49 protein-coding genes and 1 pseudogene (2 of these 50 only partly in view) are annotated in these 57,671 nt (G+C 63.1%); 17 read left to right on the top strand and 33 right to left on the bottom strand.

Going from position 1 to position 57,671, the window contains the following annotated elements:
• The 18 genes from tilS to rpsB form a co-directional block, all read right to left on the bottom strand.
• Positions 1-716 carry the 5' portion of a tRNA lysidine(34) synthetase TilS gene (gene tilS / locus SB765_RS12890; protein WP_410931435.1) on the bottom strand. 568 nt of this gene lie to the left of the window's left edge, so 716 of the gene's 1,284 nt are visible here — the first part of the coding sequence; it begins with the start codon at positions 714-716; the stop codon falls past the left edge of the window.
• A 132-nt stretch (positions 717-848) separates the two neighbouring features.
• On the bottom strand, positions 849-1,796 hold the full coding sequence (accA, locus tag SB765_RS12895; RefSeq protein ID WP_016501155.1) for an acetyl-CoA carboxylase carboxyl transferase subunit alpha: 948 nt from the start codon (positions 1,794-1,796) through the stop codon (positions 849-851).
• A gap of 107 nt (positions 1,797-1,903) precedes the next feature.
• Complete coding sequence (gene dnaE, locus SB765_RS12900) at positions 1,904-5,428, bottom strand: DNA polymerase III subunit alpha (protein WP_410931436.1); 3,525 nt, start codon at positions 5,426-5,428, stop codon at positions 1,904-1,906.
• A gap of 210 nt (positions 5,429-5,638) precedes the next feature.
• Positions 5,639-6,262 (bottom strand): ribonuclease HII, encoded by a 624-nt coding sequence (gene rnhB / locus SB765_RS12905; protein WP_341797768.1) that lies wholly within the window; start codon positions 6,260-6,262, stop codon positions 5,639-5,641.
• Position 6,263: 1 nt separating this feature from the next.
• Positions 6,264-7,391 carry a lipid-A-disaccharide synthase gene (gene lpxB, locus SB765_RS12910; RefSeq protein WP_410931437.1) on the bottom strand — a complete coding sequence of 376 codons (1,128 nt, stop codon included), beginning with the start codon at positions 7,389-7,391 and terminating at the stop codon, positions 6,264-6,266.
• A gap of 1 nt (position 7,392) precedes the next feature.
• Positions 7,393-8,169, bottom strand: a complete 777-nt coding sequence (gene lpxA / locus SB765_RS12915) for an acyl-ACP--UDP-N-acetylglucosamine O-acyltransferase (protein WP_019473001.1) — start codon at positions 8,167-8,169, stop codon at positions 7,393-7,395.
• Positions 8,166-8,606: a 3-hydroxyacyl-ACP dehydratase FabZ gene (gene fabZ, locus SB765_RS12920; RefSeq protein WP_008094893.1), complete on the bottom strand. Its 441-nt coding sequence runs from the start codon at positions 8,604-8,606 to the stop codon at positions 8,166-8,168. Before fabZ ends, lpxA begins: the two co-directional genes overlap by 4 nt.
• A 114-nt stretch (positions 8,607-8,720) precedes the next feature.
• Positions 8,721-9,776, bottom strand: coding sequence for a UDP-3-O-(3-hydroxymyristoyl)glucosamine N-acyltransferase (gene lpxD / locus SB765_RS12925; protein WP_341797766.1), 1,056 nt, complete (start codon positions 9,774-9,776; stop codon positions 8,721-8,723).
• Position 9,777: 1 nt separating this feature from the next.
• Positions 9,778-10,281: an OmpH family outer membrane protein gene (locus tag SB765_RS12930; protein WP_012270843.1), complete on the bottom strand. Its 504-nt coding sequence runs from the start codon at positions 10,279-10,281 to the stop codon at positions 9,778-9,780.
• 44 nt (positions 10,282-10,325) lie between these two features.
• Positions 10,326-12,674, bottom strand: coding sequence for an outer membrane protein assembly factor BamA (gene bamA / locus SB765_RS12935; protein WP_341797765.1), 2,349 nt, complete (start codon positions 12,672-12,674; stop codon positions 10,326-10,328).
• A gap of 73 nt (positions 12,675-12,747) precedes the next feature.
• The gene (gene rseP / locus SB765_RS12940) at positions 12,748-14,100 is read right to left on the bottom strand and encodes an RIP metalloprotease RseP (RefSeq protein WP_341797764.1); all 1,353 of its coding nucleotides are present in this window, start codon (positions 14,098-14,100) and stop codon (positions 12,748-12,750) included.
• A 70-nt stretch (positions 14,101-14,170) separates the two neighbouring features.
• A complete protein-coding gene (ispC, locus tag SB765_RS12945) occupies positions 14,171-15,361 on the bottom strand; it encodes a 1-deoxy-D-xylulose-5-phosphate reductoisomerase (RefSeq protein ID WP_410931438.1) in 1,191 nt (396 codons plus the stop codon).
• Positions 15,358-16,173: a phosphatidate cytidylyltransferase gene (locus tag SB765_RS12950; protein ID WP_341797763.1), complete on the bottom strand. Its 816-nt coding sequence runs from the start codon at positions 16,171-16,173 to the stop codon at positions 15,358-15,360. Before SB765_RS12950 ends, ispC begins: the two co-directional genes overlap by 4 nt.
• The gene (gene uppS / locus SB765_RS12955; protein WP_016485210.1) at positions 16,173-16,928 is read right to left on the bottom strand and encodes a polyprenyl diphosphate synthase; all 756 of its coding nucleotides are present in this window, start codon (positions 16,926-16,928) and stop codon (positions 16,173-16,175) included. The genes SB765_RS12950 and uppS overlap by 1 nt, the downstream gene beginning before the upstream one ends.
• Positions 16,929-16,943: 15 nt before the next feature.
• A complete protein-coding gene (gene frr, locus SB765_RS12960) occupies positions 16,944-17,501 on the bottom strand; it encodes a ribosome recycling factor (RefSeq protein WP_043202602.1) in 558 nt (185 codons plus the stop codon).
• Positions 17,498-18,241, bottom strand: coding sequence for a UMP kinase (gene pyrH / locus SB765_RS12965; RefSeq protein WP_009686950.1), 744 nt, complete (start codon positions 18,239-18,241; stop codon positions 17,498-17,500). The genes frr and pyrH overlap by 4 nt, the downstream gene beginning before the upstream one ends.
• Before the next feature lie 179 nt (positions 18,242-18,420).
• Positions 18,421-19,284 (bottom strand): translation elongation factor Ts, encoded by an 864-nt coding sequence (gene tsf / locus SB765_RS12970; protein WP_016485208.1) that lies wholly within the window; start codon positions 19,282-19,284, stop codon positions 18,421-18,423.
• A gap of 185 nt (positions 19,285-19,469) precedes the next feature.
• Positions 19,470-20,207: a 30S ribosomal protein S2 gene (gene rpsB / locus SB765_RS12975; RefSeq protein WP_016501167.1), complete on the bottom strand. Its 738-nt coding sequence runs from the start codon at positions 20,205-20,207 to the stop codon at positions 19,470-19,472.
• 345 nt (positions 20,208-20,552) lie between these two features.
• On the opposite strand from rpsB, the gene map reads away from it, so the two are divergent.
• The 3 genes from map to dapC are packed head-to-tail and all read left to right on the top strand — an operon-like array spanning position 20,553 to position 25,306.
• Positions 20,553-21,335, top strand: a complete 783-nt coding sequence (gene map, locus SB765_RS12980; RefSeq protein WP_086978690.1) for a type I methionyl aminopeptidase — start codon at positions 20,553-20,555, stop codon at positions 21,333-21,335.
• A 41-nt stretch (positions 21,336-21,376) separates the two neighbouring features.
• A complete protein-coding gene (locus SB765_RS12985) occupies positions 21,377-24,079 on the top strand; it encodes a [protein-PII] uridylyltransferase (protein ID WP_341797760.1) in 2,703 nt (900 codons plus the stop codon).
• Positions 24,080-24,109: 30 nt separating this feature from the next.
• A complete protein-coding gene (dapC, locus tag SB765_RS12990) occupies positions 24,110-25,306 on the top strand; it encodes a succinyldiaminopimelate transaminase (RefSeq protein WP_341797759.1) in 1,197 nt (398 codons plus the stop codon).
• Between the two features lie 93 nt (positions 25,307-25,399).
• Here the strand turns inward: dapC and SB765_RS12995 are convergent, their stop codons facing one another.
• Complete coding sequence (locus SB765_RS12995; protein ID WP_341797758.1) at positions 25,400-27,046, bottom strand: Na+/H+ antiporter; 1,647 nt, start codon at positions 27,044-27,046, stop codon at positions 25,400-25,402.
• 553 nt (positions 27,047-27,599) lie between these two features.
• On the opposite strand from SB765_RS12995, the gene SB765_RS13000 reads away from it, so the two are divergent.
• From SB765_RS13000 to SB765_RS13015, 4 genes are all read left to right on the top strand, one after another.
• On the top strand, positions 27,600-27,947 hold the full coding sequence (locus SB765_RS13000) for an ArsC family reductase (protein ID WP_003252272.1): 348 nt from the start codon (positions 27,600-27,602) through the stop codon (positions 27,945-27,947).
• A 31-nt stretch (positions 27,948-27,978) separates the two neighbouring features.
• Complete coding sequence (dapD, locus tag SB765_RS13005; RefSeq protein ID WP_016485200.1) at positions 27,979-29,013, top strand: 2,3,4,5-tetrahydropyridine-2,6-dicarboxylate N-succinyltransferase; 1,035 nt, start codon at positions 27,979-27,981, stop codon at positions 29,011-29,013.
• 77 nt (positions 29,014-29,090) lie between these two features.
• Entirely contained in the window at positions 29,091-30,296 is a 1,206-nt protein-coding gene (locus tag SB765_RS13010; RefSeq protein WP_410931439.1) for a cysteine desulfurase, read from the top strand.
• On the top strand, positions 30,293-30,703 hold the full coding sequence (locus SB765_RS13015) for a SufE family protein (RefSeq protein WP_410931440.1): 411 nt from the start codon (positions 30,293-30,295) through the stop codon (positions 30,701-30,703). Before SB765_RS13010 ends, SB765_RS13015 begins: the two co-directional genes overlap by 4 nt.
• Before the next feature lie 159 nt (positions 30,704-30,862).
• Here SB765_RS13015 and tcdA read toward each other — a convergent pair whose 3' ends face one another.
• Positions 30,863-31,672, bottom strand: coding sequence for a tRNA cyclic N6-threonylcarbamoyladenosine(37) synthase TcdA (gene tcdA / locus SB765_RS13020; RefSeq protein WP_162465285.1), 810 nt, complete (start codon positions 31,670-31,672; stop codon positions 30,863-30,865).
• Between the two features lie 119 nt (positions 31,673-31,791).
• Here tcdA and SB765_RS13025 point away from each other — a divergent pair, with 119 nt between their 5' ends.
• The 4 genes from SB765_RS13025 to SB765_RS13040 all read left to right on the top strand — a co-directional run bounded on the left by SB765_RS13025 (position 31,792) and on the right by SB765_RS13040 (position 36,942).
• Entirely contained in the window at positions 31,792-34,383 is a 2,592-nt protein-coding gene (locus SB765_RS13025) for a glycosyltransferase (protein ID WP_258655516.1), read from the top strand.
• A 200-nt stretch (positions 34,384-34,583) separates the two neighbouring features.
• The gene (dapE, locus tag SB765_RS13030) at positions 34,584-35,735 is read left to right on the top strand and encodes a succinyl-diaminopimelate desuccinylase (protein WP_043202627.1); all 1,152 of its coding nucleotides are present in this window, start codon (positions 34,584-34,586) and stop codon (positions 35,733-35,735) included.
• Positions 35,735-36,547, top strand: a complete 813-nt coding sequence (locus SB765_RS13035) for a putative RNA methyltransferase (protein ID WP_410931441.1) — start codon at positions 35,735-35,737, stop codon at positions 36,545-36,547. The genes dapE and SB765_RS13035 overlap by 1 nt, the downstream gene beginning before the upstream one ends.
• Positions 36,548-36,564: 17 nt before the next feature.
• Complete coding sequence (locus tag SB765_RS13040; RefSeq protein ID WP_016501178.1) at positions 36,565-36,942, top strand: hypothetical protein; 378 nt, start codon at positions 36,565-36,567, stop codon at positions 36,940-36,942.
• A 90-nt stretch (positions 36,943-37,032) separates the two neighbouring features.
• On the opposite strand, the gene SB765_RS13045 is transcribed toward SB765_RS13040, so the two are convergent.
• A complete protein-coding gene (locus SB765_RS13045; RefSeq protein WP_016501179.1) occupies positions 37,033-37,242 on the bottom strand; it encodes a cold-shock protein in 210 nt (69 codons plus the stop codon).
• 232 nt (positions 37,243-37,474) lie between these two features.
• Between SB765_RS13045 and plsB the strand changes: the two genes are divergently transcribed.
• From plsB to SB765_RS13060, 3 genes are all read left to right on the top strand, one after another.
• Positions 37,475-39,961 (top strand): glycerol-3-phosphate 1-O-acyltransferase PlsB, encoded by a 2,487-nt coding sequence (gene plsB / locus SB765_RS13050; protein WP_410931442.1) that lies wholly within the window; start codon positions 37,475-37,477, stop codon positions 39,959-39,961.
• Positions 39,962-40,038: 77 nt separating this feature from the next.
• Complete coding sequence (locus SB765_RS13055) at positions 40,039-40,437, top strand: YbaY family lipoprotein (protein WP_016501181.1); 399 nt, start codon at positions 40,039-40,041, stop codon at positions 40,435-40,437.
• A 33-nt stretch (positions 40,438-40,470) separates the two neighbouring features.
• Positions 40,471-41,160, top strand: coding sequence for a DUF4197 domain-containing protein (locus SB765_RS13060; RefSeq protein ID WP_016501182.1), 690 nt, complete (start codon positions 40,471-40,473; stop codon positions 41,158-41,160).
• A 134-nt stretch (positions 41,161-41,294) separates the two neighbouring features.
• On the opposite strand, the gene SB765_RS13065 is transcribed toward SB765_RS13060, so the two are convergent.
• Positions 41,295-44,360, bottom strand: coding sequence for an efflux RND transporter permease subunit (locus SB765_RS13065; protein ID WP_410931443.1), 3,066 nt, complete (start codon positions 44,358-44,360; stop codon positions 41,295-41,297).
• 6 nt (positions 44,361-44,366) lie between these two features.
• Positions 44,367-45,467, bottom strand: coding sequence for an efflux RND transporter periplasmic adaptor subunit (locus tag SB765_RS13070; protein WP_341797749.1), 1,101 nt, complete (start codon positions 45,465-45,467; stop codon positions 44,367-44,369).
• A gap of 280 nt (positions 45,468-45,747) precedes the next feature.
• Between SB765_RS13070 and SB765_RS13075 the strand changes: the two genes are divergently transcribed.
• Positions 45,748-46,989 (top strand): acyl-CoA dehydrogenase family protein, encoded by a 1,242-nt coding sequence (locus SB765_RS13075; protein ID WP_341797748.1) that lies wholly within the window; start codon positions 45,748-45,750, stop codon positions 46,987-46,989.
• Between the two features lie 30 nt (positions 46,990-47,019).
• On the opposite strand, the pseudogene SB765_RS13080 reads toward SB765_RS13075, so the two are convergent.
• Positions 47,020-47,340 (bottom strand): annotated as a pseudogene (locus SB765_RS13080) (5,10-methylene tetrahydromethanopterin reductase); the annotation flags it as partial.
• Between the two features lie 183 nt (positions 47,341-47,523).
• On the opposite strand from SB765_RS13080, the gene SB765_RS13085 reads away from it, so the two are divergent.
• Complete coding sequence (locus SB765_RS13085; RefSeq protein ID WP_410931444.1) at positions 47,524-48,165, top strand: TetR/AcrR family transcriptional regulator; 642 nt, start codon at positions 47,524-47,526, stop codon at positions 48,163-48,165.
• 108 nt (positions 48,166-48,273) lie between these two features.
• Here SB765_RS13085 and SB765_RS13090 read toward each other — a convergent pair whose 3' ends face one another.
• Positions 48,274-49,215, bottom strand: coding sequence for an RHS repeat-associated core domain-containing protein (locus tag SB765_RS13090; RefSeq protein ID WP_410931445.1), 942 nt, complete (start codon positions 49,213-49,215; stop codon positions 48,274-48,276).
• A 244-nt stretch (positions 49,216-49,459) separates the two neighbouring features.
• Positions 49,460-50,236 (bottom strand): class I SAM-dependent methyltransferase, encoded by a 777-nt coding sequence (locus tag SB765_RS13095; RefSeq protein ID WP_049275042.1) that lies wholly within the window; start codon positions 50,234-50,236, stop codon positions 49,460-49,462.
• A 103-nt stretch (positions 50,237-50,339) separates the two neighbouring features.
• Between SB765_RS13095 and SB765_RS13100 the strand changes: the two genes are divergently transcribed.
• Entirely contained in the window at positions 50,340-50,960 is a 621-nt protein-coding gene (locus tag SB765_RS13100) for an energy transducer TonB (protein ID WP_341797745.1), read from the top strand.
• Positions 50,961-50,962: 2 nt separating this feature from the next.
• Here SB765_RS13100 and SB765_RS13105 read toward each other — a convergent pair whose 3' ends face one another.
• The 7 genes from SB765_RS13105 to ppc all read right to left on the bottom strand — a co-directional run.
• Complete coding sequence (locus SB765_RS13105) at positions 50,963-51,652, bottom strand: extensin family protein (protein WP_341797744.1); 690 nt, start codon at positions 51,650-51,652, stop codon at positions 50,963-50,965.
• Complete coding sequence (locus SB765_RS13110) at positions 51,652-52,482, bottom strand: oxaloacetate decarboxylase (RefSeq protein WP_410931446.1); 831 nt, start codon at positions 52,480-52,482, stop codon at positions 51,652-51,654. The genes SB765_RS13105 and SB765_RS13110 overlap by 1 nt, the downstream gene beginning before the upstream one ends.
• Positions 52,483-52,510: 28 nt before the next feature.
• Positions 52,511-53,380, bottom strand: coding sequence for a DUF72 domain-containing protein (locus SB765_RS13115; RefSeq protein ID WP_410931447.1), 870 nt, complete (start codon positions 53,378-53,380; stop codon positions 52,511-52,513).
• Between the two features lie 3 nt (positions 53,381-53,383).
• Positions 53,384-53,674 (bottom strand): hypothetical protein, encoded by a 291-nt coding sequence (locus SB765_RS13120; RefSeq protein ID WP_016501190.1) that lies wholly within the window; start codon positions 53,672-53,674, stop codon positions 53,384-53,386.
• A 131-nt stretch (positions 53,675-53,805) separates the two neighbouring features.
• On the bottom strand, positions 53,806-54,480 hold the full coding sequence (gene tsaB, locus SB765_RS13125) for a tRNA (adenosine(37)-N6)-threonylcarbamoyltransferase complex dimerization subunit type 1 TsaB (RefSeq protein WP_016501191.1): 675 nt from the start codon (positions 54,478-54,480) through the stop codon (positions 53,806-53,808).
• A 192-nt stretch (positions 54,481-54,672) separates the two neighbouring features.
• Positions 54,673-55,323 carry an adenylate kinase gene (adk, locus tag SB765_RS13130; protein ID WP_016501192.1) on the bottom strand — a complete coding sequence of 217 codons (651 nt, stop codon included), beginning with the start codon at positions 55,321-55,323 and terminating at the stop codon, positions 54,673-54,675.
• 257 nt (positions 55,324-55,580) lie between these two features.
• Positions 55,581-57,671, bottom strand: partial view of a phosphoenolpyruvate carboxylase gene (ppc, locus tag SB765_RS13135; protein ID WP_410931448.1) — the 3' portion only. Its footprint extends 537 nt past the window's final position; 2,091 of the gene's 2,628 nt are visible here — the last part of the coding sequence; the start codon falls outside the window, past its right edge; the stop codon is at positions 55,581-55,583.

The following is a 57,671-nucleotide window of genomic DNA, read 5'->3' on the forward strand; positions in this document are numbered from 1 at the left end:
CAGGCGACGGACGACCCCTCCTGCGCAGGCGCCAGGTCGCCCTGGGCCAGTTCATCCAGCAGGCCCAGGGCTTCACCCAGGTGCTCTGCGGCGCGTGCGAGATTCTGGCTGGCCTGTGGCCAACGTTGTTGCAACTGCGGGAACACTTCGCCGCGCAGGTAGTTGCGGGCAAATTGTGTGTCGGTGTTTGACGGGTCTTCGATCCATGCAAGCCCATTCACCTTGGCATAGTCATGCAGTTGCTGGCGTGAACAACCCAGCAACGGCCTGACCAGGGTGCCCTGCCCTAGCGCCCGCTGCCCGGGCATCGCCGCCAGGCCACGCAACCCGGCGCCGCGCAACAGGCGGAACAACAGGGTTTCGGCCTGGTCGTCGCGGTGCTGCCCGGTGAACAGAATGTCGCCAGGGCCGAGGGACTGCTTGAAAGCGGCATAGCGAGCGTCGCGGGCAGCCTGTTCCAGGCTCGCGCCGGGGCTGACCTGGACGTGGATGACCTGGAGTTCGATGCCGAGATTGTCACAGACGGCTTTGCAATGGGCGGGCCAGGCGTCGGCAGCGGCTTGCAGGCCGTGGTGGATATGGAGGGCGCGCAGTGGGGGGGATGCGTGGTTGCGGACGTGGTCGGCCAGCAGGTGCAGGAGGACGGTGGAGTCGAGGCCGCCGGAGAAGGCTATGCACCAGGTGGGGGCTTGCAGCCAGGGGGTGAGGTTGATCATGAGGGCCTCACATGGCTTGAGATTGCCGGGGGTGCTTTGCACCTCTTTCGCCGGCAAGCCAGGCTCCCACAGTGAGCCTTGTGGGAGCCTGGCTTGCCGGCGAATGGGCCGCAGAGCGGCCCCGGTGATATGTCAGAGGCCGTAGCTCATCAGGCGCTCGTAGCGGCGAGCCAGCAGCGCGTCGTTATCGAACTTGCCGAGCATGTCCAGCTGTTCGATCAGGTCAGCACGGATGCTTTCCGACACTTTCACCGGATCACGATGGGCGCCGCCCAACGGCTCCTGGATGACCTTGTCGACGATGTTCAGGCTCTTCAGGCGTTCGGCAGTGATGCCCATGGCCTCAGCGGCGTCGGCCGCCTTGTCGGCAGTCTTCCACAGGATCGACGCGCAGCCTTCCGGCGAGATCACCGAGTAGGTGGAGTATTGCAGCATGTTCAGCTGGTCGCACACGCCGATGGCCAGTGCACCGCCAGAACCACCCTCACCGATCACGGTAGCAATGATCGGGGTTTTCAGGCGCGCCATCACGCGCAGGTTCCAGGCGATTGCCTCGCTCTGGTTGCGCTCTTCGGCATCGATACCCGGATAGGCACCCGGGGTGTCGATGAAGGTCAGGATCGGCATCTTGAAGCGCTCGGCCATTTCCATCAGGCGGCAAGCCTTGCGGTAGCCTTCAGGGCGCGGCATACCGAAGTTGCGGCGTACCTTCTCGCGCACTTCACGGCCCTTCTGGTGGCCGATCACCATGACCGGCTTGCCATCCAGGCGCGCGGTACCACCGACGATGGCGGCGTCGTCGGAGAAGTGGCGGTCACCGTGCAGCTCTTCGAACTCGGTGAAGATGTGCTCCAGGTAGTCCAGTGTGTAAGGACGACGCGGGTGACGTGCCAGGCGGGCGATCTGCCAGCTGGTCAGGTTGCCGAAGATGCTTTCGGTCAGTGTGTTGCTCTTGTCTTGCAGACGGGCAATTTCATCGCTGATGTTCAGCGAGTTGTCGTTACCTACCAGGCGCAGGCCTTCGATCTTGGCTTGCAGGTCGGCAATCGGCTGTTCGAAATCGAGAAAATTCGGGTTCATAGTCATCCGTCTTGGGTCTACGGCCAGGCGGCCGGCCGGTTGATCCGTTTGGCGCCCTACCTTAAGGGATCAGGCGCATTCAGGTCGAGATTAAATTTTTTGTCGATTCAACGATATTGCAGGAAGACGTTCTCACGCCCGAACTGGTCACGCAGCGCCTGAATCAGCCCATCGGCCGGGTCGATAGACCACTGCTCACCGAACTGCAGCATGGCCTTGGCGTCGCTGCCGGTGTACTCCAGGGTGATCGGGCAAGCACCGCGATGGCGGGTGATCAGTTCACCCAGCCACTTCAGCCGGTCGCCCTTGAGCGCCTCGTGTGCCACCTTCAGGCGCAGGCTCTCGGCCAGCTTGGTGCGCGCGTCTTCCATTGTCATCACCTGCTTTACCCGCAGGCGCAGGCCGCCGGAGAAGTCGTCGTTGCTGACCTCGCCTTCGACGACCACCATCGCATCGGCCTGCAGCAAGGACTGTGCCGCCATGAAGGAATCGGCGAACAGCGAAGCCTCGATGCGCCCGGAGCGGTCATCCAGGGTGACGAAGCCCATCTTGTCGCCCTTCTTGTTCTTCATTACGCGCAGGGCAATGATCATGCCGGCGACAGTCTGGGTTTCGCGCGACGGCTTGAGGTCGATGATGCGCTGGCGGGCGAAGCGGCGGATCTCGGCCTCGTACTCATCGATCGGGTGGCCGGTGAGGTACAGGCCAAGGGTGTCCTTCTCGCCCTTCAGGCGCTCTTTGAGGGTCAGCTCGCGCACCTTGCGGTGGTTGGCATAGACGTCGACTTCCACCTCGTCGAACATGCTGCCGAACAGGTCGACATGGCCGCTGTCAGCGGTGTGAGCCGCCTGCTCTGCAGCCTTGATGGCCTCACCCAGGGCCGAGAGCAAGGTTGCACGGTTGATGTCGATGTTGGCCTGGTAGGCCTTGATCTCATCATGGAAGTGCGGGCCAAGACGGTCCAGTGCGCCACTGCGCACCAGCGCATCCAGGGTGCGCTTGTTGACCCGCTTGAGGTCGATGCGCTCACAGAAGTCGAACAGGTCATTGAACGGCCCGCCTTGGGCACGCGCCTCGACGATCGCTTCCACCGGGCCTTCGCCGACACCCTTGATAGCGCCCAGGCCATAGACGATACGGCCATCGTTGTTGACGGTGAACTTGAAGTCGGAAAAGTTCACATCCGGCGCGTCGAGGCGCAGCTTCATGCTGCGCACCTCCTCGACCAGCACCACCACCTTGTCGGTGTTGTGCATGTCCGCGGACAGCACGGCAGCCATGAACGGCGCCGGGAAGTGGGTTTTCAGCCAGGCGGTCTGGTAGGACACCAGGCCATAGGCGGCGGAGTGGGATTTGTTGAAGCCATAACCCGCAAACTTTTCCACCAGGTCAAAGATGTTACCGGCCAGGTCGGCATCGATGCCGTTGTTGGCGCAACCTTCGATGAAGCCACCACGCTGCTTGGCCATTTCCTCGGGTTTTTTCTTACCCATAGCCCGACGCAGCATATCTGCACCACCGAGGGTGTAGCCTGCCATCACCTGGGCGATCTGCATCACCTGTTCCTGGTACAGGATGATGCCGTAGGTAGGCGCCAGCACCGGTTGCAGGCCTTCATACTGGTAATCGGGGTGCGGGTAGGCCAGCTCGGCGCGGCCGTGTTTGCGGTTGATGAAGTCGTCCACCATGCCCGACTGCAGCGGGCCCGGGCGGAACAGCGCCACCAGTGCGATAAGGTCTTCGAGGCAGTCGGGCTTGAGTTTCTTGATCAGCTCCTTCATGCCACGGGATTCAAGCTGGAACACCGCAGTGGTTTCGGCTTTTTGCAGCAGCTCGTAAGTCTTGCGGTCATCCAGCGGGATGAAGTCGATGTTGAGATCTGGCAGGTTTTTCTTGGCCTGCTCGCGGTTGATGATCTCCATCGCCCACTTGATGATGGTCAGGGTCCGCAGGCCGAGGAAGTCGAACTTGACCAGGCCGGCGGCCTCGACGTCGTCCTTGTCGAACTGGGTTACCAGGCCGCCGCCCTCTTCGTCACAGGCGATCGGCGAAAAATCGGTGAGCTTGGTCGGCGCGATAACCACACCACCGGCGTGCTTGCCGGTACCCCGGGTGACGCCTTCCAGCTTCAGCGCCATATCCCAGATTTCGCGGGCATCCTCGTCGCCCTTGAGGAAGTCGCGCAGGATTTCTTCCTGCTCGTAGGCCTTCTCCAGGGTCATACCCACTTCGAACGGGATCATCTTCGACAGGCGGTCGGCCAGGCCGTAGGACTTGCCCTGCACCCGCGCCACGTCTCGCACTACCGCCTTGGCGGCCATGGTACCAAAGGTGATGATCTGGCTGACCGCATTGCGCCCGTAGGCATCGGCCACGTATTCGATCACCCGATCCCGGCCATCCATGCAGAAGTCGACGTCGAAGTCGGGCATGGAAACCCGTTCAGGGTTGAGGAAGCGCTCGAACAGCAAGTCGTAGGCCAGCGGGTCGAGGTCGGTGATCTTCAGCACGTAGGCCACCAGCGAGCCTGCGCCCGAACCACGGCCAGGTCCGACCGGCACGCCGTTGTTCTTGGCCCACTTGATGAAGTCCATCACGATCAGGAAGTAACCGGGGAAGCCCATCTGGATGATGATATCCAGCTCGAACTTCAGGCGGTCCAGGTAGACCTGGCGCTTCTCTTCGTAATTGGGTGTGGTGTCTTTCGGCCACAACACCGCCAGGCGCTCTTCCAGGCCTTCGTGGGACACAAGCCGCAGGTAGTCGTCAATGCCCATACCGTTCGGCGTGGGGAAGTCGGGCAGGAAGTGCTTGCCCAGTTGAACCTGGATGTTGCAGCGCTTGGCGATCTCGACGGTGTTGGCGATGGCGTCGGGCACGTCGCTGAACAGCTCGGCCATTTCCTCGGACGATTTCAGGTACTGCTGGTCACTGTAGCCACGCGGGCGGCGCGGGTCGTCAAGGGTCCAGCCCTCGCCAATGCAAACGCGGGTTTCGTGGGCGTCGAAGTCCGCCTGCTTGATGAAACGCACGTCGTTGGTGGCCACCAGCGGGGCGCCAAGCTTGTCGGCCAGGGCCACCGCCGCGTGCACATATTCTTCATCGCGGGCGCGGTTGGTGCGCTGCACTTCAACGTAGAAGCGCTCGGGGAACATGCCCATCCAGTCTTGCAGCAGGGCCTGGGCTTCTTCATCCCGGCCGGACAACAAGGCCATGCCGATATCGCCTTCCTTGCCCGCTGACAGGGCAATCAGGCCCTCGCTGGCGGGGGCGATCCATTCACGCTGGAGGATGACCAAGCCGTTGCGCTGGCCATCGGTCCAGCCGCGCGAGATCAGCTCGGTGAGGTTGCGATAGCCCTTGGCATCCATGGCCAGGAAGCAGATGCGCGACAGCGGTGCCTCCGGATCGGCACCGGCCAGCCACAGGTCGGCACCACAGATCGGCTTGATGCCCGCGCCCATGGCAGCCTTGTAGAACTTCACCAGCGAGCACATGTTGCTCTGGTCGGTGATCGCCACCGCCGGCATGTTCATCCCGGCCAGCGCCTTGGCCAGCGGCTTGATCCGCACCAGGCCGTCGACCAGCGAGAATTCGGAGTGGACGCGCAGGTGAACGAAGGGAACCGACATGGAAGATCCTGTAGCAGTGCTTAACGACAAGGGCGGGATTGTAGCTTAAATGGGGAAGAGATTTGGGGCTGCTTGCACCCTCCCTGTAGGAGCAGCCTTGTGCTGCGAAAGGGCCAGTACAGGCACAGCAACTTCATTTACCTGACTGGCGCTTTCGCAGCACAAGGCTGCTCCTACAAGAGCGAAAGGGCCGCGAAGGGCCCTGGCAGGTCAGATAAGGGAATCGGTAACGCCTTCGCGTGCTTCCAAGGCCGCACGCACTGGGGCAAAGGAACGCCGATGGATGGGCGTAGGGCCCAGGCGCGCGAGCGCCTCAAGGTGCACCGGGGTCGGGTAACCTTTGTGCCCACCCATGCCATACCCTGGGTAGATCAGCTCGAACGCGCTCATCTCACGGTCACGGGTTACCTTGGCCAGGATCGAGGCAGCTGCAATAGCCGGCACCTGGCTATCGCCTTTGATCACCGGCGACGCCGGCACGGCCAGCTTCGGGCAGCGGTTGCCATCGATCAGGGCCAGCTTCGGCGTAATGTGCAGGCCCTGCACCGCACGCTGCATGGCCAGCATCGTGGCCTGCAGGATGTTCAGGCGGTCGATTTCCTCGACCTCGGCGCGGGCGATGCAGAAGCTCAAGGCCTTTTCACAGATCTCGTCGAACAACGCCTCGCGCTTGGCTTCGGTGAGTTTCTTCGAATCGTTCAGGCCGAGGATCGGGCGCGCCGGATCAAGGATCACCGCCGCCGTCACCACCGCGCCGCACAGCGGCCCGCGGCCCACTTCGTCGACGCCGGCGACCAGGTCCTCGACCAGGTTGAAGTCCAGTCCAATTTGCATGTCAGCGGTCCTTGAGCAAGGCCAGTACCGCCTCGGCCGCCTGGTTGGAGGCGTCACGGCGCAGGGTGCGGTGAATTTCGTCGAAACGTTCGGTCTGCTGGCTGCCATCGCGCACCAGCGGTGCAAGGGTGTTGGCCAAGGCTTCGCTGGTGGCGGCGTCCTGCAACAGTTCGGGCACCAGTTCACGCTGGGCGAGCAAGTTTGGCAGGGACACGTAAGGGCTCTTCACCAGGCGCTTGAGGATCCAGTAGGTCAAGGGCGCAAGGCGGTAGGCCACCACCATTGGCCGCTTGTACAGCAGCGCTTCGAGGGTGGCTGTGCCCGAGGCGATCAGTACTGCATCACAGGCCGCCAGGGCCTGGTGCGACTGGCCATCGAGCAGGGTCAGTGGCAGTTGGCGCCCTTCGAGCATCTGTTCGACCTGGGCACGCCGCGCGGCGTTGGCGCAGGGCAGCACGAAGTGCACGCCTGGCACCTGCTGCTGCAGGCGCTCGGCGGCGTCGAGGAACAACGCCCCCAGGCGCCCTACCTCGCCACCCCGGCTGCCAGGCATCAGTGCAACCACCGGCCCGTCGCCCAGGCCCAGTGCAGCACGTGCTGCCGGGCGGTCGGTTTCAAGCGGTATGGTGTCGGCCAGCGGGTGACCGACAAAGCGCACCGGCACTCCCTGCTCTTCATAGAACCGCGCCTCGAACGGCAGCAGCGTCAGCATCAGGTCGCAGCCTTCGCGAATCTTCAGTACGCGCTTCTGCCGCCAGGCCCAGACCGACGGGCTGACGTAGTGCACGGTCTTGATTCCGACCTGGCGCAGTTTCAGTTCAATGTTGAGGGTGAAGTCGGGGGCGTCGATGCCGATGAAAACATCCGGCTTTTCGTCGATCAGTGTCTGGATCAGCAGCTTGCGGCGTTTGAGCAGCTCGCGCAGGCGCCCCAGCACTTCGACCAGGCCCATGACCGCCAGGCGCTCCATGGGGAAGTACGATTGCAGGCCTTCGGCTTCCATCAACGGGCCGCCAACGCCAATGAAACGTACATCGGGGTGGCGTGCCTTGAGGGCACGCATCAAGCCTGAACCAAGAATATCGCCGCTGGCCTCACCTGCGACCAAGGCTACGCAAAGCGGGGCCATGTCAGCGGGTAATGCCGCGGGCGGAATTCACGATCGACTGACGGAACAGGTCGACCTCAGGGTGCTTCGCCGCCATTTCGGCCAGTTCCTTGAGCGCGTCTTCGACGGTCAGGCCCTGACGATAGACAATCTTGTAGCAACGGCGCAGCACGTGGATCACCTCGTCGCTGAAACCGCGGCGGCGCATGCCCTCGAAGTTCATGCTGCGGGCTTCGGCCGGGCTGCCGAACACGGTGACGAAGGCCGGGACGTCCTTGCCGATCGCCGTGCCCATGCCGGAAAACGCGTGGGCACCGATATGGCAGTACTGATGCACCAGGGTATAGCCGGACAGAATCGCCCAGTCGCCTACGTGCACGTGGCCGGCCAGGGCCGTGTTGTTGACCAGGATGCAGTGGTTGCCAATGACGCTGTCGTGGCCGATGTGGGCATAGGCCATGATCAGGTTGTGGTCGCCCACGGTGGTTTCCGCACGGTCCTGAACGGTGCCGCGGTGAATGGTCACCCCTTCGCGGAACACATTGTGATCGCCGATCACCAGGCGCGTCGGCTCACCCTTGTACTTGAGGTCCGGGGTATCTTCGCCAATGGAGGAAAACTGAAAGATACGGTTGTGCTTGCCGATGCGGGTCGGCCCTTTGAGCACAACATGCGGGCCGATAACGGTACCCTCCCCGATTTCCACATCGGGGCCAACGATCGACCAAGGGCCGACCTCGACACCATCGGCCAGCTTGGCCGACGGGTCGATAATGGCCCGAGGATCAATCGAATTCATAGGGAGCGTTCCGCGCATGTGATCTGTGCCGAGCAAACCGGTTTGCCGTCGACCAGGGCGCGGCATTCAAACTTCCAGATCATGCTCTTGCGGCTGAGGAACTTGGCTTCCAGCACCAACTGGTCACCCGGCAGTACCGGCTGACGGAAACGCAGCTTGTCGGAACCAACGAAGTAGTACAGGGTGCCATCAGCGGGCTTGGCATCGAGCATCTTGAAACCGAGGATGCCGGCCGCCTGGGCCATGGCTTCAATGATCAAAACGCCCGGCATGATCGGGTGCGCCGGGAAATGGCCGTTGAAGAACGGCTCGTTGATGCTGACATTCTTGTAGGCACGAATGCTCTGGGCCTCGAAGTCCAGATCCGTCACCCGGTCCACCAGCAGGAACGGGTAACGGTGAGGCAGGTATTCGCGAATCTCGTTGATGTCCATCATTTCGGGGGGGAAGCCTGTAATAAGAATAGGGAGCGCAGGTGCTGACCACACGCTCCTTTAGCAATCCAAAGAGGAGCCAGCTAGCGACTGTTCACTCTTGCTCAGGGAATGGTATCAGCCTTCTGATGTCGGCAGGCCACCTGAGGTCACGGTATCGACGCGTTTTTCCAGCTGCTGAAGACGCTTGGCCATGTCATCCAGCTGGCGGATCCGCGCAGCGCTCTTGCGCCAGTCAGCCAAAGGCTGCATGGCTGTGCCGGATGAATAGGAACCGGGTTCAGTGATCGAACGGGTTACCATTGTCATCCCTGAAACAAATACGTTATCGCAAATATCAATGTGCCCTACCAGGCCCACGCCCCCGGCCAGCATGCAATGCTTGCCGATGCGCGTACTGCCGGAAATGCCCACACAAGCGGCCATGGCCGTGTGGTCACCGATCTGCACGTTGTGGGCGATCTGGATCTGGTTGTCGAGCTTGACCCCGTCGCCGATCCGCGTGTCGGACAGCGCACCACGGTCGACGGCAGTATTGACGCCGATTTCCACGTCATCACCAATGGTGACGCCGCCGATCTGGGCGATCTTGCGCCAGATACCCTTCTCATTGGCAAAGCCGAAGCCTTCGCCGCCGATCACAGCACCCGACTGGATGACCACGCGCTTGCCGATCACGACGTCGTGATACAACGTCACCCGCGGCGCCAGCCAGCCGCCTTCACCTACAACGCAACGCGCACCGATGAAGCAATGGGCGCCGATGCAGACATCAGCCTCGATGCGCGCACCGCTTTCGATCACCGCGAACGGCCCGATGCTGGCGCTGGCGTCCACCTGCGCGTCCCCAGCCACCACGGCGCTGGGATGGATTCCCGCCACAGCCTTGGGTTTGGGGTCGAACAGGTGGGAAATACGCGCATACGCCTGGTACGGGTCGGCCACGATCAGGGCATTGCCAGCGAAACTTTCGGCATCCGCAGCCTTGAGCAATACCGCACCCGCCTGGCAGTTATCCAGGTACTTGCGGTACTGCGGGTTGGCGAGGAAGCTCAATTGACCGGGGCCTGCCTCCTGCAAGGTGGCCAGCCCGGTAATCTGCAACGCCTCGGGCCCCTTGAGGGTGGCACCGAGGGCCTCGGCCAGTTGGCCTAGCGTCATGGTCACACTCATATCAACGGGCTTGGTTCATGCGCTCGATGACCTGGCGGGTGATGTCGTACTGAGGTTTGACATCGATGACCGCACCACGCTCGAGGACCAGGTCAAAACCGCCCTTCTTGATCACTTCCTCGACAGCACCATCCAGCTTCGGCTTCAGTTGCTTGAGCATGTCGCGGTCAGCAACGGCTTTGGCTTCGTTCAGTTCCTTGGACTGGAACTGGAAGTCACGGGCCTTTTGCTTGAACTCGAGCTCCAGGCGCTCACGCTCCTGCTGCTGCATCTTGTCGCCGCCCTTGATCAGACGGTCCTGGATGCCCTTGGCGCTGCTTTCCAGGCTTTTCAGCTTGGTCAGTTGCGGACCGAACTTCTTCTCGGCATCGACCGCGTATTTCTTGGCGGCATCCGATTCGAGCAGGGCCATCTGATAGTTCAGCACGGCAACCTTCATTTCGGCGAATGCCGGGGTGGCGACCAGCGCCGCGGCCACTACGGCCAGTTGAGCCAATTTACGCACGATGCACTCCTGGATAAACCGTTGTCGTTAAGCAAGGGCCGACCTTAGAAGGTCTGGCCCAGAGAGAATTGGAACACCTGGGTATCGGCATCGTCCGGCTTTTTGACCGGCATTGCCAGGCTGAAGCTCAACGGGCCCAGTGCGGTAATCCAGGTCACACCCAAGCCGACCGAACTGGCCATGCCCGAGAAGCCGACTTTCTCGCAATCAGGCTTGTTGCCGCAATTGGTGTCGAACACGTTACCCACGTCCCAGAACACGGAGGTGCGCAGCGAACGCTGGTCCTTGACGAACGGCAGCGGGAACAGCAACTCGACGCCACCTTGCACCAGCACGTTACCGCCGAACGGCAACGGATCCTGATCCGGGTCGGCGATGGTGCCCTCTCGCGTACCGTCACTTGGCGTACTGCGCGGACCCAGGCTGCTGTCCTTGAAGCCACGGACAGAGTTGAACCCCCCTGCGAAGTAGTTCTCGTAGAACGGCAGGCCGGAAGTGCTGCCATAACCATCACCATAGCCCAGCTCGGTGTGCAGGCGCAGGGTGTAGTCGTTGTTGATCGGCTGGAACAGCTGGCCACGATAATCGAGCTTGAAGAACGACAGGTCGCTGCCCGGAATGGTGGATTCCAGGGTCAGGCTTTGCGAGTGACCACGGGTGGCCAGCACGCCTTTGTTCAGGGTCGACTCGGACCAGCCGATCGAGGCCTTGAAGTTCAGGAAGTTCTCGCCCTCCTGTTCGAGGAAGTCGAAGATCTCGTCAACGGTGTACTTACCGGTCTTGATCTTGTCCTGCTGCACGCTCAGGCCGTAGGTCAGGCGCGAGGTTTCGCTGATCGGGTAGCCAAGGCTGACGCCGGCACCCAGGCTGTCCACCGCATAGCTGGCCACATCGACGTCGAGGTCGTCGTAGTCGGTGCTGCGGTAGAAGGCGTTGTAACCCAGGCTGACGCCATCGGCAGTGAAGTAGGGGTCCACGAAGCCGAAGTTGTAGCGGGTCTGGTATTCCGAACGGGTCAGGCCGATGGACACCTTGTTACCGGTACCCAGGAAGTTGCTCTGGCTGATCGAACCACCGAGGATCAGGCCGGCGCTCTGGGCGAAACCGACGCTGGCGGTGATCGAGCCGGAGGCTTGCTCTTCAACGCTGTAGTTGACGTCGACCTGGTCGTCAGTGCCTGGCACCGGCGGAGTCTCGACGTTGACTTCCTTGAAGAAGCCCAGGCGCTCCAGGCGGGTCTTGGACTGGTCGATCAGGTAGGTCGAAGCCCAGCCGCCTTCCATCTGGCGCATTTCGCGACGCAGCACTTCGTCTTCGGTCTTGGTGTTGCCGCGGTAGTTGATGCGGTTGACGTAGGCACGCTTGCCCGGGTCGACCACGAACATGATGTCGACCGTGTGGTCCTGGTCGTTCGGCTGTGGCACGCCGTTGACGTTGGCGAAGGTGTAGCCTTCGTTGCCCAGACGACGGGTGATCAGCTCGGACGTGGTGGTCATCACCTTGCGCGAGAACACCTGGCCCGGCTGCACCAGCAGCAGCGACTTGACCTGGTCTTCCGGCACTTTCAGGTCACCGGACAGCTTCACGTCGCGAACGGTGTACTTCTCGCCTTCGTTGATGTTGACGGTGATGTAGACGTGTTTCTTGTCTGGCGTGATGGACACCTGGGTGGAGGCGATGTCCATGTTGATGTAGCCGCGGTCGAGGTAGTAGGAACGCAGCCGCTCCAGGTCACCGGACAGTTTTTCGCGGGCGTACTTGTCGTCGTTCTTGAAGAACGACAGCCAGTTGGTGGTCTTCAGCTCGAACAGCTGGCCCAGGGTGTCATCATCGAACACGTTGTTGCCAACGATGTTGATGTGCTGGATGGCAGCGACGGTGCCTTCGTTGATCTTGATCTTCAGCGCCACGCGGTTGCGCGGCTGCGGCACGACTTCGGCGTCGACCTCGGCCGAATAGCGGCCCTGGGCCACGTACTGGCGCTGCAGCTCGTTACGCACACCTTCAAGGGTGGCACGCTGGAAGATCTCGCCTTCGGCCAGGCCCGATTGTTTCAAGCCCTTCATCAGGTCTTCGGTGCTGATCGCTTTGTTGCCTTCGATCTCGATGCTCGACACCGACGGGCGCTCGACCACGTTGATGATCAGCACATTGCCATCGCGGTTCAGCTGGATGTCCTGGAAGAACCCGGTCTTGAACAGGGAACGGGTCGAGTCCACCAGGCGGCGGTCATCGGCCTGATCGCCGACGTTCAGCGGCAAGGCACCGAAGACACTGCCAGCGGAAACCCGCTGCAGGCCGTTGACGCGAATATCGGAGATGGTGAAGGACTCGGCGTGAACTTCAGCGATCATCAGTGCGGACATGACCGCAGTTAGCAGCAGACGTTTCATGAAGTCCTTTTATTCCAACTGGCAATAAACAACCTGCCGCGACAACGCGGCAGGTTCGCAATTGAGCGAAGCTTTATAGTCGACCCAGATCGTTGATCAGGGCGAGCAACATCACCCCTATGACCAAACTGATACCGATCTGGACCCCCCAACCTTGCACCCGATCTGACAGCGGACGACCGCGCGCCAACTCGACCAGGTAAAACAGCAAATGCCCCCCATCCAGTACCGGGATGGGCAGCAAGTTAAGAACCCCCAGGCTTATGCTCAGGTAGGCCAGGAAATTCAGGAAATCCCCCACGCCGGACTGGGCTGAAGCGCCCGCCACTTTAGCAATGGTTATCGGTCCACTCAAGTTTTTTACCGAGAGCTCCCCGAACAGCATTTTCTTCAGCGATTCAAGGGTCAGCACGCTCATGTTCCAGGTGCGGGACAACCCCTCACCCACCGCCTCGAGCGGGCCGTAGCTGATTTCGCGGAGCATGCTGGCAGGCCATTCGCCACCTTTTACCCCGGCGCCAAGATAGCCACCGGCAGCCTTGCCCTCACCCTTGCGTGCCAGGGTCACAGGCACCTCCAGGGCAGCGCCGTCGCGCTCCACACGCACGACCACATTGGCATCCGGGCGAGCACGCACGCTGTCGACGACCTGCTGCCATTCCGTCACCGGCACGCCATCGACACTCAGCAGCTTGTCGCCTGTCTTGAGACCCGCAGCGGCAGCCGGCCCCTTCGGATCAATCTCGGCCAGCACCGGCACCATCGCCGGGCGCCAAGGGTGCAGCCCCAAGGACTGGATAGGGTCCGGCTCGTCAGCACCCTTGAGCCAGCTGTCCAGCTTGACCTGCAGCTGGCGCTCGGCCGTGGCGCCTTCGTCGCGCACTCCCACCTGCAACGTGCCGCTTTCGCCCAGGCGACGAACCAGCTGCAGGTTGACCGCCGACCAACCGTTGGTCGGCTTGCCGTCGATTGAAACGATTTCCTGACCTGCAGTCAGCCCGGCCGATGCTGCCAGGCTGCCAGCATCGACCGTACCGATCACGGGACGGACCTGCTGGGTACCCAGCATCGCCAGCACCCAGAAGAACAGGATGGCCAGCAGGAAGTTGGCAATCGGGCCCGCCGCGACAATCGCGATACGCTGGCCCACGGACTTGCGGTTGAACGACTGATCAGCCAGCGCAGGCGGTACATCGCCCTCGCGCTCGTCGAGCATCTTCACGTAGCCGCCCAGCGGAATTGCTGCTACCACAAATTCGGTGCCATGGCGGTCATGCCAGCGCAGCAGCGGCGTGCCGAAGCCCACCGAGAAGCGCAGCACCTTGACGCCGCAGCGGCGTGCCACCCAGAAGTGGCCGAATTCATGGAAAGTGACCAGCACACCCAAAGCCACGAGGGTGCCGATAATCATGTAGAGCGCTGTCATGTCCATCTCCGAATGATGTTCAGCGGGCCGGCATCATGCCAACCCCCTCACGAACCTGGGCGGGCTTGCATCAGCGACCGTGACGCCTCAGCCACTCACGGGAAAGCTCCCGGGCACGCTGGTCGGCGGCGAACACCGCGTCCAGCGACGGCAGCGGCACGACGGGCTCCTGATCGAGCACCTGTTCGATCATACCCGCGATCTCCGGGAAGCGGATACGCCGCTCAAGAAATGCCTCGACCGCCACTTCGTTGGCCGCATTGAGTACGGCGGGTGCGCTGTTGCCGGCCTCGGCAGCCTGCCGCGCCAGGCGCAGGCAAGGGAAGCGCTGTTCGTCGGGCGCCTGGAAATCCAGACGGGCGATGGCAAACAGGTCCAGCGGAGCCACCCCGGAATCGATGCGCTCAGGCCAGGCCAGGGCATTGGCGATGGGCGTACGCATGTCCGGGTTACCCAGCTGCGCCAATACCGAGCCGTCCACGTAATCGACCAGGGAGTGGATGACACTCTGTGGGTGCACCACCACCTCGACCTTGGCCGGCGCGGCATCGAACAACCAGCAAGCCTCGATCAGTTCGAGCCCCTTGTTCATCATGCTGGCCGAATCCACGGAAATCTTGCGCCCCATCGACCAGTTGGGGTGCGCACAGGCCTGCTCCGGCGTCACATCGAGCAACGCCTCGACCGGCGTTTCGCGGAACGGGCCACCGGAAGCCGTCAGCAGAATCCGACGCACGCCAACCGCGCTCAGGCCGCGTGCGTAGTCGCCGGGCATGCACTGGAAGATCGCATTGTGCTCGCTATCGATCGGCAACAATACGGCGCCGCTGCGCCGCACTGCCTCGATGAACAGCGCACCGGACATCACCAGGGCTTCCTTGTTGGCCAGCAACACCTTTTTGCCCGCCTCCACGGCAGCCAAGGTCGGGCGCAGGCCGGCGGCACCGACAATCGCTGCCATCACTGCATCCACTTCCGCTGCCGAAGCCACCTGGCAAAGCCCGGCCTCGCCTTCCAGCACCTCGGTGGCGCAGCCGGCCGCTGCCAGGGTTTCGCGCAGCCGCACGGCCGCCTCGGCACTCGGCACCACAGCGAACGCCGGGCGATGGTGCACGCACAGGGCCAGCAACTCGTCGATGCGCGAATACCCGCTGAGGGCGAACACCTGGTAGCGATCGGGATGGCGCGCGATCACATCCAGCGTGCTCAGGCCGATGGAGCCGGTGGCCCCGAGAACGGTAATACGCTGCGGGCGGCTCACATCACACCCCATTCGGCAGCCCACAACAACACGGCGAAAATCGGGATCGCTGCTGTAAGGCTGTCAATGCGGTCGAGTACACCACCATGGCCGGGCAGTAGATTGCTGCTGTCCTTGATACCGGAACGGCGCTTGAACATGCTCTCTGTCAGGTCACCGACCACCGAGGACATGACCAGCAGTGCGGCGCCCAGCAGGCCCAGCAGGATCTGACCGAAACCCCAGTCGCGACTGATGCCGACCGCCAAGGTAATGGCCAGGCTCACCGCCAGGCCGCCATACACGCCTTCCCAGCTCTTGCCCGGGCTGACCTGCGGGGCCAGCTTGCGCTTGCCGAAGGCCCTGCCAGAGAAGTAAGCGCCAATATCGGCGGCCCACACCAGCACCATGACCGACAGGATCAGCCAGTTGCCCAGCGGCCAGTGCTTGAGCAGCACCAGCCCCTGCCAGGCCGGCAGCAATACCAGCAGGCCGATCAGCAACCGGCAGGCCGCACTGGCCCACAGCTCGCTGCTGCGCGGGTAGGTAAGCACCAGCCAGGTGGCCAGCCCCCACCAGATCACCGCGGCACCCAGCACCCAGGGCGCCAGCTCCGGAAGGATGTACAGCAACATCAGCGCTCCGGCGACCACCGCGGCATAGGCGATGCGCATTGGCTGGGTCATCAACCCGGCCAGGCGTGCCCACTCCCAGGCGCCAAGGGTCACCACGAAGCCGATGAACAGGGCGAAATCCCCGCCGTTGAGCAGGAAGAAGCCACCCAGCGCGATCGGCAGCAGGATCAGCGCAGTAATGATGCGTTGTTTAAGCATTAAGCACGAGCTCCAGCCTCGACCTGCTCGCTGGTCTTACCGAAGCGGCGCTGGCGCGAAGCGAAATCGGCCAGGGCATTGCGCATGGCCTCGTGTTTGAAGTCCGGCCAGTACAGGTCGGAGAAGTACAGCTCGGCGTAGGCCAGCTGCCATAACAGGAAATTGCTGATGCGGTGCTCGCCACCGGTGCGAATGCACAGGTCCGGCAACGGTAGCTCGCCGGTTGCCAGGCAGGTCTGCAGCAGGCCCGGGGTGATGTCTTCCGGGCGCAGGTGCCCGGCCTGCACTTCCCGCGCCAGCCGCTGCGCGGCCTGGGCGATGTCCCACTGGCCGCCGTAGTTGGCCGCGATCTGCAGGATGAAGCGGTTGTTGCCGGCGGTCAGCGCCTCGGCTTCGCGCATGGCAGCCTGCAACTCGGGATGGAAGCGCGAACGGTCACCGATGATGCGCAAGCTGATGTTGTTCTCGTTGAGGCGCTTGGCTTCACGGCGCAGGGCCGAGAAGAACAGCTCCATCAGCGCACCGACCTCTTCGGCGGGGCGCTGCCAGTTTTCGCTGGAGAACGCGAACAGGGTCAATACCTCGACCCCGGACTTGGCACACACCTCGATGACCGCGCGAACGGCGTCGACACCCGCCTTGTGCCCGGCAACGCCGGGCAGCAGGCGTTTTTTCGCCCAGCGGTTGTTGCCATCCATGATGATCGCGACATGACGCGGCACCGAGGACGGCGCCACTGGCTTGGTCTTTTCCATTAAGAAACCCCGGCCTTAGACGGCCATCAGGTCCTTTTCCTTGGCCTTGAAGGCAGCATCGACTTCGGCAACGAACTTGTCGGTAAGCTTCTGGATCTCGTCAGCGGCGCGACGTTCTTCGTCCTCGCTGATTTCCTTGTCCTTGGTCAGCTTCTTCAGGTCGGCCAAGGCGTCGCGGCGCACGTTGCGCACGGCTACCTTGGCATCCTCGCACACGCCGCTGGCCTGCTTGGTGTAGCCCTTGCGGGTTTCCTCGGTCAGGGCTGGCATCGGCACGCGAATGGTGGTGCCGGCGCTGGACGGGTTCAGGCCCAGGTCGGAGGTGAGAATGGCCTTCTCAATGGCAGCGCTGAGGTTCTTGTCGTGAGCGACAATCTTCAGGGTGCGGGCATCTTCGACGCTGATCGCAGCGACCTGGTTCAGCGGCATTTCGCTACCCCAGGCAGTGACTTTGACGCTGTCCAGGATGCTTGGGTGGGCACGACCGGTACGGATCGCCGCCAGGTGACGACCCAGCGCCTCGATGGACTTGCCCATGCGGTCCTGGGCGTCTTTCTTGATAGCGTTGATCATTTTTGAACTTCCTCGATCAGGGTTCCTTCCGCGCCGCCGTGCACGATGTTCAGCAGGGCGCCGGGCTTGTTCATATTGAAGACGCGCAGCGGCATCTTGTGGTCGCGGCACAGACAGATTGCCGTCAGATCCATCACACCCAGCTTGCGATCCAGCACTTCATCGTAGGTCAGATGATCGAACTTCTCGGCATGCGGGTCCTTGAATGGATCAGCAGTGTATACACCATCGACCTTGGTTGCCTTCAATACCACGTCGGCATCGATTTCGATGGCGCGCAGGCAGGCAGCAGAGTCGGTGGTGAAGAACGGGTTGCCGGTACCGGCAGCGAAAATTACGACTTCTTTGGCGTTCAGGTGGCGCATGGCTTTGCGGCGATCATAGTGATCGGTCACGCCAACCATGGAAATAGCCGACATGACAATGGCGGTAATGTTCGCCCGCTCCAGCGCGTCGCGCATGGCCAGGGCGTTCATTACGGTCGCCAGCATGCCCATGTGGTCACCGGTGACGCGGTCCATGCCGGCTGCACTGAGCGCCGCACCACGGAACAGGTTGCCACCACCGATCACCAGACCTACCTGAACACCGATGCCGACCAGTTGGCCGACTTCCAGCGCCATGCGATCCAGGACTTTTGGGTCGATCCCGAACTCTTCCGAGCCCATCAGGGCCTCGCCGCTAAGTTTGAGTAGAATGCGTTTATAGCGAGCCTGATGACCACTGCCCTGCTGAGCCATTGCGAATCTCTCCTGCGGCGTTTGTAAAAAATTCTGGCGGGCTGCTTGAGCCTGCATGTAACTCTAACGTGACGCAGCGACTGCGTCAGCGAGCAACGGTCTCGTAAACCGCTCCCGCTTTGACAAAGAGGCTGCGCGCGTGAGCGGGCAGCCTCTTTGGGGCGACAGACGGGGCTGTCTTACTGCTTGGCAGCAGCTACCTGAGCGGCAACTTCAGCAGCGAAGTCGTCGACTGGCTTCTCGATGCCTTCACCTACTTTGAAGTAGGTGAACGAAACGATTTCAGCGCCGGCTTTCTTGGCCAGCTCGCCAACCTTGACTTCTGGGTTCATGACGAAAGCCTGCTCTTTCAGCGAAGCTTCGGCCTTGAACTTGGTGATACGGCCGTTGATCATGTTCTCAACGATGTTTTCCGGCTTGCCGGCGATCTTGTCGGCGTTCAGCTGCAGGAAGACATTCTTCTCGCGCTCGATGGCCTCGGCGGAGATTTCCGACGAATCCAGGAACTCAGGGTTCGACGCTGCAACGTGCATGGCGATGTTCTTCGCCAGCTCGACGTCACCGCCTTTCAGAACGACGACAGCGCCGATCTTGTTGCCGTGCAGGTAGGCACCGACAACGTCACCCTCAACGCGCACCAGGCGACGGATGTTGACGTTTTCGCCACACTTGGCAACCAGGGCTTCACGAGCAGCTTCACGCGAGGCGATCAGCGGAGCAGCGTCGGTCAGCTTCTGGGCGAAGGCTTCTTCAAGGCTTTCGGCAACGAAGTTCTTGAAGTCGTCTTGCAGGGCCAGGAAGTCGGTCTGCGAGTTCACTTCCAGCAGAACGGCGGATTTACCGTCGGTCTTGACCGCGATAGCGCCTTCAGCAGCGACGTTGCCAGCCTTTTTGGCGGCCTTGATGGCGCCCGAGGCACGCATGTCGTCAATGGCTTTTTCGATGTCGCCGCCAGCCTTTTCCAGGGCTTTCTTGCAATCCATCATGCCTTCGCCAGTACGCTCGCGCAGTTCTTTTACCAGCGCTGCAGTAATTGCTGCCATTTCAAAATCCTCTTGGAAAGTTTTTCAACCATTCCACCCGCTCGACACGGGCGTTAAATTCTGCGAATCCGCTGTTATTGTCTCAGCCACCCCATAATGCGGGGCCCTTGCTGACAGCAGGATTTCAAGGTGGCAAAAAGGGGGCTAAGCCCCCTTTTTGCGTGCCAAGTAGACGCTAGCGCCTATTACTCAGCAGCAGGTGCAGCCGCTTCTTCAACATAGACTTCGGTGCCGCCAGCAACGTTGTTGCGGCCGCGGATGATGGCGTCGGCCATCGAAGTCATGTACAGCTCGATGGCGCGGATGGCGTCGTCGTTGCCTGGGATGATGTAGTCAACACCTTCCGGGCTGCTGTTGGTATCGACAACGCCGATAACCGGGATGCCCAGCTTGTTAGCTTCGGTGATAGCAATGCGCTCGTGATCAACGTCGATCACGAACAGGGCATCAGGCAGACCGCCCATGTCCTTGATACCACCCAGGCTGCGGTCCAGCTTTTCCAGATCGCGCGAACGCATCAGGGCTTCTTTCTTGGTCAGCTTGGCAAAGGTGCCATCTTCGGCCTGGGTTTCCAGGTCGCGCAGACGCTTGATCGAAGCACGGATGGTTTTGTAGTTGGTCAGCATGCCGCCCAACCAGCGGTGGTCAACGTATGGCGAACCGGCACGAGCAGCTTGCTCAGCGACGATCTTGCCGGCGGAACGCTTGGTGCCGACGAACATGATCTTGTTCTTGCCCTGAGCCAGACGCTCTACGAAAGCCAGAGCTTCGTTGAACATTGGCAGGGTTTTTTCCAGGTTGATGATGTGGATCTTGTTACGCGCGCCGAAAATGTACTTGCCCATTTTCGGGTTCCAGTAACGGGTCTGGTGGCCGAAGTGCACACCGGCCTTCAGCATATCGCGCATGTTGACTTGGGACATGATAGTTCCTTGATAAGTCGGGTTGGGCCTCCACGCATCCCAATGACCAACCCGCAAATTCGAAAATCCGGGGCACCCAGGTCATCGTGTCGACACGTGTGTGGGTTTAAGCTCACGGGGTCGTCCCCGAAAGCGGCGCATGTTATACCACAGACCGCGAGCGAACGAAACCCGAATGAGGTTGCGTCTGTCAGCGGTTTTTGCAGCGCCCCGCCAAACAGGCCAGAATGCCTCCTGTAGACAGCAGCATGGCCGCCTTTATCCCGACAGAATGCCGCCCTGCTCTGCTAGAATCCGGCCTTTCCCGTTTGTTCGCGCCGCGTGCGGCGCCGTAGAGAGCCTGTAATGACCGTCAACATCAAGACCGCAGAAGACATCGAGAAGATGCGCATCGCCGGCCGCCTGGCCGCTGACGTGCTGGAGATGATCGAGGAGCACGTCAAGCCCGGTGTTACCACCGAAGCGCTCGACCGCCTGTGCCACGACTATATCGTCAACGTCCAGCAGGCCATCCCGGCGCCCCTCAACTACAAGGGCTACCCGAAGTCGATCTGCACCTCGATCAACCATGTGGTCTGCCACGGCATCCCCAACGACAAGCCGCTCAAGGACGGTGACACGCTGAACATCGACGTCACCGTGATCAAGGACGGCTACCACGGCGATACCAGCCGCATGTTCCACGTCGGTACTGTGCCGGTTTGGGCCGAGCGCCTGTCCAAGGTTACCCAGGAGTGCATGTACAAGGCCATCGAGCTGGTCAAGCCGGGCTGCCGCCTGGGCGATATCGGCGAAGTGATCCAGAAGCACGCTGAAAAGAACGGCTTCTCGGTGGTGCGCGAGTTCTGCGGCCACGGCATCGGCAAGGTGTTCCACGAAGAGCCGCAGATCCTGCACTATGGCCGCGCCGGCACCGGCATGGAACTGAAAGAAGGCATGACCTTCACAATCGAACCGATGATCAACCAGGGCAAGGCCGACACCAAGGTGCTGGGCGACGGCTGGACCGCCATCACCAAGGATCGCAAGCTCTCGGCTCAGTGGGAACACACCCTGGTGGTGACTGCGACCGGCTACGAGATCTTCACCCTGCGCAAGGACGACACCATCCCGCGCACCTCGGCCTGACCGCACCGAGACAGGCCACCCGACGACAGGAACGTGACGCGATGCCCCAGGTGGACCCCGAGCTGTTCGATCGCGGCCAGTTCCAGGCGGAACTGGCCCTCAAGGCGAGCCCCATCGCCGCCTTCAAGAAAGCCATCCGCCAGGCCGGCGAGGTGCTCGACAAGCGTTTCCGCAGTGGCGGCGAAATCCGCCCGCTGATCGAAGCCCGCGCCTGGCTCGTGGACAATATCCTGCAACAGGCCTGGAACCAGTTCGACTGGGGCGACCACAGCGGTATCGCCCTGGTCGCAGTGGGTGGCTACGGGCGTGGTGAGCTGCACCCGCATTCAGACATCGACCTGCTCATTTTGCTGGGCGCCGCCGAGCACGAGCAGTACCGCAACGCCATTGAGCGTTTTCTCACCCTGCTGTGGGACATCGGCCTGGAAGTGGGCCAAAGCGTGCGCACCGTCGACGAGTGCGCCGAACAGGCCCGCGCCGACCTGACGGTGATTACCAACCTGATGGAAAGCCGCACCATTGCAGGGCCCGAAACCCTGCGCCAGCGCATGCTGGAGGTGACCAGCACCGCGCACATGTGGCCGAGCAAAGACTTCTTCCTGGCCAAACGCGCCGAACTCAAGGCCCGTCACCACAAGTACAACGACACCGAGTACAACCTCGAACCCAACGTCAAGGGCTCGCCCGGTGGCCTGCGTGACATCCAGACAGTGCTGTGGGTGGCCCGCCGTCAGTACGGCACCCTGAACCTGCACGCATTGGCCGGCGAAGGTTTCTTGCTGGAAAGTGAGAACGAACTGCTGGCTTCGTCCCAGGATTTTCTGTGGAAGGTGCGCTACGCCCTGCACATGCTGGCAGGTCGCGCCGAGGACCGCCTGCTGTTCGACCACCAGCGCAGCCTCGCCGCACTGCTGGGCTACAGCGACGAGAACCCCAAGCGGGCAATCGAGCAGTTCATGCAGCAGTACTACCGGGTGGTGATGAGCATCAGCCAGTTGTGCGACCTGATCATTCAGCACTTCGAAGAGGTCATCCTCGCCGACGAAGACAGCGGCACCACCCAGCCGCTGAATGCACGCTTTCGCCTGCATGACGGCTATATCGAGGCTACCAACCCGAATGTGTTCAAACGCACACCGTTCGCCATGCTGGAAATCTTCGTGCTGATGGCCCAGCACCCCGAAATCAAGGGCGTGCGTGCCGATACGGTGCGCCTGCTGCGTGAGCACCGCCACCTGATCGACGACACCTTCCGCACCGATATCCGCAACACCAGCCTGTTCATCGAGCTGTTCAAGTGCGAAATCGGCATCCACCGCAACCTGCGGCGGATGAACCGCTACGGCATCCTTGGCCGCTACCTGCCGGAGTTCGGCCTGATCGTCGGGCAGATGCAGCACGACCTGTTCCACATCTATACGGTCGATGCGCACACGCTCAACCTCATCAAGCACCTGCGCAAGCTGCAGTACACGCCGGTGTCCGAGAAATTCCCGCTGGCAAGCAAGCTGATGGGGCGCCTGCCCAAGCCCGAACTGATCTACCTGGCCGGCCTCTACCACGACATAGGCAAAGGTCGCCAGGGCGACCATTCCGAGCTGGGCGCGGTGGATGCGCAGAAGTTCTGCGAGCGCCACCAGTTGCCGGCCTGGGACAGCCGGCTGATCGTCTGGCTGGTGCTAAACCACCTGGTGATGTCGACCACCGCCCAGCGCAAGGACTTGTCCGACCCGCAGGTGATCAACGACTTTGCCCTGCACGTGGGCGACGAGACGCGCCTTGACTACCTGTACGTGCTGACCGTGGCCGATATCAACGCCACCAACCCCAGCCTGTGGAACTCGTGGCGGGCCAGCCTGCTGCGCCAGCTCTACAGCGAAACCAAGCGCGCCCTGCGCCGCGGCCTGGAAAACCCGCTGGACCGCGAAGAACAGATTCGCCAGACCCAGTCTGCAGCCTTGGACATTCTTGTACGCGAGGGCACCGACCCGGACGATGTCGAGCAACTGTGGTCGCAGCTGGGCGATGACTACTTTCTCAAGCACAACGCCGGCGATGTGGCCTGGCACACGGACGCGATCCTGCAGCAACCGGCCGATGGCGGGCCGCTGGTGCTGATCAAGGAAACCACCCAGCGCGAGTTCGAAGGCGGCACGCAGATCTTCATCTACGCCCCTGACCAGCACGATTTCTTCGCCGTGACGGTGGCGGCCATGTCGCAGCTGAACCTGAACATCCACGATGCACGCATCATCACGTCGAGCAGCCAGTTCACCCTCGACACCTACATCGTGCTGGACAACGACGGCGGGTCTATCGGCGACAACCCGCAGCGGGTCAAGCAGATTCGCGACGGCCTGACCGAAGCGCTGCGCAACCCCGAGGACTACCCGACCATCATCCAGCGCCGGGTACCGCGCCAGCTCAAACACTTCAACTTCCCGCCGCAGGTGACCATCCTCAACGATGCCCAGCGGCCGGTGACCATCCTCGAAATCACCGCACCAGACCGCCCAGGCCTGCTTGCCCGGCTGGGGCGGATCTTCCTGGAGTTCGACCTGTCGCTGCAGAACGCCAAGATCGCCACCCTCGGCGAACGGGTGGAAGACGTGTTCTTCATCACTGATGCCGACAACCAGCCGCTGTCCGACCCGCAGCTGTGCAGCCGCCTGCAGGAGGCCATCGTCCAGCAGTTGCAGGCCGGCCAGGCCAGCGATGCCAGCCCTACCCGCGTAACCTTTTAACGACTAGACGATTGACGAGACCTTGCGCCGATGAACCATGCCTTGACCCAGCTTCAGCCCTACCCGTTCGAGAAACTCCGTGCCCTGCTGGGCAGCGTGAAGCCTGCGGCAGACAAACGCGCCATCGCCCTGTCAATCGGTGAGCCAAAGCACGAATCTCCGGCGTTCGTCGCCCAGGCCATGGCCGACAACCTCGACAAACTGGCGGTATACCCCAGCACTATCGGCCTGCCGGGCCTGCGCCAGGCGATCGGCCAGTGGTGCGAGCGTCGCTTTGGCGTGCCAGCCGGCTGGCTGGATGCCGACCGTCACATCCTGCCGGTCAATGGCACCCGTGAAGCGCTGTTCGCCTTCACCCAGGCGGTGGTCAACCGTGCCGATGACGGCTTGGTGATCAGCCCGAACCCGTTTTACCAGATCTACGAAGGCGCAGCGCTGCTGGCCGGGGCTACCCCGCACTACCTGCCGTGCCTGGAAAACAACGGTTTCAACCCTGACTTCGACGCCGTACCGGCCGAGGTGTGGAAGCGCTGCCAGATCCTGTTCCTGTGCTCGCCGGGCAACCCCACCGGCGCGCTGGTGCCGATGGACACCCTGAAGAAGCTGATCGCCCTGGCCGACGAACACGACTTCGTGATCGCCGCCGACGAGTGCTACAGCGAGCTTTACTTCGATGAAGACGCGCCACCACCGGGCCTGCTGACCGCCTGCGCCGAGCTCGGCCGCAGTGATTTCAAGCGCTGCGTGGTGTTCCACAGCCTGTCCAAGCGCTCCAACCTGCCGGGCCTGCGCTCGGGCTTCGTGGCTGGCGATGCCGAGATCATCAAACCGTTCCTGCTGTACCGCACCTACCACGGCTGCGCCATGCCGGTACAAACCCAGCTGGCCAGCATCGCCGCCTGGCAGGACGAGGCGCATGTACGCGCGAACCGCGACCAGTACCGCGCCAAGTACGATGCCGTGCTGGACATCCTGCAGCCGGTGCTGGACGTGCAGCGCCCGGACGGCAGCTTCTACCTGTGGGCCAAGGTGCCGGGCTGTGATGCCGAGTTCACCCGCGACCTGTTCGAAGCCCAGCATGTGACGGTGGTACCGGGCTCGTACCTGTCGCGTGAAGTGGATGGTGTAAACCCCGGTGCCGGGCGCGTGCGCATGGCGCTGGTGGCACCGCTGGCCGAATGCATCGAGGCGGCAGAACGGATTCGCGCCTTCCTGCAAAACCGCTGACAGCCAATTCGCGGGCATGCCCGCTCCCACAGGTAATGCGCTGATTCCAAGCCCAGCGCAGCACCTGTGGGAGCGGGCGTGCCCGCGAAGGGTCTACCTGACCTGCCCCAGGTTGGCCTCGCTCATATCCAGCTCCCCGAGGACCTGCCGCACCACCTCATCGCCCACCAGGTGCTGGCGATGCAGGTTATACAGCTCCAGCCGCTGCGCCCTCAGCGCACGCAAGCGCAAGCGCCGCTCCAGCAAGTCCATCTGCTCGGCCAGGGCCTTGGCTTCGGCACTGTCGTTGTAGCTGTTCAGCTCATCCCGGTACTCAGCCATCAAGCGCGCCTTCAGCTCGGTCGCCAGGGTTGCCTGCGCAGCATCCTGCGGGGCATTGGCGTCGATCACTTCCTCTGCTTCCAGGGCATGGATCGCCGCCTCGGCCGTGCGCCGCCAGGCTTCCTGCACTTCCTGGTGCAAGCGCTCGTCCGGGCTCTTGGTCACCCCGCGCAGCAATATCGGCAGCGCGATGCAGGCGCTGATCAACGACAGCAGGATCACCCCGGCGGCAATGAAGATCAGCAAGTCACGCTCAGGGAAGGCCTTGCCCGCGCCCATCAGCAACGGCACCGACATCACACCCGCCAGGGTCACCGCACCGCGCACACCGCCCAGGGTCAGCAGCCAGCAGGAGCGCGCCGTAGGCATCAGCACCAGCGCCGGTTTGCCGCGCCAGCGGCGCACCACGCCGATCGAGCGCCAGATGCTCTGCACCCAGATGAACCGCAGCAGGATCAGCGCAGCAAAGATCGCCACCACGTCCAGGCATCGGTAGGCCAGGGTCGGCCAGACGGTGGCTTCGTGGCTGACCACCGCCTTGATGATGTCCGGCAACTGCAGGCCCAATAGCAGGAAGATCAGGCCATTGAAGGCGAACTCCAGCAGCGACCAGACGCTGCGATTGAGCAGGCGGGTGCTGGTCTGCCGTGGCAGCAAGTCAAGCCAGCTTTGCATCATGCCGGCGGCCACCGCCGACAGGATGCCCGACACGCCCAGACGCTCGGCCAGCACGTAGGCGGCGAATGGCAGCAACAACATGAACACCACGTGGGTGGCCGGGTCGTCCCAACCGCGGGCGATCATCCAGGCGCGCAGACGGCCCACCAGCCAGCTGAGGCCCACACCCACCGCGAGGCCGCCAAGCGCCACCAGGACGAAACTGAAGCTTGCATCAGTCAGCGAGAACACCCCGGTGATCGCCGCCGCCAGGGCGAACTTGAAGGTCACCAGGCCCGATGCGTCGTTCATGAGGGCCTCCCCCTGCAGCATGTGCATCAGCGGGGTGGGCAGGCGGTCCTGGGCGATGGCCGAAACCGCCACGGCATCGGTCGGCGAGAGTACCGCCGCCAAGGCGAACGCTACCGGCAGGGGGATGCTCGGCAGCAGCCAGTGAATGAAGTAGCCGGCCCCGACCACGGTGAATAGCACCAGACCAACGGCCAGCGCCACCACTGGCCCGCGAATGCGCCACAACTCACGCTTGGGGATGCGCCAGCCATCGGCAAACAGGAGCGGCGGCAAGAACAGGAACAGGAACAACTCGGGGTCCAGGGCCACGTGCAGGCCCAGGGTCGGCAGGGCCAGCAAGGCACCGGCAGCGATCTGTACCAGCGGCAGGGGCAGCGGAATCATGCGGCCGACCAGCTTCGACAGGCTGACCAGCGTCAGCAGGATGAGGACGGTGTAGGCGGACTGCATCCGGGAAAGCTTCCTTTGTGAACCAGAAACGATAGCAAGGCGAAACATCGCCATTGGAACAATATGTTAGCGGCGACCGACGGTTCGGGACCGCTGCACGATAGTCGCAGGTGACGGGGGAATATGTAACATGATGATACTTCATGAGGGTGGTGGGGCCGGGTGGATACCTTGTCGATCAGGAGGTGGAGGCCTTGATTCTTGCAGCGCCCTTGAGATCGAGCGCCGCCCGCGCGGCGCTTCGCAGCACAAGGCTGCTCCTACATTTATTTCGGGCCAATTATTCCTGTGACGGAGGCGCGCGGCCCCTTGGCGTCCACCTCAATCGACGAACAAGGCGGGCGGGTGCTTTGGAAAAGGCGTCACTGGCCCGAAATAAATGTAGGAGCAGCCTTGTGCTGCGAAGCGCCGCGCAAGCGGCGCTCGATCTCCGACACGCTGCAAGGCTCAAGGTAAGCACACCCGTGGCGCTCACTGTTTCGTTCCCGCATAATCCCGCGACTGACATCGAAAAACGGAGAGATTGGGGCGACTTGTAACCCCAATGTACACAATGACCTACACGCTCTACGGCATCAAAGCCTGTGACACCATGAAAAAGGCGCGTACCTGGCTCGAAGACAAAGCCATCGCCTACGAATTCCATGACTACAAAACCCAAGGCATCGACCGCGACAGCCTGAACCGCTGGTGCGACGAACACGGCTGGGAAGTCATCCTCAACCGTGCCGGCACCACCTTCCGCAAGCTGGACGACGCCAGCAAGGCAGACCTCGACCAGGCCAAGGCCGTCGAGCTGATGCTGGCCCAGCCGTCGATGATCAAACGCCCGGTGCTGGACCTTGGCGCGCGCACCCTGGTCGGCTTCAAGCCGGACCTGTACGCCGCTGCCCTGGCCTGAGCCCCCACCCTATTTCGCACGAGGTAATCACATGTCCAATACCCTGTTCAGCCTGGCCTTCGGTGTCGGCTCCCAGAACCGCCAGGGCGCCTGGCTGGAAGTGTTCTACGCACAACCGCTGCTCAACCCGAGCGCCGAGCTGGTTGCCGCTGTAGCCCCTGTTCTCGGTTACGAAGGTGGCAACCAGGCCATCGCCTTCAGCAACGGCCAGGCCTTGAAACTGGCCGAAGCCCTGAAAGGCGTGGATGCTGCCCAGGCCGCCCTGCTGACCCGCCTGGCCGAAAGCCACAAGCCGCTGGTCGCCACCCTGCTGGCCGAAGACGCTGCCCTGACCTCCACCCCAGAGGCCTACCTCAAGCTGCACCTGCTGTCGCACCGCCTGGTCAAGCCACACGGCCTGAGCCTGGCTGGCATCTTCCCGCTGCTGCCGAACGTAGCCTGGACCAACCAGGGCGCGGTCGACCTGGCCGAACTGGCCGAGCTGCAACTGGAAGCGCGCCTGAAGGGCGAGCTGCTGGAAGTGTTCTCGGTGGACAAGTTCCCGAAGATGACCGACTACGTGGTCCCGGCCGGCGTGCGCATCGCCGATACCGCCCGTGTGCGCCTGGGCGCCTACATCGGCGAAGGCACCACCATCATGCACGAAGGCTTCGTCAACTTTAACGCTGGCACCGAAGGCCCGGGCATGATCGAAGGCCGCGTGTCCGCCGGCGTATTCGTTGGCAAAGGTTCCGACCTGGGCGGCGGTTGCTCGACCATGGGTACCCTGTCCGGTGGCGGCAACATCGTCATCAAGGTGGGCGAAGGCTGCCTGATCGGCGCCAACGCTGGTATCGGCATCCCGCTGGGCGACCGCAACACCGTTGAAGCCGGCCTGTACATCACCGCTGGCACCAAGGTGAACCTGCTGGACGAAAACAACGAGCTGGTCAAAGTGGTCAAGGCCCGCGACCTGGCCGGCCAGACCGACCTGCTGTTCCGCCGCAACTCGCTGAACGGCGCGGTAGAGTGCAAGACCCACAAGTCGGCCATCGAGCTGAACGAGGCCCTGCACGCTCACAACTGAGCATGCTCGGCGTTTGAAATGTTAAGATCGGGTCTGGCACCACGCCAGACCCGATTTTCATTCCAGGCCCCGTGAACATGTTCCAGCCCTCCCCCTGGCGTGCCGACTTCCCCGCCATCGCCGCCCTGCAACGGCAGCACCAGACCTATCTGGACAGCGCCGCTACCACCCAAAAGCCGCAAGCCCTGATCGATGCCTTGAGCCATTACTACGGTCATGGCGCGGCCAACGTACACCGTGCCCAGCACCTGCCCGGTGCACTGGCGACCCAGGCCTTCGAAACCAGCCGCGACAAGGTCGCCGCCTGGTTGAATGCTGCGGACTCACGGCAGATCGTGTTCACTCACGGTGCCACCTCGGCCTTGAATCTGCTGGCCTACGGCCTTGAGCACCGCTTCGAAGCCGGTGACGAAATTGCCATCAGCGCGCTGGAGCACCATGCCAACCTGCTGCCCTGGCAACAGCTGGCACGCCGGCGCAACCTGCGCCTGGTGATACTGCCGCTGGATGCCTTTGGCCGCATCGACCTGAACCAGGCACTGCAACTGATAGGCCCGCGCACCCGGGTGCTCGCCGTCAGCCAGCTGTCCAACGTACTGGGTACCTGGCAACCGCTGCCGGCCCTGCTTTCCCATGCCCGCGCACAAGGCGCGCTGACCGTGGTCGACGGTGCCCAGGGCGTGGTGCATGGCCGCCACGATGTGCAGCAACTGGGCTGCGACTTCTATGTGTTCTCCAGCCACAAGTTGTACGGCCCGGATGGGGTTGGCGTGCTGTACGGCCACACTCAGGCGCTGGAGCTGCTGCGCCATTGGCAGTTCGGTGGCGAGATGGTGCAACTGGCCGAGTACCAGAGCGCCAGCTTTCGCCCCGCACCGCTGGGGTTCGAGGCAGGTACGCCGCCAATCGCCGGGGTGATAGGCCTGGGGGCAACCCTGGATTATTTGGCCAGCCTCGACGCCCAGGCTGTCGAAGCCCACGAAACCAGCCTGCACCAGCACCTGCTGCGCGGCCTGGCTGACCGTGAGGGCGTGCGGGTATTGGGGGCACCGCAGACGGCGCTGGCCAGCTTCGTCATCGAGGGCGTGCACAACGCCGATATCGCCCACTTGCTCAGCGAGCAAGGGATAGCCGTGCGTGCCGGACACCACTGCGCCATGCCGCTCTTGCAAGGGCTGGGGCTGGAGGGCGCAATCCGCGTATCGCTGGGCTTGTACAACGACAGCGACGACTTGCAGCGCTTCTTCGCTGCGCTTGATCAGGGTCTGGAGTTGCTGCGATGAGCATGCCGGAACAGGCGCGCCAGGCGCTGGAAGCGTTTGAGCGGGGCAAGGGCTGGGAACAGCGCGCCCGGCTGCTGATGCAGTGGGGCGACCGCCTGGAACCACTGGCCGAGACTGACAAGACCGAAGCCAACCGGGTGCATGGCTGCGAAAGCCTGGTCTGGCTGGTGGCCGAACGCGTCGATGGGCAGTGGCGGTTCAAGGCCAGTAGCGATGCACGCTTGTTGCGCGGGCTGCTGGCGTTGTTGCTGGTGCGGGTGCAGGGTTTGACCAGTGAAGAGCTGGCCAGGCTTGATCTGCGCGAGTGGTTCACCCAACTGGGGCTAGAGCGCCAGCTCTCGCCGTCGCGCAGCAATGGGCTGCATGCAGTGTTGCAGCGGATGACAAAATTGGCGTCTACCCGCTAAATCCAGGGCATACGCTGCTCCCTGGAGGAGTGGCCTTGTGCCGCGAAAGGGCCGCCCAGCGGCCCCAGCAATCTCGTGGAGAGGCTGAAATGGGGCCGCTACGCGCCCCTTTCGCGGCACAAGGCCGCTCCTACAAGGACCGAGTTGACCTGTGAATGATTACTCAGGCTTGATACGTTCCGAAGGCCGCCGTGCACCTGCCACCAGTTTCTCGATCGCCTTGCTCGCCGCCACCATGCCAAAGGTCGCGGTCACCATCATCACCGCGCCAAAGCCACCCGAGCAGTCCAGCCTTACACCCTCACCCACGAAGCTCTTCTGCAGGCAAACGCTGCCATCTCCCTTGGGGTAACGCAGCTGTTCGCTGGAGAACACGCACGGCACACCATAGTTGCGGCTGACATTGCGCGAGAAGTTGTAATCGCGGCGCAGGGTGGAGCGCACCCGCGAGGCCAACGGGTCGTTGAAGGTCTTGTTCAGGTCGGCGATCTGGATCTGTGTCGGGTCGATCTGACCACCAGCGCCACCCGTGGTCACGATGGCGATCTTGCGCCGCCGGCACCAGGCAATCAACGCAGCCTTGGCCATGACGCTATCGATGCAGTCAATTACACAGTCCAGCTGCTCGTGGATGTGCTCGGCCATGGTTTCACGGGTGACGAAGTCGGCCACCGCATGCACCGTGCATGCCGGGTTGATCGCCCGCAGGCGCTCAGCCATGACCTCCACCTTGGGCCGCCCCACCTGCCCTTCCAGGGCATGGGCCTGGCGGTTGGTGTTGCTGACGCAGACGTCGTCCAGATCAAACAGGGAAATTTCACCCACGCCGCTGCGGGCCAGCGCTTCGGCCACCCACGAGCCAACCCCGCCAATACCGACCACGCCCACATGGGCCTGGCCCAGGCGTTGCAGCCCCTGGTCGCCATATAGCCGGGCAACGCCGGCGAAGCGTGGATCTTCTGTGCTCATGTTCATACCCCAAAAAACCGGCGCGCATTATATGCCAGCGGGCCCATGGCCTGCATCGTTAGGAAAGACACTACCAACCCTGCTTTAATGTCCTATCACTTCGACACAAATGGACGACAATGTCTTCACGTAAATTCGGCCTGAACCTGGTTGTGGTGCTGGCCATCGCCGCGCTGTTCACCGGGTTCTGGGCACTGATCAACCGCCCGGTCTCCGCCCCCGCCTGGCCAGAGCAGATCTCTGGCTTTTCGTATTCGCCGTTCCGTCTGGGTGAAAGCCCGCAGAAGGGCCAGTATCCCACTGACGACGAGATGCGCCAGGACCTGGAGCAGTTGAGCAAACTGACCGACAGCATCCGTATCTATACGGTGGAGGGCACCCAGGCCGACATCCCGCGTCTGGCCGAGGAATTCGGCCTGCGCGTGACCCTGGGGATATGGATCAGCCCCGACCTGGAGCGCAACGAACGCGAAATCGCCACGGCCATCCAGTTGGCCAACACCTCGCGCAGCGTGGTGCGGGTAGTGGTTGGCAACGAGGCGCTGTTCCGTGAAGAAGTCACCCCGGAAAACCTGATCAAATACCTGGACCGGGTACGCGCAGCCGTCAAGGTACCGGTGACCACCAGTGAGCAATGGCACATCTGGAAGGAAAACCCGGAGATCGCCAAGCACGTCGACCTGATTGCCGCGCACATCCTGCCCTACTGGGAATTCGTGCCGATGAAGGATTCGGTCGAGTTCGTGCTCGACCGCGCCCGTGAGCTGAAGCACCAGTTCCCGCGCAAACCGCTGCTGCTGTCGGAAGTCGGCTGGCCGAGCAACGGCCGCATGCGCGGTGGTGCCGATGCCAGCCAGGCCGACCAGGCCATTTACCTGCGCACCTTGGTCAACACCCTAAACCGCCGTGGCTACAACTACTTCGTCATCGAAGCCTATGACCAGCCGTGGAAGGCCAGCGACGAAGGCTCGGTAGGCGCCTACTGGGGCGTGTACAACGCCGAGCGCCAGCAAAAATTCAACTTCGACGGCCCCGTGGTGGCGATCCCGCAGTGGCGTGCCCTGGCGGTAGCCTCGGTGGTGCTGGCGATGATTGCGCTGATGGTGCTGTTCATCGACGGCTCGGCGCTGCGCCAGCGTGGCCGCACATTCCTCACCTTCATCACCTTCCTGTGCGGGTCGGTGCTGGTGTGGATTGCCTATGACTACAGCCAGCAATACAGCACCTGGTTCAGCCTCACCGTGGGCGTGCTGCTTGCCCTTGGCGCGCTGGGCGTGTTCATCGTGCTGCTGACCGAGGCCCATGAACTGGCCGAGGCAGTATGGATACACAAGCGCCGACGCGAGTTCCTGCCGGTACAGGCCGACAGCGCCTACCGGCCCAAGGTGTCGGTGCATGTGCCGTGCTACAACGAGCCACCCGAGATGGTGAAGCAGACCCTCGACGCCCTGGCCGCGCTGGACTACCCCGACTACGAAGTGCTGGTGATCGACAACAACACCAAGGACCCGGCCGTGTGGGAGCCGCTGAAGGCGCACTGCGAGAAGCTCGGCGAGCGCTTCAAGTTCTTCCACGTCGCGCCACTGGCCGGCTTCAAGGGCGGCGCACTGAACTACCTGCTCCCGCACACGGCCAAGGACGCCGAAGTGATCGCGGTGATCGACTCGGACTACTGCGTCGACCGCAACTGGCTCAAGCACATGGTGCCGCATTTCGCCGACCCGAAAATTGCCGTGGTGCAGTCGCCGCAGGACTATCGCGACCAGCACGAAAGCGCCTTCAAGAAGCTGTGCTACAGCGAGTACAAGGGCTTCTTCCACATCGGCATGGTCACCCGCAACGACCGTGACGCCATCATTCAGCACGGCACCATGACCATGACCCGACGCACGGTACTGGAAGAGCTGGGCTGGGCCGAATGGTGCATCTGCGAGGACGCCGAGCTGGGCCTGCGCGTGTTCGAGAAGGGCCTGTCGGCCGCCTACGCCCACAACAGCTACGGCAAGGGCCTGATGCCCGACACCTTCATCGACTTCAAGAAGCAGCGCTTCCGCTGGGCCTACGGCGCCATCCAGATCATCAAGCACCACGCCAGTGCCCTGCTGCGCGGCAAGGGCAGCGAGCTGACCCGTGGCCAGCGCTACCACTTCCTGGCCGGCTGGCTGCCGTGGGTCGCCGACGGCATGAACATCTTCTTCACCATCGGCGCGCTGCTGTGGTCGGCGGCGATGATCATCGTGCCGCACCGGGTCGACCCGCCGCTGATGATCTTCGCCATCCCGCCGCTGGCGCTGTTCTTCTTCAAGGTCGGCAAGATCATCTTCCTTTACCGCCGCGCGGTGGGGGTCAACCTCAAGGACGCCTTTGCCGCAGCGCTGGCCGGGCTGGCGCTGTCGCATACCATTGCCAAGGCGGTGCTGTACGGTTTCTTCACCAGCAGCATGCCGTTCTTCCGCACGCCAAAGAATGCCGACAGCCATGGGCTGCTGGTGGCACTTTCCGAAGCGCGGGAAGAGCTGTTCATCATGTTGCTGCTGTGGGGTGCGGCGCTGGGTATCTACCTGGTGCAGGGGCTGCCGAGTTCGGACATGCGCTTCTGGGTGGCGATGCTGCTGGTGCAGTCGTTGCCTTACGTGGCGGCGCTGGTGATGGCGTTGCTGTCTTCGCTGCCCAAGCCGCAGGCAAAAGCTGCCGAACCGCAGCAGGCTTGAGATTGCCGGGGCTGCTTTGCAGCCCTTTCGCGGCACAAGGCCGCTCCTACAGGGGACCGCGGTAGCCAGATGACCCGCGATCGCCTGTGGGAGCGGCCTTGCGTCGCGATAGGGCCGCAAAGCGGCCCCATTGGCCCTTCGGTTTGATATAAGATAACGCCCCTCAGATTTCCCCGCCTTGCCTTGCCCCGGAGTCCCCCATGACGGCCCCTGCCGAGCTCTCGCCTACCCTTCAACTGGCCTGCGACCTGATCCGTCGCCCCTCGGTCACCCCTGTCGACGCCGACTGCCAGGCGCAGATGATGAAACGCCTGGGCGCCGTGGGCTTCGAGCTCGAGCCGATGCGCATTGAAGACGTAGACAACTTCTGGGCCACCCATGGCAGCCAGGACGGCCCGGTGCTGTGCTTTGCCGGCCACACCGACGTGGTGCCCACCGGCCCGGTGCAGCAATGGCAGCACGAACCGTTCGAAGCGCTGATCGACGCTGACGGCATGCTCTGCGGCCGCGGCGCCGCCGACATGAAAGGCAGCCTGGCCTCCATGGTGATCGCCAGCGAGCGCTTCGTGCACGACTACCCCAACCACCGCGGCAAGGTCGCCTTCCTGATCACCAGCGACGAGGAGGGCCCGGCCCACCACGGCACCAAGGCAGTGGTCGAGCGCCTGAAAGCACGCAACGAACGCCTGGACTGGTGCATCGTCGGCGAACCCTCCAGCACCACCCTGCTGGGTGACGTGGTCAAGAACGGCCGCCGTGGCTCGCTGGGTGCCAAGCTGACCGTGCGCGGCAAGCAGGGCCACGTGGCCTACCCGCACCTGGCACGTAACCCGATCCACCTGGCCGCCCCGGCCTTGGCGGAACTGGCAGCCGAGCACTGGGACGAAGGCAACGCGTTCTTCCCGCCAACCAGCTTCCAGATCTCCAACCTCAATTCCGGCACCGGCGCCACCAACGTGGTACCGGGCGACCTGACCGCGCTGTTCAACTTCCGCTTCTCCACCGAGTCGACTGTCGAAGGCCTGCAGGCGCGAGTGTCGGCGATTCTCGACAAGCATGAACTCGACTGGTCGGTCGACTGGGCGCTGTCGGGCCTGCCGTTCCTCACCGAACCTGGTGAACTGCTCGACGCAGTGGCACATAGCATCAAGGGCGTCACCGGCCGCGATACCCAGCCATCCACCAGCGGCGGCACCTCCGATGGCCGTTTCATCGCCACCATGGGCACCCAGGTGGTCGAGCTTGGCCCGGTCAACGCCACCATTCACCAGGTGGATGAGCGGATCCTGGCCAGCGACCTCGACCTGCTGACCGAAATCTACTACCAGACTCTGGTTCGGTTGCTCGCCTGATGCTCGCCTGCCCCCTTTGCCAGGCGCCGCTGAGCCGGCTCGACAACAGTGTGGTGTGCCCGGCCGGCCACCGCTTCGACCGCGCCCGCCAGGGTTACCTGAACCTGCTGCCGGTGCAGCACAAGAACAGCCGCGACCCAGGTGACAACCAGGCCATGGTCGAGGCCCGCCGCGACTTCCTCGACGCTGGCCACTACGCCCCGGTGGCCCGCCGCCTGGCCGAGCTGGCCGCCGAGCGCCAGCCCGGCGCCTGGCTGGACATCGGCTGCGGCGAGGGTTACTACACAGCGCTGCTCGCCCAGGCCCTGCCGGCTGCCGACGGTTACGCCCTGGACATCTCCCGCGAGGCGGTCAAGCGTGCCTGCCGCCGCGCGCCGCAGGTTACCTGGATGGTCGCCAGCATGGCCCGCGTGCCGCTGGCCGACGCCACCTGCCAGTTCATCGCCAGCGTGTTCAGCCCGCTGGACTGGGGCGAGGCCAAGCGCCTGCTCAGCCCCGGCGGTGGCCTGATGCGGGTGGGCCCGACCAGCGGCCACCTGATGGAGTTGCGCGAGGTGCTGTACGATGAAGTACGCCCTTACGCCGACGACAAGCACCTGGCCCTCGTCCCCGAAGGCATGACCCACGCCCACAGCGAAACGCTCGAGTTCCGCCTGAGCCTGGCCGTGCCCAAGGCACGCGCCGACCTGCTGGCGATGACCCCGCACGGGTGGCGCGCCAGCGCCGAAAAACGCGCCCGGGTGATCGACCAGCCCGAGCCGTTCGAGGTCACGGTTTCAATGCGTTATGACTATTTCGTGCGCCAAGACTGAGCAAACCCGGAGCCCTTATGCGCCAACCCGATATCGAGATCTACCTGAAGGACGCCGACGTCGACCACAAGCAGATTGCCGAGTGGCTCGCCCAGGCGATTGGCCCCTGCAGCGAATGGCAGCAGAAAGGCCAGACGTTCAAATGCAAGGCCGGTAACATTCCGGTCACCTGGCTACCCAAGGCTGTAGGGAAATGGAACAGCCTGTACCTGGAAAGTGATCAGACGCCATGGGCCGATGATATCGCCTGCGCCCGCGCTGCATTCGCCGCACTGGGTGTGGAAGTGCGCTGCGCGCCGGGTGGCTGGGTCGAGGAAGACGGGGAAGAAGATGCCGACCGCTGGGTCCGCATCAGCGCCGACGGTGAAGAGGAAATCACCTGGCGCACTTCTTGAGCTGCAAGCTTTAATCTGCAAGCGCCAAGACGGATCGCATCAGGCTGCAAGTACACGGTCACTTGCAGCTTGAGGCTTACAGCTTGAGGCTCAGAGCCCTACTACGTCCTCGGCTTGCAGGCCTTTCTGGCCTTGCACGCAGGAGTACTCAACCCGCTGCCCCTCGACCAGGGAACGATGCCCCTCACCGCGGATCGCCCGATAATGGACGAACACATCCGCACCACCTTCGCGCTGAATGAAGCCAAAGCCTTTGGCATCGTTGAACCACTTTACATTCCCAGTCTCACGAGACGACATCTGAACTACTCCGGATTTTTATTGTGAAGATCGCCTTGTAGGCATGAGCTCACGGCCCCGTGCCAACGCCGCTTGCTGAAATATCCTGCAAGTGGCAGGCCGAGTATATGACACAGAACAAAAAAAATTGATGACGGTCCCGCAGTTGGCCGTTTTTTGCTGAACTTACGCCGATACGGCAGACTAAATAGCTGGATACTCACCTGAAAATCACACCCAGGGCACTCACCCCATGACCCGTTCCCCCCTGCGCCGCCTGATCTTCGGCGCCCTGCGTCGCCTGTTGTACCTGTGGGTGCGCTCCGAGACCATCAACCAGTCTTCCATGTCCCTCAACCTCGACCGCAGCCGGCCGGTGTTCTATGCGCTGCCCTCGCCCGCGCTCACCGACCTGGCCGTGCTCGACCACGAGTGCACCAAGGCGGGGCTGCCGCGCCCGGTGCTGCCGGTGGCTGTCGGCCCGCTGCAGGAGCCGGCCGGGTTCTTCTACCTGACCCCCGACCCGGACTGGCTTGGCCGCCAGGACAAAAGCGGCGCCCCGCCCACGCTTGAGCGCCTGGTGGCTGCCGTCAGCCAGCATGCCGAAGAAGATGCGCAGATCATCCCGGTCAGCGTGTTCTGGGGCCAGACCCCGGCCAGTGAGTCCAGCCCATGGAAGCTGCTGTTCGCCGACAGCTGGGCGGTGACCGGGCGTTTGCGCCGGCTGCTGACCGTGCTGATCCTGGGGCGCAAGACCCGGGTGCAGTTCTCCGCGCCCATCCACCTGCGCGAACTGGTGCAGCACAACAAGGGCCACGAGCGCACCGTGCGCATGGCCCAGCGCCTGATGCGCGTGCATTTTCGCAACCTCAAGACCGCCGTCATCGGCCCGGACATCTCGCACCGGCGCAACCTGGTCAAAGGCCTGATCCATGCCCCGCAGGTGCGCCAGGCCATCGCCGACGAGGCCCAACGCGAGAACCTGCCGCTGGCCAAGGCCGAAGCACAGGCACTGCGTTATGGTAACGAGATCGCCTCGGACTACACCTACACGGTCATCCGCTTTCTCGAAGTGGTGCTCAGCTGGTTCTGGAACAAGATCTACGACGGCATCAAGGTCAACCATATCGAACAGGTTCAGGGCATAGCACCCGGCCACGAAGTGATCTACGTGCCGTGCCACCGCAGCCACATCGATTACCTGCTGCTGTCGTACCTGCTGTTCCGCAACGGCCTTACCCCACCGCACGTGGCCGCAGGCATCAACCTCAACATGCCGGTGGTGGGTAACCTGCTGCGCCGTGGCGGCGCCTTCTTCATGCGCCGCACGTTCAAGGGCAACCCGCTGTACACCGCCGTGTTCAATGAGTACCTGCATACCCTGTACACCAAAGGTTTTCCGGTCGAGTACTTCGTCGAAGGTGGCCGCTCGCGTACCGGGCGCATGCTGCAGCCGCGTACCGGGATGCTGGCCATTACCCTGCGCAGCTTCCTGCGCTCGTCACGCACGCCGGTCGTGTTCGTGCCGGTGTACATCGGCTACGAGCGCGTGCTCGAAGGCCGCACCTACCTGGGCGAGTTGCGCGGTGCCAGCAAAAAGAAGGAGTCGGTGTTCGACATCTTCAAGGTGTTTGGCGCGCTCAGGCAGCGCTTTGGCCAGGTCTACGTCAACTTCGGCGAACCCATCCGTCTCGCCGGTTTCCTCGATGAGCAGCAGCCCGGCTGGCGTGAACAGGATCATGGCCCGCAGTACCGCCCGGCCTGGCTCAACGCCGCCACTACCCGCCTGGGCGAAACCGTGGCCCGTCACCTCAACGAGGCGGCCGCCATCAACCCGGTCAACCTGGTGGCCCTGGCGCTGTTGTCCACCAGCCGCCTGGCCCTGGACGAACGCGCCCTGACCCGCGTGCTCGACCTTTACCTGGCCTTGTTGCGCCAGGTGCCCTACTCGCCGCACACCACCCTGCCCGACGGCGACGGCCAGGCACTGATCCAACACGTGCGCAGCATGAACCTGGTGGCCGAGCAGAAGGACGCACTGGGCCGCATCCTCTACCTGGATGAAGGCAATGCGGTACTGATGACCTATTACCGCAACAACGTGCTGCACATTTTCGCCCTGCCGGCGCTGCTGGCCAGCTTCTTCCTCAGCAGCTCGCGCATGAGCCGCGAACTGCTGGGCCAGTATGTGCACGCGTTGTACCCATACCTGCAGGCCGAACTGTTCCTGCGCTGGACGCCAGAGCAACTGGACGAGGTGATCGACCAATGGCTGGCCGCGCTGGTCGGGCAAGGCCTGCTGCGCCAGGAGAACGACGTGTACGTACGCCCGGCGCCCAGCTCGCGGCAGTTCGTGCTGCTGACCCTGCTCGCCCGCACCATCACCCAGACCCTGCAGCGCTTCTACATGGCCACCTCGCTGCTGCTCAATAGCGGACAAAACACACTCAGCGCCGAAGCGCTGGAAGACCTCTGCGTGATGATGGCCCAGCGCCTGTCGATCCTGCATGGCCTGAATGCCCCGGAGTTCTTCGACAAGACGCTGTTCCGCCACTTCATCCAGACCCTGCTCCAGCAAGGCGTGGTGCATGCAGACGGGCAAGGCAAGCTGGGTTATCACGACAAGCTCGCCGAGCTGGCCGAGGGCGTGGCCAAGCGTGTGCTGTCGGCCGAGCTGCGCCTGTCGATCCGCCAGGTGGCCCTGCACCGTGACGATGGCCTGGAAACTTCGACCATCTGACGGTTCATCTACCGGGAAAATCCGCTAAAGTCCCTGGGGTTGGCCACAAGCCAGCTCCAAGGACCTATGGAGATTCCATGAAAAAGCTCTTTATGCTGTGTTGCGCATCCCTGCTCGCAGCCTGTTCCAGCCAAAGCCCATCCACCCAGGCCAGCCTGGACGGCGAAGTCTTCTACCTGCAGCGTATCGCCCTGCCGCCTGCGGCTACCTTGAGCGTGGAGCTGCAGGATGTTTCGCTGATGGACGCCCCTGCCGTGACCCTCGCCCGCCAGGCCGGCCCGGTCAAAGGCAACGTGCCGCTGCCGTTCCACCTCAGCTACGACCCAGCCCAGGTCAAACCCGGCCACCGCTATGCGGTGAGTGCGCGCATCGAGCTGGATGGCAAGCTGCTGTTCATCAATACCGAACACCATGGTGTCATGCTCGACGGCAGTGACCCGAAAACTGTACGCATCAAGGTCGACCAGGTTCGCTGACACCCGTATTCATCTGTTTACAAGGAAAGCTTCATGATCCGCACTTCCCTGCGTTTTTCCACCCTGTGCGCCGGCCTGCTGCTGTCGGCCAGCGCACTGGCCCTGTCGCTGGGCGACCTGAGCCAGAAAGACGCCACTGGCGGCCTGAAAGATACCCTGACCCAGGGTGCGCAGCTGGCCGTCAAGCAGTTGAGCACCCCGGGTGGTTTCAGCAATAACCCCGACGTGCGCATCGAATTGCCGGGCAACCTGGGCAAAGCGGCCAAGGCCATGAAGATGTTCGGCAAAGGTGCACAGGTCGATGCCCTTGAAGCCAGCATGAACAAGGCCGCCGAAGCCGCCGTGCCGCAGGCCCAGGCGATTCTGGTCGATGCCGTGAAGAACATGAGCGTGACCGATGCCAAAGGTATCCTCAGCGGCGGTGACGACTCGGCCACGCAGTACCTGAACAAGAGCAGCCGCGAGCAGATCCGCGCCAAGTTCCTGCCAATCGTCAAGCAGGCCACCGACAAGGTCGGCCTGGCCCAGCAGTACAACAACTTTGCCGGGCAGGCGGTGGCACTGGGCGTGGTTGACGCCAAGAGCGCCAGCATCGAGAACTACGTGACCGAGAAGGCGCTGGACGGCCTGTTCGAGATGATTGGCAAGCAGGAGCAGAGCATTCGCCAAAACCCGGCGCAGGCCGCTACCAGCCTGGCCAAGAAGGTCTTCGGCGCCCTCTGATCCGCAACGCGGCCGCAGTACCCTCGCAGGAGCAGCCTTGTGCTGCGAAGAGGCCGGGACAGCAAGATGAATTTTCATTTGCTGCACCGGCCTCTTCGCAGCGCAAGGCTGCTCCTACAGGGCGGTGAGGTCAGTCAGGTTTTCTTCACCCTGAACCACGCCGCATACAATGCCGGCAGGAACAACAGGGTCAACGCCGTGGCCACGATCAAGCCACCCATGATCGCCACCGCCATCGGCCCGTAGAACACGCTACGCGACAACGGGATCATCGCCAGCACCGCCGCCAGTGCAGTCAGCACGATTGGCCGGAAGCGCCGCACCGTGGCTTCGATGATCGCCTGCCAACGCTCCATCCCTGCCGCAATGTCCTGCTCGATCTGGTCCACCAGGATCACCGAGTTGCGCATGATCATGCCCGCCAGGGCAATGGTGCCCAGCATGGCGACAAAACCGAACGGCTGGCGGAACACCAGCAGGAACAGGGTCACGCCAATCAGCCCCAGCGGTGCGGTGAGGAACACCATCACCGTGCGCGAGAAGCTGCGCAGCTGGATCATCAGCAGGCTCAGCACCACTACCACGAACAGCGGCATGCCGGCGTTCACCGACTTCTGCCCACGCTCGGAATCTTCGACCGTACCGCCCACTTCCAGCAGGTAGCCGTCCGGCAGCTTGGCGCGTATTTCCTGCAGGGTCGGCTCGATCTGTTTCACCAGCGTGGCCGGTTGCTCCTTGTCGTAGATATCGGCGCGCACGGTCACCGTCGGCAAGCGGTTGCGGTGCCAGATGATGCCTTCCTCGAAGCCGTACTCCAGGGTCGCTACCTGCGACAGCGCCACGCTCTGGCCGTTGTCGGTCGGCAGTGCCAAGCTGCCGAGGTTACCCAGTTCGCCACGCTCCTGCTGGGTGCCGCGCAGCAGGATCTCGATCAGCTCGTTGTCCTCGCGATACTGGCTGACCGTGGTACCGGTCAACGAGCTTTGCAGGAAGCTGGCCAGGTGCGCGGTGCTCACGCCCAGGGCGCGGGCGCGGTCCTGGTCGATTTCGAGGAACACAGCCTTGCTGGGTTCTTCCCAGTCCAGGTGCACGTTCACCACATGCGGGTTCTCGCGCACCTTGTCGGCCACTTCGCGGGCCAGCGCACGGGCCTTCTCGATGTGCTCGCCGGTGACCCGGAACTGCACCGGGTAACCCACGGGCGGGCCGTTTTCCAGGCGCGTGACGCGGGCACGCAGGTCGGGGAATTGCTGGTCCACGGTGCTGATCAGCCAGCTGCGCAGGCGCTCGCGGTCCTCCATCGACTTGGCCAGCACCACGAACTGGGCAAAGCTGGCTGCAGGCAGCTGCTGGTCCAGCGGCAGGTAGAAGCGCGGCGAGCCGGTGCCCACGTAGGCCACGTAGTTATCGATGCCGTCCTGCTGCTTGAGCAGTGCCTCCAATTGCTTGACCCGCTCGGCGGTATTGGCCAGCGAGGCGCCTTCGGCCAGCTTCAGGTCAACCATCAACTCCGGACGCCCGGAGGCCGGGAAGAACTGCTGGGGCACGAAGCGGAACAGCAGGATACTGCCGACAAAGGCCGCGATGGTCAGCAGGATCACCGTCTTGCGCCGTCGCACGCACCACTCCACCACCCGCCGCACACGCTGGTAGAAGGGCGTGGCGTAAGGGTCTGGCGCGTGGCCGTCCTTGCCATGGCGCGCAGCGTGCAGCTTGGCCAGGTCTGGCAGCAGGCGCTCGCCCAGGTAGGGCACGAACACCACCGCCGCCACCCACGAGGTCAACAGGGCGATGGTCACCACCTGGAAAATCGAGCGGGTGTATTCGCCAGTGCTGGAAGCAGCAGTGGCGATGGGCAAGAAGCCTGCCGCAGTGATCAGGGTACCGGTCAGCATCGGGAAGGCAGTGCTGCTCCAGGCATAGCTGGCTGCCTTGAGCCGGTCGTAACCCTGCTCCATCTTGATCGCCATCATTTCCACGGCAATGATCGCGTCGTCCACCAGCAGGCCCAGGGCCAGTACCAGCGCGCCGAGGGAAATCTTGTGCAGGCCGATGCCGAAATAGTGCATGGCGGCGAAAGTCATGGCCAGTACCAGGGGGATGGCCAGCGCCACCACCAGGCCGGTGCGCAGGCCCAGCGAGAAGAAGCTCACCAACAGCACGATGACCAGCGCCTCCACTAGCACCTGGACAAATTCGCCCACACCGGCCTTGACCGCCGCAGGTTGGTCCGAGACCTTGCGCAGCTCCATGCCGGCCGGCAGGTTGCGCGCCACGCGCTCGAACTCGCCTTCCAGGGCCTTGCCCAGTACCAGGATGTCGCCGCCGTCCTTCATCGACACGGCCAGGCCAATGGCATCCTCGCCCATGAAGCGCATACGTGGCGCGGGTGGGTCATTGAAGCCACGGTGCACTTCGGCCACATCGCCGATGCGGAACGTGCGGTCACCTACGCGGATGGGGAACTGGCGAATCTGCTCCACGCTGTCGAAGCGCCCGCTCACCCGCAGTTGCAACCGCTCGCTGGGCGTCTCGAAGAAGCCGGCGGTGCTCACCGCGTTCTGCTCCTGCAGGGCCTGCTGCACGGCCTCCAGGGGTACGCCGAGGGTGGCCAGCTTGAGGTTGGACAGCTCGATCCAGATTTTCTCGTCCTGCAGGCCCACCAGCTCGACCTTGCCCACATCCTTGACCCGCTGCAGCTGAATCTGGATGCGGTCTGCGTAGTCCTTGAGCACCGCGTAGTCGAAGCCCTTACCGGTCAGCGCATAGATATTGCCGAAGGTGGTGCCGAACTCATCGTTGAAGAACGGGCCCTGGATCTCCGGTGGCAGGGTGTGGCGAATGTCCGCGACCTTCTTGCGGATCTGGTACCACAGCTCGGGGATGTCCTTGGAATGCAGCGAGTCGCGGGCCATGAAGGTGACTTGCGATTCGCCGGGGCGCGAGAACGAGATAATCTTCTCGTACTCGCCGGTTTCCATCAGCTTCTTCTCGATACGTTCGGTGACCTGGCGCGACACTTCCTCGGCGCTGGCGCCCGGCCACAGGGTACGAATGACCATGGCCTTGAAGGTGAATGGCGGGTCCTCGCTCTGGCCGAGCTTGGTGTAGGACATGGCGCCAATGGCCGCCAGCAGGATCATCAGGAACAGGACGATCTGGCGATTGCGCAGCGCCCAGGCAGAAAGGTTGAAACCCATCGGGACTTACTCCTTGGCCGTCAGCTTCACTACACGGTTGCTGCGGTCCACAGGGCGTATTTCCTGGCCCTCACGCAGTACATGGCCACCGGCGGCGACCACCCAGTCACCGGCGGCGAGGCCTTCGAGCACTGGCACACTGTCGCTGCCATAAGCCCCCAGACGCACCTCGGCCCGCTCCAGGCGGCTATCCTTGTTGACACGCCACACATAGGCCTGGCCGTTTTCCGCTGTAACCGCTGACAGCGGCACTGCCAGCGGGATCAGCCCCTCATGGGCGATGAACACCCGGGCACTCTGGCCCAGCTCCGCCGGCGTGGCGGCCGAAGTAAAGGCGATGCGCGCAGCAAAGGTGCGCGAGCGGGGGTCGGCGGCCGGTGACAGCTCGCGGATACGGCCCTGAAAGCGCGCTTGCGGGTGTGACCACAGCTCCACACTGACCGGTTGCCCCACGGCAAAGCGGGCGAACTGCTGCTCCGGCAGGCCGATCACCACTTCGCGCTCGCCATCGGCGGCCAGGGTGAACACGGTTTGCCCGGCGGCAACCACCTGGCCCACTTCGACCTGACGCTTGGCAACCACCCCGGCCTGCGGCGCGCGCAGCACGGCATATTCGGCCTGGTTGCCAGCCACGTCGAACTCGGCCTTGGCCTGCTTCAGCCGGGCGAGGCCGGCGCGGTACAGGTTCTCGGCATTATCGAACTGGGAATGGCTGACCATCTGCCGGTCCAGCAGCTTCTGGTAGCGGTCACGCTCGGCGCGCACCAGCGCCAGGTTGGCCTCGGCAGCCGCCATCTGGGCGCGGTTGGCTTCCAGTTGCAGGCGCACGTCCTGCGGGTCCAGCTCAGCCAGCGGCTGGTCGGCCTTGACTCGCTGCCCCTCCTCAACCAGACGCTTGGTGACCTTGCCGCCAATGCGGAAGGCCAGGTCCGGCTCGAAGCGCGCACGTACTTCGCCGGGGTAACTGTCGGCAGCGGCTTCGGCCGGCTGCGGCTGCACCACCAGCGCCGGGCGCGGCGCGGCAGGCGGGGTGGCTTCCTGACCGCATGCCGTCAGTAACAACGCGGCAACGGCGGGCAAGGCGATGGACAAGGCATGGCGCAACATGATGAATCCTTTCGCGGAGGGCACTTCGAATATTTGTACTGGCGAGTATATTAAGTCAGGCAAGCGATGCCGGGAAGCCAGCGTTACAAAGAAATCCAAGCGTTTTTTGCAAGGCCGCCCGCTGTTGCCCAGCCCACAGCCGACCAACAAATTGCCCTGCCCCGCCACAGCCTAAAACCGGCAAACACGGCGCAAACCCCGCCCCACGGCCCCTCCAGCGCCCGGCACGACCTGTGCAATCACCCGTACATACCCTTCTTCATGTACCTGGAGTATTCCGATGACTGCCCTCGAACAACACCTGCCCGCCTCCGCCAACGGCGCCGACTACGCCACGCTCGCCGCACGCTTTCGGCCGATCTTCAGCCGCATTGCCGAAACCAGCGTGGCGCGCGAGCGCAACCGCACCCTGCCCCATGAGGCTATCCAGTGGCTCAAGGAAGCTGGCTTTGGCGCCGTGCGGGTACCGGTAGAACATGGCGGTGGCGGCGCATCCTTGCCGCAGTTGTTTCAGCTGCTGATCGAACTGGCCGCAGCCGACTCCAATGTGCCCCAAGCGCTGCGCGGCCACTTCGCCTTCGTCGAAGACCGGCTCAACGCCCACGCCAGCGCGCCACAGGATGTATGGTTCCGGCGTTTTGTCGCCGGCGACCTGGTGGGCTGTGCCTGGACCGAGATCGGCGCGGTGAAGATTGGCGATGTCATCACGCGCGTGTCACGCCAGGGCGAGCAGTGGGTGGTCAATGGCACCAAGTACTACAGCACCGGCAGCCTGTTCTCCGACTGGATCGACCTGTTCGCCCGCCGCGATGACACCGGCGCCGACGTGATAGCGGCCATCCGCACCCGCCAGCCCGGCGTGCGCCAGAGCGACGACTGGGATGGCTTCGGCCAGCGCACCACCGGCAGCGGTACCTCGGTGTTCGAAAATGCCGTGGTCGAGGAAGAGAACATCATCGACTTCGCCACCCGTTTCAAATACCAGACCGCCTTCTACCAGCTGGTCCTGCTGGCAGTGATCACCGGCTCCGGGCGTGCTGCAGTGCGCGATTTCAGCCACGAGACCAGCCAGCGCACCCGCGTGTTCAGCCATGGTAACGGCGCTGCCGTCAGCCAGGACCCACAGGTGCTGCAGGTGATCGGCAAGGCCTCGGGCCAGGTGTATGCAGCCGAAGCTGCGACCCTGCGTGCCGCCGAGGCCAGTCAGCAGGCGTACCTGGCACGTTTTGCCAATGACCCGGCCGCTGAACAGCAGGCCAATGTGTTTGCCGAACTGGCGTCCGCCCAGGCCCAGGTGGCGGCCATCGACCTGGTGCTACGCGCCACCAGCGACCTGTTCAACGCCTTGGGTGCCTCCACCACCAGCACCAGCCGCCAGCTCGACCGCCACTGGCGCAATGCCCGCACGGCGGCCTCGCACAACCCGGTGATCTACAAGGAGCGGATTATTGGTGACTGGCACGTGAACGGTACTCAACCGCCGTACGTTTGGCAGATTGGCGGGGGTGCGAAGCAGTCGTAAAAGCGGGGCTGCTTTGCAGCCCCGACTATTTCAGGCTGTTTGGTGTTGGCGGCTGAGGTCGCGATAACCGGCTGCCGGGTGGCTGGCCGGCAGCCGCGGGCCGTCGCCGAACAGCTTCTCGCGCAGGGTGCCGGCGCGGTATTCGGTCTTGTAGGCGCCGCGTTGCTGCAGCTCGGGGACCAGCAGCTCGACCACGTCGCGGAAGGTTTCGTGGGCCAGGGCATAGGTCAGGTTGAAGCCGTCGACATCGGTTTCTTCAACCCAGGCCTGCAGTTCGTCCGCCACCGTTTGCGCACTGCCGACGATCAGCGGGCCAAAGCCGCCGATGCCGACCCAGTCGGCGAGTTCTTTATCAACACGATTCATGCCAAAAATAATCGTTATAAATCAGTAATTTATATACAAAAAAACAGCACTGATGCCTGAGCGACTACATCACTGTCGAACAACTGTCCGCTGGCAGACAGCAGGCAAATGTGAGCTGGTTTTAGCCGGATCGCGCCTGACCCGTTAAGATGGTGATTCTTAAACCAGATGCAGACCACAATGCCCAACGACGCACCCATCGGCCCAGGCCGGCCAAAGGACCTGGTCAAGCGCGAGGCGATTCTCGAAGCGGCCAAGGCCCTGTTCCTCAGCCTTGGTTACGCCAACACCAGCATGGATGCGGTCGCTGCGGCGGCAGGTGTTTCAAAACTCACCGTGTACAGCCACTTCACCGACAAGCAGACCCTGTTCTGCTCGGCGGTCATGGCCACCTGCCAGATCCAATTGCCTGACCTGCTGTTCGAGTATCCCGAGGGGGTGCCGGTGGAAGAAGTGCTGCTGACCATTGCCCGCAACTTCCAGGCGCTTATCAGCAGTGACGAAGCGGTCAAGCTCAGCCGCCTGATCATGGCCCAGGGCAGCCTGGACCCAAGCTTTGGCGAATACTTCTACGAAGCCGGGCCCAAGCGCGTGCTGGCGGGTATGGAAGCGCTGCTGCGCGGCGCGGATGAGCGCGGGCTGCTGCGCATCGACAACCCGCTGCGGGCAGCAGAGCACTTCTTCTGCCTGGTCAAGGGGGCACCGGATTACCGGTTGCTGCTGGGGTGCGCAGCGCCCTTGGAAAGGGAAGAGGCCGAGGCGCATGTGCGTGAGGTGGTCGGGGTGTTCTTGCGGGCATTCAGGCGCTGAGCAGGATTTGCTCACATACCTGTTCAAACGCCTATTCGCGAATTTTCTGCCTTCTGCGCTGATGCACGGAAAAGGCAGAAAGTACAGGGCTTATGACACGCATGCCCGTTATCCGAGACGCCTTCTGATTTCTTCTTGTAACGCGGCCTGAATCATTATGTCTTGCGACGATCCTGCTCCTGACAAGCGAGAACTAACCGCATCCAGATCCGTCAAAAGAGCGGCTAGCTCACGAACTTTATTTTCGTTTTCGAGCGAGACCTTATGCGCATCCAATGATTGGACATAACGTTTTGCAGCGTCGGTATCCTGAACGGCACCATGCGACTGGACGTATACTTGCTTCGTTTTTGAAGATGCGTTCGCAGGTGCGCTAAACTGCGCCATCAAGCGGTGCTGCTCAGCGATTTGAGATGAATTGAATATTGACTCAAATGGAACAGTATCACCAACTTTCGCCACAGCCCTTGGTATGGCGCCACCAGACCCATCACGTTTATTTATATATTTTCTCGATGCTGGAACGGTAGGCTCAACGACTTCCGGGCTTGGCCTTTCATTTGGTTTTCTTGGGTTCAGTTTTCTTCTGATTAACCCCCTGACTCCAGCATGCCCCGTCGGGTCACTACGGTTCGAGGGATCTCCCGCACAATACACATACGCGTTTAAGCCCCCATCGCCAAATGGGCTCCAACTGTCCGGACTGTAAAACCGCATCATGACCGGACTGAACTGCCTGTAGCCATTCCCTAGGTGATAATGCCCGGTGACTGCATCCCGCCGCTCACCATTGAAGGCAAGCAACGACAGTAAGCCGCCTTGGGTGTGATGCCCATAGGGAGAATAAGCATAGGACTCAGAAGATTTTTCCTCATACATGGAGAATACCGAGCGCTGCTGGTCGCATGCCGCCATGCCTACTGGGTAAGCCTGGGGTCTTGTGATTATTCTGGGCCAGTAGCAGGTCATTTGCTTGAAGGAAACGCCAGCGGGCATCGCCATTAATTTCAGTAGAGATCTTGCCGTTACAGTAAAAAAGCTGACAGCCATTTTTCTGGGCATCGGGAATAGCGGACATGAAGATAACCCACGATCAGGATTGAATGTTTGATATATTCACTCCCCCGCCCCAAAAATTGCTACTGGCAAAAATAACAGGTCAGTCGAGCGCGGTCATTGCAGGCGCGACTCTACCCTTTAAGAAGGCGACGCGGTGGATGGCACCGGCTTTGCCGGTGTTCGCGGCTAAAGCCGCTCCTACAATAACCGTGCTAGTCGGACCAGTTGGGGCGGGTCAGGCCTTCAGCGCTTTCTTCGGATAAATGTCATACCGACTCGACTTCCCTTCCAGGCTATGGCTGGGCTTCGGCCCGTCGATGATCGGCGCCTTGCGCGGGCGCTTCACCACCACCCGGTGGCTGGCCAGCGCCAGGGCCGCTTCGAGTAGGGCCGGGGCATCCAGGTCGTCCCCCACCAAGGGCCGGAACACGCGCATTTCCTTTTTCACCAGGGCGCTCTTGTCGCGGTGCGGGAACATCGGGTCGAGGTAGATGACCTGCGGCGCCTCCCCTTCCCAGGCGCGCATACGCTCGATGGCGTTGCCGGTCAGCAGGCGCATGCGCCCGACAATCGGGCCCACCTCGTCATCCGAGCGCGCCCGCGCCAAGCCATCTTCCAGCAGCGCGGCAATCAGCGGCTGGCGCTCGATCAGGGTCATCTGGCAGCCCAGGCTGGCCAGCACGAACGCATCTTTGCCAAGACCTGCCGTGGCATCCAGCACCTGCGGCCGCACGCCTTGGGCAATGCCCACGGCCTTGGCGATCATCTGCCCGTTGCCACCGCCAAACTGGCGCCGGTGGGCGGCCTGGCCTTCGACAAAGTCCACCCGCACCGGCCCTGGTGCCTGCGGCCCCAGCTGCTGGATCTGCAAACCCTCGGCGCCGACCTGCACGGCGAAGCCGGCGCTCTCGTCCTGTAGCGGCAGGCTTAGGCGTTCAGCCCACACCTTGGCCTGCTCCGCATACTCAGCCGACATCGCCTCGACCCTGATACCCGTGCCTTGCTCTTCCATCGTCCACACCTAAAAAATCAAACCAAGCCTTAATGAATCAGCAGCCACGGCCGATACAGGCAATATCCCGCTATTCTGCCAGAGCACAACGCGCGCGACTGCCATGTCAGATACTCTTCCTATCGGCTTGACCTATTTGTCGCCTGTCGGCAACTACAGTCAGCACAACACCCAGGCACTCGGGGGCGTCAGCCACCTGTGGCAGGATTTCTTTGCCCGGGCCATGGCCGAACAGCAGGAAGAGCCCGTAGACAGCGTCAGCCAGTCGTTCGTGCAGTACGACCACGACAGCGGAGAACCCATCGGCGGCGCCCGTGCGCTGGCCCTGATCGACGCCCAGCGCGCCTGCCCGGTGCTGGACAACGAGGTAACACCGCCCGAGCCGTTGTTCTTGCCCAAGGCAGAGCTTGAAGCCAGCCTGCTGCCGCCTGCGCCTGAGCCGTTCAGTGCCATGGAACTGATTGAACAGCAGCGCCAGCTCGACACCAGCAATAGCTGGATGCGCCCGGTGGTGATGAGCCAAGGCCATCCGATTGCCGAGCCCGGCCCGGGCCCAGCCCCGCGGTCGTTGTTCCTGCCCATTGCCGAGTTCGAGACCAACTTGCTGGACCCGGCCCCCGAGCCGTTCGACGACGCTACCTTGGCCAGGCAGCAGAACGATCTGGAATTCGACATCCATTGGGCACGCCCGGTGGTGCTGAACAACGTACGCGTTCACGCCTGAGCCTAACGGCACACCTGCCAGCGCCCCATGTCCAGGTGGAAGTGATTGTGGTGCGCGGCGTTATAGCCCGGCCCCAGTACTGTGCTGAAGCTCTCGCAAGCCGCCTGCTGCACCTGACGCAAGAATTCTGCCTTCTGCCCCCCTGCCTGCCAGTCACGCGCCAGGACGATGCGCTGGCCGTCCTGCAAGCGAAAACCGCTGATATCCAGCGCATTGGCCGTAGCGTGCTGGCTCAGGCGGCCCTGCTTGCGGTGGTAGACATTGCGGCAAGCAAAGCTGCCCAGGTGATCGACCTGCGTCACCGGTTGGCCCAGCACCCGCTGCGCCAACGGCTGCAAGCCGTGGTTTTCGAAAAGTGCATAAGCCACCGCCAGCGGGCAACTGGCCAGGAAGCTGCTGCTTAGCCGCGCCTGGCCGCCCTCGATGCGCCACACGTTCTGCAACGGGCAGTTGGCCGCAGCCGGGCTGTCGGCTTGCGCCCGGTAGCGCAGCTGGCTGGTTTCCAGTGCCTGCCGGCACAAGGCCGGGTCATTGCGCAGGCGTGAAAGCTTGTACGGCGTCAGCAGGTTGGGCGGCTGACGCACATCCAGCGGCGCCCAGGGGTTCCACACGGCAGGCAGGCGCCAGCCGAAGTGCCAGGCCAGGCCGGCCAGCACCAACAGACCGGCCAGCAGCGCCAGCATTGCCCGCATCAGCGGCGGAACAGGTCGTTGAGCTGGGCAAACGGCAGTGCCTGCTCACCGTAGCCGAACGTACCCTCGTTGCGAATCTCCAACGCAGCACGGTGGAAGGCCCCCAGCGCAGCACGGGCCAGCGACGAGCCGACGCTGATGCGGCGCACGCCCAGGTCCTGCAACTGGTTCACGCTCAGCGACACACCCGCCATGCCCATCAGTACGTTCACCGGCCGCGGTGCGACGGCCTGCACCACCGCACGTACTTCCTCGACGGTGCGCAGCCCGGGGGCATAGAGCACATCGGCGCCGGCCTCGGCATAGGCTTGCAGGCGCAGGATGGTGTCGTCGAGGTCCATGCGGCCATGCAGCAGGTTTTCTGCCCGGGCGCACAACGTGAACGGGAACGGCAGGCTACGCGCAGCCTGCACGGCGGCGCGCACGCGCTCCACGGCCAGCCCGAGGTCATAGATGGGCGCATCACTGCGGCCACTGGCATCTTCGATGGAACCACCTACCAGGCCGATTTCGGCAGCACGCAATAGGGTCTGGGCACAATCTTCAGGCATGTCGCCGAAGCCGTTCTCAAGGTCCGCAGCCACCGGCAACGCAGTGGCATCGACGATCTCGCCGGCGTTGTCCAGGGTATCGTCCAGGCTCAAGGCGCCTTCGGCGTCTGGGCGGCCCAGGCTGAATGCCAGGCCGGCACTGGTGGTGGCCAGCGCCTCGAAACCCAGGCTGGCAAGCAGCTTGGCGGAGCCGGCGTCCCACGGGTTGGGGATGACGAACGCGCCTTCGCGCTCGTGTAAAGCCTTGAAGGCTTCGGCTCGCAGGGTTTGCACATCCATGGTTCAACCTCCGGCAGTCAGGGAAAGGTCAGAGTAAGCCCAGTTGTTCGACCTCGGGCGCGCGCGGCAATTCCGGCAAAGGTGCAAGACCTGGCAGGCGTGCCATCAGGCGTTGATGGAAATGCTGGGCCAACGCCGCAGCCAGGCGATTGTCCGAGGTGTGCAGGAAGATATAGGGGTTGCGGCCTTCCTCGATCCAATCGGCGATTTTTTCTACCCAAGGGCTGAGGAAGGTGTGATTGGCCTCCAGCTCCGGATGGCCGATGAAGCGCACCTGTGGGTGCTGGCTGAAGGCCGCAGGGCGTGGCGGCACCTTGGGCTTCTTCGACTGCGCATGCAGCACGGCAGGGTCGCGCGAGGTGCAGCTGAACAACGCACGCGGGTCCAGGCAGATGCGCTCCACGCCGCGTTCGTGCAGCAGGCGGTTGAGCAGGCGTTCTTCTTCACCCTTGGCGAAGAAGGCCTGGTTACGCACTTCCACGGCCACCGGCAGGCCGATCTCATCGAGGAAGTGGCAAAGCTCGCCCAGGCGCGCCGGGCCGAACTGGGCCGGCAACTGCAGCCAGTACGGCGAAACGCGCTTGCCCAGCGGGGCCATCAGCCGCGTGAAGTCGAAGGCAGGCTCCAGTTGATCACGCAGGTCACCCTCGTGGCTGATGTCCCGGGGAAACTTGGCGGTGAAACGGAAGTGCCCGGGCATCACCTGCGCCCAGCGGGCAATGGTGCCGGGGGCGGGGCGTGCATAGAAGGTGGTATTGCCCTCGACGGCGTTGAACACCTGGCTGTAGAGGCCAAGCATTTCGTTGCTGGTGGCGTCGGCGGGATAGAGGTAGTCGCGCCAGGCGTTTTCGCTCCAGGACGGGCAACCGAGAAAATAAGGCAGGGGTGGTGGACTCATCCACTAAATGTACAGGTCGAGCCCCAGTACTTCCATGTCCCAGTCGGTGAAACCGGCGGTGCTCAGGTAGCTGGCCAAGGCAGTGGCGGTGCGCCGGTCACGGGCGCGGGGGAAGACCATGTCCTGCTGGCGGGCTGGCAGGCCACCGCTGCGGCGGCGGGCGGTGGCCTCCACGGGGGCGCCCTGGCTGTCTTCAATCAGCTCGGCATCATCGATGGCCTCGTCACGCGCCGGTGCCTTGCGCGGGGTGCGCTTGACCGGGTAGGACTGCGAAGAGAAACCGTCGATACGCATGGCATGAGCACTCAGGACCAATGATGGCAATTTAGCAGCATCAGGGTTCCGTCGCTAATGCTTGACTGATAACTGGACCACAGATCGCGCAAAAGGTTTTAGAGTGATCGGCGATAACCGACGAACAACACTCAGTGCTTCTTGGGCGTAGCTACATTATCGCGCAGATATACCGGTTGCGCCTGCTCGGCAACGATTGCCTCATCACGAGCCCAGGCGAAGGTAGCCAGGCTGAGAATGTCCAGCGCATTGGGCAAGGCGCCAGGGTTGCTGGCCGCCACCTGTACCGCCAGGCGCTCGGCATAGCCCCATCCGGTACCGGCACCGAACCACTCGCCACTGCTGCCCGCCGGCAGCGCTACCTGTTCGGGCGGCAACACCGCCTCGCGGCCGACCAGGCGCATTTCGCCGGCCGTGGCCTGGTAGCAGCCCCAGTACACTTCATCCATACGCGCATCGATCGCAGCCGCCACCTGCTGCACGCCCTGCTCGCGCAAGGCACCCTGGGCCAGCGCGGCCAGGTTGGACACCGGCAGCACCGGGCGCTCCAGCGCGAAGGCAAGGCCTTGGACCACACCAATGGCAATGCGCACGCCGGTGAAGGCGCCCGGGCCACGGCCAAAGGCGATGGCATCCAGTGCATTCAGCGCAACGCCGGATTCGGCCAGCAACTGCTTGATCATCGGCAGCAGCTTCTGCGCGTGCTGACGCGGGATCACCTCGTAATGGCTGGTTACCTTGCCGTCATGCAGCAGCGCGACGGAACAGGCTTCGGTGGCGGTATCCAGGGCCAGCAGGGTGGTCATCGAACGGGTATCCAGGTGCGAATGAAAAGAGCGGCAGTATAGAGCAGCAGCGGCGTTGTGTCCCGAAGGGGCGCTGTGCGGCCTTTGCAGGTGGCCTGGCGCGGTCCCTGTAGGAGCGCCAGGCCGTGGATCGCAGGCCGGAAACGACAACGGCCCGCTAGCGGGCCGTTGTCGGGGGGCGTCAGGCGCTGATCAGCTCAGGGCTGCCAGGACCTTGGCAGTGATGGCGTCGACCGAACCGACACCTTCAATGTGGCTGTACTTCGGCTTGCCGGCATTGGCGGCCGACAGCTTCTGGTAGAACTCCACCAGCGGCTTGGTCTGGGTGTGGTAGACCGACAGGCGATGACGAACGGTTTCTTCCTTGTCGTCGTCGCGCTGGATCAGGTCTTCACCAGTGACGTCGTCCTTGCCTTCCACTTTCGGCGGGTTGTACTGAATGTGGTAGGTACGGCCCGAGGCCAGGTGTACGCGGCGGCCAGCCATGCGGCCGACGATTTCTTCGTCGTCCACGGCGATTTCGACCACGGCGTCGATGTCGACACCGGCAGAGACCATGGCTTCGGCCTGCGGGATGGTGCGTGGGAAGCCGTCGAACAGGCAGCCGTTGGCGCAATCAGGCTGGGCGATGCGCTCCTTGACCAGGCTGATGATCAGCTCGTCGGAGACCAGCTGGCCGGCATCCATGACTTTCTTCAGCTCCAGGCCCAGCGGGGTGCCGGCCTTGACGGCGGCACGCAGCATGTCACCGGTGGAGATCTGTGGAATACCGAACTTTTCGGTGATGAACTTTGCCTGAGTACCTTTACCGGCCCCGGGAGCTCCCAGCAGAATTACGCGCATCTTGTGCTCCTCAAATTTTTTTATGAAATTCAATGGATTCGGCAACCAGGGCCAAGTCCGGAAAATCGGGTATGACCATAAAACGGTCAGAAGGCTGCTCAAGATACACAGCGCCCGGCAGCCATACAAGCGTCCCAAAGTTGCAGGAATGCGCCACTTGTGGCCGACCGGGCAGGTGGTTGCGCCCGGCGCAACCACCCTCCCCTTACCCGTGCATGGCCTGCACGCCACTCACCCCTGCTGGCTTGGGCACACCTTCATCCGGTATTGCGCAGCCCGGCGGCAATACCCGCCACGGTCACCAGCAAGGCCTGCTCCAACGGGCTGTCCAGAGCGGCTTCGCGGCTGCGCGAGCGGGCCAGCAACTCGGCCTGCAGGCGGTGCAGCGGGTCCAGGTAGGTGTTGCGCAGGCTGATGAATTCCAGCGTCTCGGGGCTGTGCGCCAGTAGCACCTGCTGCCCGGTCAGCCCCAGTACCACCTGGCAAGACTGCGACAATAGGTCGCGCAGGTGTGCACCTAAAGGAAGCAAGTCCGGTTGCACCAGACGTTCGTCGTAGGCCTCGGCAATTTGCGCATCGGCCTTGGCCAGCACCATTTCCAGCATGTCGATGCGGGTGCGGAAGAACGGCCATTGCTCGCGCATCTGCGCCAGCAACTCACCTTGGCCACGGGCCAAGGCATTGCTCAGCGCGGTTTCCCAGCCCAGCCAGGCCGGCAGCATCAGCCGGGTCTGGGTCCAGCCGAAGATCCATGGGATGGCCCGCAGGCTTTCGATCCCGCCTGCCCGGCGCTTGGCCGGGCGGCTGCCCAGCGGAAGGCGCCCCAGTTCCTGTTCTGGCGTGGACTGGCGGAAGTACTCGACAAAATCGGGGTTGTCGCGCACCACGCTGCGGTACGCCTTGACGCCATCAGCAGCCAACTGGTCCATCACTTCGCGCCAGGCCGGTTGCGGGGGCGGCGGTGGCAACAGCGTGGCTTCGAGCACAGCGGCCAGGTACAGGTTCAGGTTTTGCTCGGCGATGCCCGGCAAACCGAACTTGAAGCGGATCATTTCGCCCTGCTCGGTGGTGCGGAACCGCCCCGCCACAGAACCCGGTGGCTGCGACAGGATCGCTGCGTGGGCCGGGCCACCGCCGCGCCCTACCGTACCGCCCCGGCCGTGGAACAGCAGCAGTTCGACCTGGTGTTCGGCGCAGATGCGCACCAGGTTTTCCTGGGCCCGGTACTGCGCCCAGGCCGCCGCCGTGGTGCCAGCATCCTTGGCCGAGTCGGAGTAGCCGATCATCACTTCCTGCGGGCCGCGCAGCCCGGCCCGGTAACCCGGCAGGCCAAGCAGGCGCTGCATCACCGGCCCGGCGTTGTCCAGGTCAGCCAGGGTCTCGAACAGCGGTACCACACGCATGGGGCGGGTCAGGCCGGCTTCCTTGAGCAACAGTTGCACCGCCAGCACATCCGAAGCGGCCCCGGCCATGGAAATGACATAGGAGCCCAGCGAGGCAGCGGGCGCGGCGGCGACTTCCCGGCAGGTGGCCAGCACCTCGGCGGTGTCTGCCTGCGGCCTGAAGTGCGCGGGCAACAGCGGGCGGCGGTTTTTCAGCTCGGCCTGAAGGAATTCGATGCGGCGATCTTCATCCCAGTCGGCATAGCGGCCCAGGCCCAGGTAGTCGGTGATTTCGGTCAGCGCCTCACGGTGGCGGGCAGCGTCCTGGCGCACGTCCAGGCGGCCCAGGAAAAGGCCGAAAGTGACGGCGCGGCGCAGGCAATCGAGCAACGGCCCTTCGGCGATAACGCCCATGCCGCATTCGTGCAGCGACTGATAGCACAGCTCCAGCGGCGCAATCAGGTCGCGGTTATCCACCAGCACTTCGGCGCTGGCCGGTTGGCTGCTGGTCAATGCCGAATGCGCCCAGGCACGCGTCGCCCGCAAGCGGTCGCGCAGTTGCTTGAGCACCGCGCGGTAGGGTTCGGCACTGTCGCCCACCCGTTCGCGCAAAGCGTCACTGGCCTGCTGCATGGACAACTCGGCGGCCAGTGCATCGATGTCGCGCAGGAACAGGTCGGCGGCCATCCAGCGCGCCAGCAACAGCACTTCCCGGGTAACGGCGGCAGTCACATTGGGGTTGCCGTCACGGTCACCGCCCATCCACGAGGCAAAGCGGATTGGCGCGGCCTCCAGCGGCAGGCGCAGGCCGGTGGCATCCAGCAGAGCCTTGTCGACCTTGCGCAGGTGGCTGGGGATGGCGTGCCACAGCGAATGCTCGATCACCGCGAAGCCCCACTTGGCTTCGTCTACCGGCGTCGGCCGGGTGCGGCGGATTTCTTCGGTGTGCCAGGCCTCGGCAATCAG

The organism is Pseudomonas sp. SIMBA_067, from assembly GCF_046534675.1.
In the GTDB taxonomy this organism is placed as follows: domain Bacteria; phylum Pseudomonadota; class Gammaproteobacteria; order Pseudomonadales; family Pseudomonadaceae; genus Aquipseudomonas; species Aquipseudomonas putida.

Bases quoted from the DNA above. Each gene is read 5' to 3' on its own strand.
- accA (WP_016501155.1), bottom strand. From the start codon at position 1,796: ATGAACCCGAATTTTCTCGATTTCGAACAGCCGATTGCCGACCTGCAA.
- dnaE (WP_410931436.1), bottom strand. From the start codon at position 5,428: ATGTCGGTTCCCTTCGTTCACCTGCGCGTCCACTCCGAATTCTCGCTG.
- rnhB (WP_341797768.1), bottom strand. From the start codon at position 6,262: ATGCAAATTGGACTGGACTTCAACCTGGTCGAGGACCTGGTCGCCGGC.
- lpxB (WP_410931437.1), bottom strand. From the start codon at position 7,391: ATGGCCCCGCTTTGCGTAGCCTTGGTCGCAGGTGAGGCCAGCGGCGAT.
- lpxA (WP_019473001.1), bottom strand. From the start codon at position 8,169: ATGAATTCGATTGATCCTCGGGCCATTATCGACCCGTCGGCCAAGCTG.
- fabZ (WP_008094893.1), bottom strand. From the start codon at position 8,606: ATGATGGACATCAACGAGATTCGCGAATACCTGCCTCACCGTTACCCG.
- lpxD (WP_341797766.1), bottom strand. From the start codon at position 9,776: ATGAGTGTGACCATGACGCTAGGCCAACTGGCCGAGGCCCTCGGTGCC.
- bamA (WP_341797765.1), bottom strand. From the start codon at position 12,674: ATGAAACGTCTGCTGCTAACTGCGGTCATGTCCGCACTGATGATCGCT.
- rseP (WP_341797764.1), bottom strand. From the start codon at position 14,100: ATGACAGCGCTCTACATGATTATCGGCACCCTCGTGGCTTTGGGTGTG.
- SB765_RS12950 (WP_341797763.1), bottom strand. From the start codon at position 16,173: ATGCTTAAACAACGCATCATTACTGCGCTGATCCTGCTGCCGATCGCG.
- uppS (WP_016485210.1), bottom strand. From the start codon at position 16,928: ATGGAAAAGACCAAGCCAGTGGCGCCGTCCTCGGTGCCGCGTCATGTC.
- frr (WP_043202602.1), bottom strand. From the start codon at position 17,501: ATGATCAACGCTATCAAGAAAGACGCCCAGGACCGCATGGGCAAGTCC.
- pyrH (WP_009686950.1), bottom strand. From the start codon at position 18,241: ATGGCTCAGCAGGGCAGTGGTCATCAGGCTCGCTATAAACGCATTCTA.
- tsf (WP_016485208.1), bottom strand. From the start codon at position 19,284: ATGGCAGCAATTACTGCAGCGCTGGTAAAAGAACTGCGCGAGCGTACT.
- rpsB (WP_016501167.1), bottom strand. From the start codon at position 20,207: ATGTCCCAAGTCAACATGCGCGATATGCTGAAGGCCGGTGTGCACTTC.
- map (WP_086978690.1), top strand. From the start codon at position 20,553: ATGACCGTCAACATCAAGACCGCAGAAGACATCGAGAAGATGCGCATC.
- SB765_RS12985 (WP_341797760.1), top strand. From the start codon at position 21,377: ATGCCCCAGGTGGACCCCGAGCTGTTCGATCGCGGCCAGTTCCAGGCG.
- dapC (WP_341797759.1), top strand. From the start codon at position 24,110: ATGAACCATGCCTTGACCCAGCTTCAGCCCTACCCGTTCGAGAAACTC.
- SB765_RS12995 (WP_341797758.1), bottom strand. From the start codon at position 27,046: ATGCAGTCCGCCTACACCGTCCTCATCCTGCTGACGCTGGTCAGCCTG.
- SB765_RS13000 (WP_003252272.1), top strand. From the start codon at position 27,600: ATGACCTACACGCTCTACGGCATCAAAGCCTGTGACACCATGAAAAAG.
- dapD (WP_016485200.1), top strand. From the start codon at position 27,979: ATGTCCAATACCCTGTTCAGCCTGGCCTTCGGTGTCGGCTCCCAGAAC.
- SB765_RS13010 (WP_410931439.1), top strand. From the start codon at position 29,091: ATGTTCCAGCCCTCCCCCTGGCGTGCCGACTTCCCCGCCATCGCCGCC.
- SB765_RS13015 (WP_410931440.1), top strand. From the start codon at position 30,293: ATGAGCATGCCGGAACAGGCGCGCCAGGCGCTGGAAGCGTTTGAGCGG.
- tcdA (WP_162465285.1), bottom strand. From the start codon at position 31,672: ATGAGCACAGAAGATCCACGCTTCGCCGGCGTTGCCCGGCTATATGGC.
- SB765_RS13025 (WP_258655516.1), top strand. From the start codon at position 31,792: ATGTCTTCACGTAAATTCGGCCTGAACCTGGTTGTGGTGCTGGCCATC.
- dapE (WP_043202627.1), top strand. From the start codon at position 34,584: ATGACGGCCCCTGCCGAGCTCTCGCCTACCCTTCAACTGGCCTGCGAC.
- SB765_RS13035 (WP_410931441.1), top strand. From the start codon at position 35,735: ATGCTCGCCTGCCCCCTTTGCCAGGCGCCGCTGAGCCGGCTCGACAAC.
- SB765_RS13040 (WP_016501178.1), top strand. From the start codon at position 36,565: ATGCGCCAACCCGATATCGAGATCTACCTGAAGGACGCCGACGTCGAC.
- SB765_RS13045 (WP_016501179.1), bottom strand. From the start codon at position 37,242: ATGTCGTCTCGTGAGACTGGGAATGTAAAGTGGTTCAACGATGCCAAA.
- plsB (WP_410931442.1), top strand. From the start codon at position 37,475: ATGACCCGTTCCCCCCTGCGCCGCCTGATCTTCGGCGCCCTGCGTCGC.
- SB765_RS13055 (WP_016501181.1), top strand. From the start codon at position 40,039: ATGAAAAAGCTCTTTATGCTGTGTTGCGCATCCCTGCTCGCAGCCTGT.
- SB765_RS13060 (WP_016501182.1), top strand. From the start codon at position 40,471: ATGATCCGCACTTCCCTGCGTTTTTCCACCCTGTGCGCCGGCCTGCTG.
- SB765_RS13065 (WP_410931443.1), bottom strand. From the start codon at position 44,360: ATGGGTTTCAACCTTTCTGCCTGGGCGCTGCGCAATCGCCAGATCGTC.
- SB765_RS13070 (WP_341797749.1), bottom strand. From the start codon at position 45,467: ATGTTGCGCCATGCCTTGTCCATCGCCTTGCCCGCCGTTGCCGCGTTG.
- SB765_RS13075 (WP_341797748.1), top strand. From the start codon at position 45,748: ATGACTGCCCTCGAACAACACCTGCCCGCCTCCGCCAACGGCGCCGAC.
- SB765_RS13085 (WP_410931444.1), top strand. From the start codon at position 47,524: ATGCAGACCACAATGCCCAACGACGCACCCATCGGCCCAGGCCGGCCA.
- SB765_RS13090 (WP_410931445.1), bottom strand. From the start codon at position 49,215: ATGGCTGTCAGCTTTTTTACTGTAACGGCAAGATCTCTACTGAAATTA.
- SB765_RS13095 (WP_049275042.1), bottom strand. From the start codon at position 50,236: ATGGAAGAGCAAGGCACGGGTATCAGGGTCGAGGCGATGTCGGCTGAG.
- SB765_RS13100 (WP_341797745.1), top strand. From the start codon at position 50,340: ATGTCAGATACTCTTCCTATCGGCTTGACCTATTTGTCGCCTGTCGGC.
- SB765_RS13105 (WP_341797744.1), bottom strand. From the start codon at position 51,652: ATGCGGGCAATGCTGGCGCTGCTGGCCGGTCTGTTGGTGCTGGCCGGC.
- SB765_RS13110 (WP_410931446.1), bottom strand. From the start codon at position 52,482: ATGGATGTGCAAACCCTGCGAGCCGAAGCCTTCAAGGCTTTACACGAG.
- SB765_RS13115 (WP_410931447.1), bottom strand. From the start codon at position 53,380: ATGAGTCCACCACCCCTGCCTTATTTTCTCGGTTGCCCGTCCTGGAGC.
- SB765_RS13120 (WP_016501190.1), bottom strand. From the start codon at position 53,674: ATGCGTATCGACGGTTTCTCTTCGCAGTCCTACCCGGTCAAGCGCACC.
- tsaB (WP_016501191.1), bottom strand. From the start codon at position 54,480: ATGACCACCCTGCTGGCCCTGGATACCGCCACCGAAGCCTGTTCCGTC.
- adk (WP_016501192.1), bottom strand. From the start codon at position 55,323: ATGCGCGTAATTCTGCTGGGAGCTCCCGGGGCCGGTAAAGGTACTCAG.